Raw genomic sequence first — 55,239 nt, forward strand, 5'->3', positions numbered from 1 at the left:
ATCTCGGGCTCGGCGTAGTAGGCGCTGACGTCGAGGTCGACGGGACACCAGGCGGAGACGTAGACGATGCGGTCGATCAGGTCGGGCCTCCGATTGGCCGCGACGGTGGCCGTCAGGCCCCCTCGGCTGTGGGAGACGAGGATGACGGGCCCGTTCCGCTTGGCCCGCTCCAGTATTCCGATGAGGTGCGTGGCGTTGTCAGCGAGCGTCACGCCCTTGATGGCCCCGGGCGCGGTGGCGAGGGCTGCGAGGTCCTGCGGTGCCTGGTAGGAGCGCGGGTACGTCGCCGCGAACCCGTGCCCCGGCAGGTCGACGGCGACCGAGCGGTGCCCGAGGAGGCCGAGTTCGGCTTGGAGCGGCGCGAAGGAGAAGGAGTTGGCGAAGGCTCCGTGGACCAGTACGAACGTCGGTTGCATCTGTCTGCTCACTTTCCGGCCCGTGTCGGCGGTGCGTACATCGCCCTGTCGGCGCCGTGGACGATCCGACGCCGCACACTACTCAGTGGGAGATCATCCGCACTACTCGGACGAGACCTTCCGCTTGTGCACGTCGCCACCGGCCCGCCGGCACGGCGTCCGGCGGCGGCACCGCGCACGGGACACCGGCCCCGGCGTCCGCGTCAGTCGCTCCCGCGGCGATCGTGCACCCGCCCCAGCCTGCGGCCCACCAGCAGGTAACCGACCAGCGCGCCGGTCGTGTTGAGGATGACGTCGTCCACGTCGAAGGCCCGCCCGGTGACCAGCGCGCCCTGCGCCATCTCCACCAGCAGCATCACGGTCGCGGTCAGCAGCAAAACCCGCAAGACCCCCCGGGCCCCCGGCGCGAGCACCGGCACCAGGACCCCGAACGGCACGCCCAGCAGGATGTTGCCGCCGATCTGCTTGGCGGCGTCGCGCAGTTCGGGCTGGTCCAGATAGGCCCTGATGGAGCGGCCGGGATGCAGGTTGCTGTGCGTCAGGGATACGGACGCCGGGGACGGCGCCAGAGTGATCTTGGCCAGTACGACGGCGAAGGCCACCATGAAGACGAAGGCGCCCAGCATCGCCAGCATGCGGACGGGCAGCGGGAGCACGTGCCGACGGCGCGGGGGAGCCGGCGTCGTCTTCCCGGCGGCACGCTTCACCGCGGTGGCCCCACGGGCGTCGCCCGCCGCCCCCGCCCTCGCGCTCCGGAAGGGGCCGCCGCTCCAGCGCGCCCGCGCCTTCGCCGGACGACTGCCGCTCCCCGCCTTCGCCGTGGGGTCCTTCTCGCTGCCCTCCCGTGCCCGCGCCTCTGCCCGGCCCCGGCGGCCGAACCAGGCGAGGCGACTCGACCGGGGCGCGCGACCGGGAGCGGCTGCGCGTGAGTACGGAGCGGTGCGGGCCATTCGGTCCTCCAGTCGTCGACGACCCTGTGTGGTGGAACGGTCAACCGCGAGGCCGGCGGGACGCCGGGAGCGCGCACGGATCACGACCCGTAGGAGACGTGCACTTCCTTGAAGCCGAGCGAGTGCAGCAGACCCTCCAGCATCGCCGTGGTGTTGGTCTCGGCCCGTGCGGTCAGTCCGCTGTTCCTGGCCGCCTCGCCGATGTGGGACACGGCGAGCTTCTGCACGGCGTGCTCGCTGTTGGGGTTGTCCGAGAACAGGTCGCCCAGGCGGTCGAGCAGTCCGCGCTGCTTGGAGACGGCGTAGGAGTGGTCGGCGTCCAGGGCCGGTGCACCCAGCCGCGCGTGCGGGAGCCGCAGCGTGGCCGACGTACGGTCCTCGTTCACCGTCACGTCCTTGTCGCCGACCTCGCCGAGGTCCACATAGGCGTCCACGGTGCCCGCGCCGACATACAGGGTGCGGGTGCCGCGAACGGCGTCCGGCAGGTACTTCGCGTCCTTCTCCAGGTCGACGACGACCTGGAAGTCGCCCGAGGCCGCGTCGTAACGGCTCATGTCCCTCACGGACTTGAGGAGCGCGGGGCCCGAGCGGTCGTGCGTCTGCGTGCCGAACAGATCCTTGACGCCCGGAAGCACCGCCAGCTTGATACCGGCGAACAGCAGCGCGAGCACCAGCACGAAGGTGGTCACCACCTTCGCCCAGCCGGGCATGCGCCTGTGCGGGCGTGTGGCGGGAGTCGTCATCCGGCAGCCTCCTTCCTGCTGTCCGGATGCCCCCCGAACCCCGTGCCAGACACGGCGGGTTGACGCAAGTGCCGATCCGGCGGCGGAGACGAGGGCGGCCCGGGAGCGAGTCGGGCGGTGCCGGGCCCGGTATGCGCCGCGATGAACTGCGCGGAAGCCCGGGTGGCGGCCCGGGAAGGGAAGCCACCGCTCCCGAGGCGGCTTCGCGACAGCGCCCGGCCAGGCCGACGCGGAGCCGCCGGCCTGGCCGGGCCCACCGGCGAACGGTGAGCGGCGCGGCTCAGACGAAGAACGCGTTCATGCCGGGGACATCGGACAGGTAGGTCTCGATGTTGGCGATCTTGCCGTCGCGGAGGCGGCAGATGGTGGAGAGGTACTCGTCCAGCCGGACGTCGCCCCGGCGGGCGGTGTTGTGCAGGGATAGGGCCATGTTCTCGCGGCTCACCAGGATGTGCAGCAGCTCGAAGTCGAGACCGTAGGAGGCGATCTTCTTCGCCCGCTCCACGACGGCCTCCGCGCCCACGACCGTACCGGAGATGGTGTTGTCACCGGGAAGCGTCCAGGTGGCGTCGTCGGTGAGCAGGCTGCGGATGCCCTCCCAGTCACCCGCGGTGAGACAGGCGTGGAACTTCTTGCCGAGCTGGTGCTGGACCTCGTACTGGGCCATCGGATCTCCCTTGGGACGATGCTTAAAGCGGCGATCTCCGCTTTAAAAACCTTAGGCATCCCGTTCGCTAAAGCGCAACTCAATGCTTTAAGGTGGGGGCATGCCCGCCAAAAGCAAAGACAGCCGTCCCGGCGGCCGCAGCGCCCGCGTGCGCGCCGCCGTGCACCGGGCGACCGTGGACCTGGTCCAGGAAGTCGGTGCCGAGAAGGTCACCATCCCCGTGGTGGCACGCCGAGCGGGCGTGAACCCCAGTTCGCTCTACCGCCGTTGGGGGACGATCTCCGCCCTTCTGGCGGACGTGGCCGCCCAGCGCCAGGACGAGGGGGCGCCGGAACTGCTCGGAGATCTGCGCAAGGACCTGGAACGGGCCGCTGTGTGGACGCTCACCGACCTGTCCCAGCCGGGCGGGGTCGCCTTCTTCCGGGCCGAAGTGGCCCCGGACGTGGACGAGCGGCGAGCGGGGTTGCGCGAGTGCCTGGAGCGGGTCAGCACCCGGTTCCACGCCGCTCTGGAGGCCGCGGAGCGGCGGGGCGAGAGCGCACCCCCGCTGGAGCGGGTGCTGGATCACGTGGTCGCGCCCCTCTACTTCCGGGTGGTGTTCTCGATCCCGGAAACGAACGAGGAGTACGCACGCGGCCTCGTCGCCGAGTTGTGCGACTCCGGGTACGGCGCCCCTTCCCGACCGGGACGGGACTGAGCGGCGCCACACCGGCCCGCCCGTCCTCCAGTGGAGCCAGGCCGCCGGGGACGGTGGTGTCAGCAGCACCCCCGATCCGGGGCCTGGGCCGACTGCTTCACCGGCCGCCGGGGAGGAGGGTTGCTCCCGTCACCGAAGCCCGGCCGACAGCGCCGGCAGCGACACGGGAACGGGGAAACGTGATGGCCAGTCACACACGGCGGAGACTCCTCAAGGGCGCCGCGGTCGCGGCAGCGGGCAGCGTGGTCGGCACCGGTCTCGGACCCGGCTTCCTCACGACCGCGGCACAGGCGGGTCCCACGGCCGGGGCGAGCGGCATGACCGGGGCGACACCGTTCCTGGAAGGTGCCTTCGCGCCGGTCACCGAGGAGTTGACCGCCTTCGACCTGGAGGTGACCGGCCGCGTCCCGCACGATCTGGACGGCCGCTACCTGCGCAACGGCCCGAACCCGCTGCACCTTGAGGACGTCCGCGCTCACCACTGGATGCTCGGCGACGGCATGGTGCACGGGGTCCGGCTCCGCGGCGGGCGCGCGGAGTGGTACCGCAACCGCTGGGTGCGGTCCTCACAGGTGACGGCGAAACTGGGGGAGACCTACCCCGGCCAGGCACCCCCCGACGACTTCGCGTGCAACACGCACGTGATCCCGTACAAGGGCCGCATCCTGGCCCTTCAGGAGAGCGGGCCGCTGCCCTACGAACTGGACGGCGACCTCGACACCGTGCGCCCGTACGACTTCCACTCCACGCTCACGGGGGCGTTCACCGCGCACACCAAGTACGACGCGGTGGCCGACGAACTGCACGCGATCGCGTACTATCCCACCTGGGACCATGTCAGGCACATCATGATCGACCGGACCGGCCGGGCGGTGCGCACCACATGGATAGCCGTCGCGGACGCGCCGATGATGCACGACTTCGCGCTCACCGAGAAGTACGTGGTGATCGTGGACGTGCCGATCACCTTCGACGGCGCCGCCGCGGAGGCGGGCGCGCTCGTGCCGTACGTGTGGAACGACCGGCACCCCATGCGCGTCGGGCTGTTGCCGCGTACCGGCGGCACCACGCGCTGGTTCGAGATCGACCCGGTGTTCTACTCGCACACCCTCAACGCCTACGACGAGGGCGACACCGTCGTGGTGGAGTACACAGGGTTCCCCGCACCGTTCCACCCCGCCGGCCGCGGCAAGGACGGTCCCACCGCGACCGGCTCGCCGACGCTCGACCGCTGGACGATCGACGTGCGCGCGGGCCGGCTCCGCGGCAGCAGGCTGGACGACCGCCCGCAGGAGTTCCCCCGCATCGGCGAAGCCCTGGTCTCCCGCCGGCACCGGTACGCCTACACCGCGAGCGCGGCCGAGATGTGGCGCGCGTACGAGATGGTCGACGGGGTGCCGCCGGACGAGAAGTTCGCCGACTACCTGGTGAAGCACGACATGCTGCGCGGCAACGGGCATCTCCACCGCTTCCCCCGGGGCGCGGCGGTCGGCGAGCCGGTGTTCGTGCCGCGTCGCGGTGCGCGGGACGAGGACGACGGCTACGTGCTGTCGTACGTGAACGACCCCGACCGCGGTGCCACCGACCTGGTGATCCTCTCGGCCCAGGACTTCACCGGCCACCCGCTGGCCCGGATCCACCTGCCCGGCCGGGTACCGCTGGGCTTCCACGGCAGCTGGATCGCGGACGCCTGACGCCGGTCGCCGCCGGTCGCCCGGAGCCCGGTCGCCGCCGGTCGCCGGTGCGGGGCTCCGGCCCGTCTGGCCGCGGCAGTCCCCGCACGGGGCCCCGCCATCCGCACGCGAACGCCCTTCGTACGCGATTCGTACGGTGAATGTGCGTGCTTCGTGCTCCCGTCGGCATAGGATGCCGACGGGAGGTATTCCATGTCCGAGTTGTTCGACGCGGTCGACGCGCTGGTCGCGTCCCGGTCCCCACTGCCGCCGGCGGAGGAGCGCAAGCGGTTGCGTATCGCGCACGGCCTGACGCTGGACGAAGTCGCCGCCGCGCTGAAGGTGCGCCGGGCCACGGTGTCGGGCTGGGAGTCGGTCAAGAAGACGACCGAGCCGCGCGGGCCGGAACGGGAGGCGTACGCGCGGCTGCTGAACAAGCTCGCGGAGCTCTACCCCGCCCCCGCCGCGCCCCCGGAACCGGCACCCGCCGCGCAGACCGGCCGGTCCACCCCCTCTCAGCAGGCCCCGGCCACGGCTCCGACCACCGCCCCGGCCTCGGACACTCCCGCCGGGCCGGTAGCCGAGACCCCTCAGACCGACCCCGCCGTCGTCGGACACGCCGAGCCGCGCCCGACGCGCACCGCCAGGCCGTCGCCGCCGTCCACCCCGCGTCGTCCAGACGTACGAAAGGCGACCCCGGCCGACACCCCGGCGAGTGCCGCCGGCTCCCGGTTCGAGAACGGCCCACTCGCGGTCGTCGACGTCGACGCGGACGGCCAGGTCCTCGCCTACTGCACGGGCGGCCTGGTCCTGGACGTGCCCGCCAAGAGCATCCCGGCCCTGGTGGAGTGGACGCTGCGCGAGGCCAGGCTCGGGCAGCCGAAACTGTCCGGACCGGGCAAGGACGCCGACCCGCTGCTTGTCCTCACCGAGGCCGCGCTGGAACGCTACGGCCTGCCCGCCGCCCTCACGGACGCGGAGCGGCGGGCCGGGCGCCTGCCGGAGGGTCACAAGGTCGTCAAGCAGCTGGCCCGCGCGGAGTGGAAGCTGACCAAGCGCGGTTTCGGCCCGTGGGCCCGGATCTACCGCCCCGCCAAGGGCTCCGAACGGGCCTGCGTCCAGCTGTGCATCCCGTCCTGGCACGCGCTCGACCCTCGCCACTGGGGCGACGTCGCGCAGCTCCCGCCGGCCGAACTCGCCCGTGTCCTGGGGGTGTACGCGTCCCGCGTCATGACCCCGCGCGGCTCCACCGCCGTCACCGGCCTGGAACTCATGACCGCGCTGCACCCGCCGACCCGCGCCTCCGAGCCCGACGCCGACGGCAGGCGGCACGCCGAGCACAACCCCGGCTCGCTGGGCAAGGACCCGGTGGACTGCGCGCCGTGCGAGGCCCCCGACGGCCACCCGCTCCTCAAGGACCTGCCGCGCTTCCACGTCCGCGGCCCGCAGGAGAAACTGTTCGAGGAGGCGTACGACTGGGCACGCCCGATGACGGACGCGGAATGCACCCTGCGGCACCTGGTCGGCATCGACGTGAACATGGCCTTCGCCGCGGGCGGCAACGGCCTGATCGTCGGCCTCGGCGCCCCCCACCATGTCAGGAAGCCGGTGTTCGACCCGAAGCTGCCCGGCTCCTGGCTCGTCGACCTCTCCCACGTGGACCTGTCCCGGGTGAGGACGGGCAAGGACACCTGGGCCGACCTGGACGCCGACCTGCTGCCCAGCCCCTTCACCCCGAAGGGCGACCGCCCGCAGGGCCCTGCGTGGTACGCGACGCCCACCGTCGCCTACGCGGTGGAACTCGGCTACGAGGTCCGGCCGATCGAGGCGTACGTCCGCCCGGAGAACGGGCGCTACCTGGACGGCTGGTACCAGCGGCTGCGCGACGCCTATCTCGCCACGATGGCCGACCTCGGCGTGCACGCGGACATGACGCCCGAAGACTTCCTGACGGCGATGGACGGCTACCGGGACCGCGACCCGGAACTGGCGATCGTCGTCTCGGCGATCAAGGCCACGGTCAAGGGCGGCCTGGGCAAGCTGCGCGAGCGCCCGCGCGGTGAGGGCTGGCGGCCCGGCGAGCCGTGGCGCGCCCTGTCCCGGCCCACCTGGCGGCCGGACATCCGCGCGGCCGTCATCTCCCGCACCCGCATCAACCTGCACCGCAAAATCGTCAAACACGCGGCGTACACCGGGCAGTACCCCGTCGCGATCCTCTCCGACTGCGTGGTCTACGCCTCGAACGGGCCGAGCCCGCTGGACTTCCTGCCCTACCGGGAGGGCAAGCCGCTGCCCGGCGGCTTCAAGCTCGGCATCAACCCGGGCCTGGTCAAACACGAGGGCACCCAGTCCGTCCTGTGGGGCGAGGAGGTCCGCGAGCGGTTCGACGCCCCGGAGCTCAACCTCGCCCGCTACATCAAGGACGGCACGGTCACCGACGCCGACAGCGGAGAGTAGGGGGAGACGACGATGACCCTGTTCGGCGACGGCCTGGAAGCGGCCGTGCAGAAGGCGTTCACCCGGCCCGCCCCCAAGAGCGCACCCGCACAGATGCGCTACCTGGTCAGGCAGCTCAAGGGCACCAAGCAGGTCGCCCAGCTGCTGCGCGTCTCCCAGCGCACCGTCGAACGGTACGTCAAGGACCAGATCAAGAAGCCCCGCCCGGACCTCGCCGCGCGCCTGGAACGCGAGGTGAAGAAGCGTTGGCAGCCCCAGATCCGCGCGAGGGCACGGCGGACGGCGGCGACGACCGGCGGCATCGTCATCGACACCCGTGCCCGGATCGGCTACACCGCGTCCGTCGGATCCACCGACGACGCCCGCATCCGGCACCTGACCGTCGCCCTCCCGCCGCAGTACGCCGCCCGCCTCTTCGACGCCCAGCAGTCCGGCGCCGGCGACCAGCAACTCCAGCAGATCGCCGCCGAAGGGCTCAAGGAGGTCTACTTCCAGGACGGCGGCCGCCGCGCCGGCAGCCTGGAAGAGGTCCGCTTCACGGATGTCGAGCACGTCGAGTTCGACCTGTAGGAAAGGGCATGGTGTGCGGTATCCGTCCCGGGCACGTTTTCCAGGAAGCTCGCAGCGGGGGCGGCGCGTTGTGCCGGTCCAGGTCTTCCTGGGAGCGCCGGACCTCGTACCCCAGCTCCTCTCCGCCACCCACGCCGCAAGCCGGCCATGAGCGGAGACCACATGGCGCTCCAGCTCCCTGAGGGGTCCTGGTGGGACTGGGACGTGGTGGAGTGGAACGCGGGCCGGCTGCGGCTGGGCTCCGGGCACGACCTTGCGTACGCCCATCACCTGGAGTTGGTCTTTGCCGACCCGGTCCTGGTGAGGTGCCCGTCAAGCTTCCACGATCCGGTCTTCCGCGCGCCGACGCGGCAGGAGGTGCGACTGGTCGCCGACCAGGTCGGAGAGACGCCGTCCGTCGTCGTTGCCTTCGAGGCGGACGCGGGCGGCCCGGAGCCGGCTTCCTGCCTGATTGCCGCCGGAGAACTCGACATCGTCGAAGGCACTGTCTTCCGTTACTGGCGAGAGCCGGCCACCGGCGAACGCCTCGCGCCTTGGGTGCGGCCTCCCGGGAATCGCTGAGCCGTGCCCCGGCTCCGCCGCGATGATGACACGGCCGCTGGGCGGTGGGCAGGCGGTGTGGACCGACGCGCTGACGCAGTCCTCCTTGTAAGGGCGCCGTCGACGGCCGTGAACCAGAGGGTTGGCCGGCCGCCGGTGACCTGCGACGATGCCTCTGTTTCCCAGTGGAGGTCATTTGTTCGTTTTCACGTGTGCGGGCTGTGGTGCCGAGTTGACCATCCCGCTGTCCCAAGTCTCGTTGCCCGTGCACGCCCGTCAGAAGTACGGGAACGGGGCCCAGCTTCCGGTGCTCATGGAGTCCGGGACGTTCGCCGTGGATCCGGACCCGTGGGGGGAGCCTCGGTGGATGTGGGGCGAGGTCGGTCCGGGCGAGGCGGAGGCACGCCGCGGACACGCCCCCGTCCGCGCCGTGTCCGAGAGCACGTCCGGGACGAGCGTCATCGCGCCCGGTGACATCCGTGGAACCCGGCTGATACCCGAGAAGCGCGGCGGTGCCTGCTGCGGCCTCGACGGGGCCGACGGGCCCAACATGGCCTGCGGGACGTGCGACCTGCCGGTGGCGACCAGGGTCGACGACTGCTCGCTCTGGCAGGCGGTGTGGCTCGGCGCGGACGCCGTGCACCGTGTCCCCGTCGACGGTATCCCCCCTGCACCGCTCCTCTCCTGGGCGCAATTGGCGGCAACGGGGGAGAAGACGTCGCCGTTCGAGCCCATTGCCACATGGGGAGGACGGCTGGGGTCGAACCACTACTGGTCGTGGAGCCCGCGGTGGGAGGCGGCAGCCGGGCATGCGCTCGCCCACCTGCTGGTCGCTTCCCAAGGGCAGCCGGTGGCGGTCCCGGGTGGCCTGGCCACGGACGTGTTCCGACGCGCGCTCGACGCCCTGTTGCCCACAGGCACCCCGAAGCGGCGTGCCGTCCTGGCCGGGCCCGGACAGCCCTCCTCGGACGCGGGCGCCGACATCCTGCTCGTACCGGTCCATCCCCAGACAGGACGGATCTGGACCCCCGAGACCCCGACTACGTCCGCATACCTGGTGCCCCTGCCGCTGGGAGTGTGGCTGTGGCTGGCCTCTCCGCAGCCGGACTTGCCGGTTCCCGCGTCAGGCCGCCTGCCCCGGGACGTGCTCCGCGACGACCCGCCCCCGCTGCTCCCCAACCATCTGTTCCGGGCCGACTGGGGAACCTTCCAGCGCACCTTGGCCCGACTGCCGGCCGCGCGCAGCCCATGGCTGCGCGCCATCCTCGAAAACCGCACGCAGAACACCTCGGCCGGCTTCTTCTAGCGGTCCGAGCGCATTCTGTCGTCGGTGACCACCCGGGACAGAACATGCCCCAGGGACCAGGTGGTGGTCGACGCCCCGTCGTGTCCGCCGAACCCGAACGAGTTGGCCAGCGCCGCGGACCACCGACCGGTGCGCGGCTCGCCGCGCACCACGTCCAGTTCCACACGAGGGTCGAGTTCGTCGAGGTTGCGGGTGGCCGGCGCCATGGCCGCCGTGCTTGAGGGCGAGCACGGCGGCCATGGCGCCGACTGTTCCGGACGCGCCCATCATGTGCCCGGTCATCGACTTCGTCGCCGCCACAGCGGCGTGGCCGCCGACCACCCGACCGATCGCCTCGGCCTCCGCCAGGTCACCGGACTCCGTCGAGGTGGCGTGGGCGTGCACGACCCCGATGTCCGCCGGGGGCAAGTCGGCGTCGCGCAGGGCCAGTCCGATGGCGAAAGCCTGGGCCTTCCGCGTCGGAGGCCGTGATGTGGTTCGCGCTCGACGTCACGGCACCGCCGGCCAGCGTGCCGTACGCGCGTGCTCCGCGGGCCCGGGCGAACTCCGCGCGTTGCCCGTGCACGTCGCGGTTGGCCTCGCGGTGGACTCCGCCTCGCTGCTGCCGAGGGCCGAGGCCAGGAAGCTGGACCGCGGCGAGCAGATCGCCGTCCTCAGTGCGCGCGAAGCCTGGCAGAACGCCGGGGCGCCACAGGTCGAACCGAAACGATGTGCCGTCGTCATCGGTACGGGAACCAGACCGTTCCTACAAGTCGTATGGCGATGCCTCGCGCGCCGCCCAAGGTGCGCTCGCGCCCCGGTGGCGGGCCGTCCGGGCCGACGCCTCAGCTCTGCGGCAGGGTTCGGGCGAGAAGGGGTAGCAGACGGTCCCAGTGCAGCCGCAGTGCGATCGGGTCGAACGCGTCGGTGTCGGCCATGGTGAAGCCGTGGACGGTGCCCGGATAGATCTCGGAGGTGTAGCCGACACCCGCCGCCTCCAGGGACTCGTTGAGCTCGCCGAGGGATTCGGGCGTCACGTCGCCTTCGGCGTGGCCGAAGTGGACCTCGGCGGTGAGCTTGGCGAGGCTGTCCGGTCCGGCGGCCCCCACCGGGGCGTGGAACGCGGCGAGGGCCGCCACCCGGCCGGGGTGGGCCGCGGCGGTGCGCGTCGCCAGGAGGCCTCCGATGCAGTAGCCGGTCACCGCGACCGGTCCGGCGCCGACCTCGGGCTGAGCGGAGAGGAACGTGAGATAGGCGTCGGCGTCGCTCAGTACGCGTTCCGTGGTGTGCGCCTGGATCATGGGCATCACCTGCGCGATGAGCGAGGGTCGGGCTTCTTCGCCGATGTACTCGGGGAGCTCGGTCAGCGGGGCCGGACCGTGCCGGTAGAAGAGGTTGGGGACGACCACGTAGTAGCCCTGTCCGGCCAGTTCGCGGGCCATCTCCCGAAGCACGGGCCGGATGCCGAAGCCGTCGGCGTACATCAGCACCCCCGGGTGCCGCCCGCCGCCGTCGGGGAAGGCGACGAACGCGTCGGCCTGGCCGTCCGCGGTGGGTATCTGCAAGGTCTTGCCGGGCATGAATTCTCCTGTCGTGGTTGATGTGCCGAGCTTGTGATCAACACGACGGAGGCGGAGCCCGCGCGGCGGCGCGAGATGCTCGGTCCAGGAGAGGGCCGACGACGGCCCGTACGGCGCTCAGGAGAGCACCGGGTCACCGATCCGTGTGTGGCGCGATGCCGTCCCGGTCGTCATGGTCGCACAACGTAGCCCATCGGACGGGACCGCTGCCAGCCCTCGGGTGCTGGACGGCCGGCCCGGGGCTTCCGGCGAGCCGGGCCGGGCCGCCTCGCCGACCGCGACCGGGCCACTCCCGCCTGCCGGCCCTTTCGCGGGGGCGGTAGCGTCCCAGGCATGCTGGAGCGTCCTGTGTAGGTGGCACTGGGAGGCGGGGTGACCGACCGCTCGCAGGCCTGGAGTTCGCTGCTTCGCCGGCCGGAGGCAGCCGGTTGCCGGGCGCCGGGCCAGACGGAGGCACCGCGACGGCACGGCTGCCGGCGGCGGGGAGGCCGTCGAGCCGCCCACCGTTTTGCCGGCGAGCCGTCGGCGGTCGGTCGGCGATCCCGCGGGTCCCGCGGCCGGCTCCGCCGCGCCGGGCGCGGCTCGCATCAGAGGGTGACGACGAGTTTCTGCGCCGAGACGCCGGCACGCAGCCGGCGCAGCGCGTCGGGGATGTGCGCGAGCCCGTGGCCGACGACGGTGGCGTCCGGCGCGGCCCGGTAGGTGCCGGTGGCGAGGGCGGCCGGGAGGAAGTCGCCGTAGATCGCCGGTCCGACCTCGTTGTCCTTCAGGGTGCCGCCCCAGATGCTGCTCACCCGCACGCCCTGGCGCGGCGCCCGTCGCCCGGCGACGTGGGTGAACAGCGCGGGCTGCGCCGAGGCGATCCGTCTGCCGCCCGCCGTGCGGGCCGCGATCGCGATCGTCTTGGCGAGCGACTTGGACCCGATGGCGAGTGTGCCCGCGAGCGGCCTGTCGCCGATGCGTTCCACGATCTCCTCGACGGCGGTGAGGCTGCCGCGGTCGACGGCCTCGGCCGCTCCCAGCGACCGGAGGTAGTCGAAGTTGTGCGGTGACGCGGTGGCCACGACCTGGTAACCCGCGTTGCGGGCGAGCTGGATCGCGTTGCTTCCGACACTCGTCGAGCCGCCCCAGACGAGCACCGTCTCCGCCCGCTCGGCGGGGGCGGCACAGGGCAGCGCCAGCCCGAGGTGGTCGTGCTGGAACAGGCCGGTCGCGGCGGTCGAGACGGCCAGCGGGACGACGGCCGCCTGAGCGAAGGACAGGGAGTCGGGGATGGGGCAGACCATGTGCCGCATGAGTACGACGTAGTGCTGGAAGGCGCCCTCGGCCGCGCGGTTCTGCGACTTCTCGACGCCGAACGCGTGCCCGAGGACGCGGTCGCCCGGCCGCAGCCCCGTCACGCCCGGACCGGTCTCGACGACCTCGCCCGCGACGTCCGAGCCCACGACGGCCGGGAAGGTCAGCCAGGGCAGGGCGAACCGGTACAGGAAGCCCGGTATGCCGTCGACGGGATTCACTGCGACCGCCCGCACACGGACGACGACCTCGTTCGTCGCCGGGGGCGTGTAGGGGGCGGGCCCCACCTCGAAGCGCGCGCCTCGCTTCGGCAACCACAGCGCGGTGTTCTGACGGGTCATCTCCGGGCCCCTCTCCCTTGTCCGATCGCCGGGTCGGGGCCTCAGCCACGCGCCCCCTCCTGCGCGGCACGAGAGTAGGCAGTGTCTAGAAAGTAGTCAATGCCTATTTCCGGATAGGATGACGGCATGTCTCATCGGCCCTTCCATCACGGCAACCTCCGCACCGTGCTGCTCGAACAGGCGGAAGTGGTGCTTCGGGAGCGTGGGATCGATGCGCTGTCGCTCCGCGAGCTGGCACGCGAGGCGGGCGTCAGCCATGGAGCCCCCCGGAGTCACTTCATCGATCGGGGCGCCCTCCTCGACGCATTGGCCGAACGAGGCTTCATCCGACTCGCGGACCGGATCCGCGAGGCCGCTTCGCGTGAGCCCGAAGACCATGCACGGGCCCTTCACGCGGCGGCCTCCGAGTATCTGGCGTTCGCCGAGCGGGACCCGGCACTGCTCGACCTCATGTTCGCGACGAAGGTCGGCGAGCCCTCGGAGGCCGTCCGCGGTGCGGCGGAGCGCCTGTTCGGCACCATGACCGACATCATGAACGCGGGTGTGGAAGCGGGCGCGTACGACGCGGACGACGTCGGCCGGCTGACCCTGCTGCTGTCCGCGACCGTTCAGGGCATCGCGGCGCTCGTCACGTCACGGCGCATCACGACGCCCCAGGGCGAGGCGCTCGTCGACGACGCGATCAGGCTCTTCCTCAAAGGCGCGTCGGCCGGGTAGCGCCACCACGGATGCCGGCCCGCTCAGCGGGAACGGCGCCCGGCCCGGAGGGCCCGGCCGCGTTGCGGCGGCCTCCGGGGCGCACGCGCTCGTCGTCGGCCATCCCGGCCGCGCAGGTCCTCCGTCCGACGGCCCGTCACGCCGACAGCGGACACGCTCACGGTGAACACCTCTGCCCGGTGCGGTCGCCGGATACCACTGTGGGCGGATGATCGAAGAGACGATCGACGAGGTGTTCGCGGCCGGCGGCTGCCGGGGAAGCCTGTGCGCGCTGGAGGTCGACGGTCCGGGGCGGCTGTCGGTGGCCGGGGGAGAGCCCGCGGTGGCGGCCTCCACGTTCAAAGTCGCCGTCGGCCTGGAGTTCTTCTGCCAGGCGGCGGAGGGGGAACTGGACCCCGCCGAACGAGTGGTGGTCTCGCCGGCCGAGGCGACGCTGGGCGGCCAGGGGCTCTGCATCACCGAGGACCCGGTGGAGATCTCCCTGCGGGACGTGGCCCGGCTGATGCTGACCATCAGTGACAACACCGCGGCCGACGTGCTGATCCGCCGGGTCGGCATCGAACGGATCAGGGCGCGCCTCACCCGGCTCGGCCTCACCGGCTTCCATCTGCCGGGCACCATCCAGCACGAGTTCGACACCGCAGCCCGCGACGCCGGGTTCGCCGACTGGGGCGCGATGACCGGCATGATCCGGGACGCCGCGACACCCGAGGAGGGCGAGGCGATATGGCGGCGGGTGCTCGCGTCGCCGGGGATGCGGCCGGGACGGATCAGCAGTGCGACCGCCGACGACCTGGCCGCCCTGCTCCGCGCCGTCTGGCGGGACGAGGCCGGACCCGCCGAGGCGTGCGCCCAACTCCGCCGGACGATGGGGCAGCAGCGGCTCACCCGGAAGATCGCCGCCGGTTTCGGGCCGGAAGTGCTGGTCGCGTCCAAGTCGGGGACCGTACCGGGTGGGGCCAGCAACGACGTCGGCGTGGTCGCCTTTCCCGACGGGCGGCGGTACGCGATCGCCGTCCTCACCCGGTCGCTGACGCCCGGGGAACCCACCCGCGAAGACGTCCTCGGCACAGCGGCCCGGGTGGCCCTGGACCACCTGCGTACGGGCCGGGCCCCTCGATCCGCGTGAGGGGCGCGGTACCGTATCCGGAGCGGTGTGTGTTCGGCGGGAGCGTCATCGTGGCTCCGGGCGCCGACGGCGCCCACCTTGCCGGGGGCAACTGCCGTCCGGTCTCGGCGGTTTGGCCGCCCTCGCGCTTCATGCCGGGGCGGCCGCTTGTTACTGTCTCCGATCATGCGAGCCCTCTTCCCAGGATCCTTCGACCCGGTCACCCAGGGGCACGAGGACATACTCCGGCGCGCGGCCCTCCTGTTCGACGAGGTCGTCGTGTGCGTGATGTCCAACCCGAACAAGACCGGCCGCCACCCGGTCACGGAACGCCTGGACCGACTCCGCGCGGCAGCGCGGGACTTGAGCAACGTCACGGTCGACTCCCACACCGGCGGCCTGCTGATCGACTACTGCCGCCGAGCCGGCATCGACGTCGTCATCCGCGGAGTCCGGGGCGCCGCCGACCTGGACTACGAGATGCCGATGGCCCGGATGAACCGCGAACTGGCCGGAGTGGAAACGTTCTTCATCGCCGCGGATCCCGCCCTGGCCCACGTCTCCTCCACCCTTGTCACCGCGATGGGCCAACGGTAAAGCGGCTTACCGCCGGGGTTCGGTCGCGCCGTCGACGCCCGCGAGCGGCGGCGACACCGTGGTCCCGCAAAGCGGCGACGGGCCGGCGCCACGAAACCTTCACATCATGATCCACATCGCTCGGGCAACCCCCGTCGCCGAACCCGCGTCTTGATCGACAACAGACCGACACGCCCCGGTCCTCTCGGCCGGGGCACCTTTACGGCGCGCTATACACGACGTGTATACATGGCGTTTATAGAAAGGCATGCATGTACGGCAAGGCTTTCGCTCCCGAGTACCAGGGCGCCCTGACCACCCTCTCCGTGAACTCCTCGCTGACGGACGTGCTGGCGGAAGGCATCGAGAAGCTGCGCGAGGCCGAACGGTCGGGGCAGCCGGCCGAGGCCGCCCGCTGCGGGCTCGCCGTCGCCGAGGCGTACCGGCGGCTCGGAAACGTGGAGGAGGCCGACCGGGCCTGGAAGGCGAGCTACCGCACCGCTCGGGAGGCCGGCGACGGCGCGGCGATGGCCTGGGCGCTGTGGAGCGGCGGCACCCTCGCCCGGCAGCGCGGCGCGTTCCCGCTGGCCTGGCGGCTCCTCGGACTCGCGGCCGAACTCGGCGAGCGGGCCGGGGACGTCGTCTGCCGGGGCTATTCGCTGGCCGGACTCGCGGAGACCGGCCGCATCCAGGGCGACTACGAGGCGGTCGGCCGGCTGCACGAGCAACTGCTGGCCGAGGCCCGCAGGCGCGGCGAGGCCCGGCACACGGTGTGGGCCCTGGAGGGCATCGCCCAGATGCACCGCAACACCGGGGACTTCGACCGGGCGTACACGCTGTTCGAGGAGGCGGCGGAGATAGCCGAGCGCGCCGAGGACCGGCGCGGGCACGCGTGGGCGCTGCGCGGTCTCGCGGACATCCTCTCGGTGCGCGACAAGGACACCGAACGAGCGCTGGAACTGCTGTCGCGGGCGGAGGCCGGCTGCCGCGCGATGAACCTGTCCAGCGCGCTGGCCTACAACCACAAGATGCGCGGCAACGTCCTGTACCGGGCCGAGCGTTACGAGGAGGCGCGCCGGATGTACGAACTGGCACTGTCGGAGTTCCGCGCGATGAACGAGCCGCGGGGCGAGGCGCTCGCCCGGCTGGGCCTCGCCAAGTCGCTGGCACGGCTCGGCCGGAGCCGCGACGAGACGGCGGCCGAACTGGCCAGCCTCGCGGCCTCGTTGCGGGGCAGTGGCCTCAAGCACGTGCAACGGCTGGTGAGCCGCGCCCAGGAAGAGTTCGGGCTCGACGCGGAGGTCGTACGGTGACCGCGCTCAAGGCCCCGCCCGCCGCGCCCGAACTCCTCGCCCACTGCGCCGGTTTGGCGCGACCGGCGCTGCGCCGGGCGGTGGGTCGGCTGCACCCCTGGCTGGGGGAGATGGCCGCGTACTCCTTCGGCTGGTGCGAGGTGGGCGGCGCGCCCGCCACCGCACCCGGCGGCAAGGGCGTACGGCAAACGCTGGCGGTGCTCGGCGCGCGAGCGGCGGGTGCCGACGAGCGAGCCGGGATTCCGGCGGCCGTCGCGGTCGAACTGGTCCACACCTTCTCGCTGCTGCACGACGACATCATGGACGGCGACGCGACCCGGCGCCGCCGCCCGGCCGTGTGGAAGGCATACGGCACCGGCCCGGCGGTGCTGGCCGGCGACGCCCTGTTCGCGCTGGCCGTGGAGACCCTCGCCGCCGTACCGCAGGGCGCCGGTGCCGTACGGCTGCTCTCGGCGGCCCTCGCCGATCTGATGCGCGGGCAGGCCGACGACCTGCTCTTCACCGGCCGGCCGTGCACCGGCCCGGACCGGGTGACCGTCGAGGAGTACCGGTCGATGGCGGAAGCCAAGACCGGTGCCCTGCTGGGTTGTGCCGCCGCCCTGGGCGCCGTGCTCGGCGGCGCGGACGAGGACACCACCGGCGCACTGGACCGCGCCGGACGGCACCTCGGCGTCGCCTTCCAACTGGTCGACGACGTACTCGGAATCTGGGGCGACCCCGCCGTCACGGGCAAGCCCACGGGCGGCGATCTACGGGAGCGCAAGAAGACCTACCCCGTGCTGGCCGCCCTGGACACCCCGGCGGGCCGTGCCCTGCCCGAACTGCTGGACACGCCGGGGCGCGCCGAGGAGGCCGCCGAACTGATCGAGGCGGCCGGCGGCCGTACGGCGGCACTGGCCGAGGCCCGGGCGCACACGTCCACCGCCCGTGCCCTCCTGTCGGGGGCCCCACTGGCCGCCGGGGCCGCGGGGGATCTGCTCACGGTGCTGGATTTCCTGGTCGGCCGTCGGTTGTGAAGCGCCGTTGACGTGGCAAGTGTTCGCAGACCCGGAACCGATCGCTGCCGCACGGCTGCCGCTCGCCTTGGCCGGCGTCAGTTCTGGGAGTCGTAGTCGGCACGAGCGGTGCGCACCTCGTCCATGTGCTCCTCCGCCCAGTCCTTGATCGAGCGCATGACTGGCAGGAGTGAGCGGCCGAGAGGGGTCAGTTCGTACTCGACGCGGGCTGGGACCGCAGGGATCACGGTCCGCGCCACCAGTCCGTCCCGCTCCAGGCGGCGCAGGGTCTGCGTGAGCATTTTCTGGCTCACGCTGGCCAACCTGCGTTGCAGGGCGCTGTACCTCAGCGGCCCGTCGGAGAGGGCGTTTACGGCGAGGCTCACCCACTTGTCGGCGATGCGGTCCAGCAGCTGCCGGGCGGGGCATTCGGCGAGGTAGGCGTCGTAGGCGCTGCTCGCCACTTCCCGGCGCTGCGCAGCGGTGCGGGTGGGCATGGCTCTCCTTCCGGTGCCGTAGGCACCTCGAAGTGCCTACTCCCCTTTGGAGAGTAGCGCTCCTTATCGTGTGCAGCATGACTTACGCAGACAAGATGCGCGCGGTGGTAGCCCGCGGCTACGGCGGATCCGAGGTGCTGGAAGTGGTGACGGTTCCACTGCCGGATCCCGGTCCGGGGCAGGTGCGCGTGCGCGTCGAGGCTGCCACGGTCAACCCGGTGGACCTTGCGACTCGTTCCGGAGCCCTTGTCCAAGCCGGGCTGATGGCGGCCCGCGAGTACACGGGCATGGGGTGGGACGTGGCAGGCGTGATCGAGCGGCTCGGAAGCGGTGTCACCGAGTTCGCGCTGGGACAACGGGTGATCGGGCTGCGCGATCTGCTCGACGTATCGGTGGGCGCCTACGCCGAGTACCTGATCCTTGACGCCACGGCCGCCGCCCCCGCGCCGGCCGGTGTCTCTGCCGCTGCCGCGGCCACGCTGCCGTTGAACGGCCTCACGGCCGCGCAGTCCCTCGACCTGCTCGGTCTCACAGAGGGCGACGTCGTGCTGGTGACGGGGGCCGGCGGGGCGGTGGGTGGATTCGCCGTCGAACTCGCGGCTCGACGAGGCCTGCGCATCGTCGCCCAGGCCGGTACAGCCGACGAAGAGCGTGCTCGAAGTCTGGGCGCGGAGTGGGTCGTCGGCCGTGATTCGTCCGACCTCGCTGCCGAAGTCCGCCGCTTGGTACCGGGCGGCGTCGACGGCGCGCTTGACACGGCGGGACTCGGAATCCGCGCTCTGGCCGCCGTCCGCACGAGAGGTGCCTATGTGACCGTGGTGGGAGGCTCGGCCCCGCTCCCGCTGCGGGGCATCCAGGTTCACCAGCAGTGGATCAGCGCCGACGGAGCCGCCTTGGCCGAACTCGCTGCCATGGACCTGACGCTCCGGGTTGCCGACGTACTCCCGCTCGAAAACGCGGCCGAAGCACACGATCGGCTTGCGGCGGGCGGAACACGCGGCCGACTGGTCCTGGCCCCTTTTGATACTGCCTGACCCGGAGCCGCGACAGACGCCACCACCTTCGGCGGTGGGCTGGTCACGAGCGGCCAGGCGTACGCGGGCCGCGTCGTTGTCAGTGGGGTCGTGCATGATCGGCACGTTAGTACTCCTAGGGATGGGGAAGCAGGATGCCGATCACAAACCAGCAGGTGGCAGGGCACGCGTTGCTGCGGCAGATGTATGCGGACTCGTACTTCCCCGATCACGTCGTCGACCGGGGCAGGGCGATCCTGTTGCGGCTGTGCGAGCGGATTGAGGCTGAGCAGCCGTCGGATCTGGGGGACCTGTATGCGCTGGCCCAGGCCGCAACGGAGGAATTCAACCGTCTGGAGGCGGAGTTCGAAGCAGCCGGGAGTGAGATCGAGACCGTCGCGCGCGAGGTGATCGCTGAGGACTTCTGGTTCGTCGCGTCGGCATACGGGTTCACGGACGCGGATGTAGAGGAACTGATCGCCACTCGGGATTGGTGAGCGACGACTGGAAGGCCCTCTGCCGATTGGAGCCATTCGTCGAGGGCTGCTGTGAGAACGGTCGCCTCGTAGCGGACGGCGATCTTGTCGTATCTCGTGGCCACCGCGCGGTGGCGCTTGAGGCGTTGATGCCGCATTCCACTGTGTGACGCTCGTGACCTTCCTTGCCGAACTTCGGCGGACGGCCGCCGCGAGAGCCGAGCTTCATGCGGCTACGGACCTGCTCTGCCTTCTCCGGGATGGTGCAGTTGATGCCGCGTCCGCGCAGGTAGGCGCGGTTCTCATGGGAGCCGCACGCCTTGTCGGCGCGGCCCTTGTCCCGGTTCCGGGTTCGCGGCCGGCCCCGACCGATGCGGGCCACACCGGGCCACCGCCGCCCGCGGCTCGGCCTTGCGGCTGCCTGCGCGTCGGTTTCAAGGGTGCGCAGAGCGCGCCGAGTCGACAACCGCCCGACGCACCTGCCGTGACGACCGGTCGGCGGACGTGCCGAGCGCGTGCCCGGCGCGCCCGTGCGCCGGGCGGGCTGCCCCGGGAGAGCCGGCAAAGGGGGTGATATGCGACCGGCCGCCGGGCGGTCCACTCCGATCGCTCGACTGTCCGCCAAACAAGCCGAGTTGGGGCCCACGTATGCGGCTTCACGTCCCTTGACGCCCTCACCTGTGAGCGCTAACAATGATGCCCATCACGGATCGGAGCCTCATGTCGCAGACCGTTGGCAGCACCGGCCCCCGCAGGGCACCCACCATGGCGGACGTCGCGCAACTCGCGGGTGTGTCGCACCAGACGGTGTCGCGGGTGCTGAGCAACCATCCCAATGTGCGCGAGTCGACCCGGGCGGACGTGCTCAGGGCGATCGGGCAGCTGGGGTACCGGCGGAACTCCTCGGCTCGGGCGCTGGTCACCCGGCGCACGCTCACCCTGGGCGTGGTGGCCTGCAATCCGACGCTCTTCGGTCCGTCCAGCACGCTGTTCGGTCTGGAGGAGGCCGCGCGCGACGAGGGGTACATGGTCTCGGCGGTCACCTTGCGCCGCTACTCGGCCGCCGCCCTCAGGGAGGCGATCGACCACCTCAGCGACTGGGGGGTGGAGGGCATCGTGGTGATAGTCCCGCACCGCGAGGCGGTCACCGCGCTGGCAGAACTGCGGCTGCCCTTCCCGGTGGTGACGGTGGAGGGCGGGCACAGCCTGCCGATCCCGGTGGTCTCCGTGGACCAGTGGCTCGGGGCGCGGATGGCCACGAGCCATCTGCTGGCCGCCGGCCACCGCACGGTCTGGCACGTCGCGGGCCCGCCGAGCTGGCTGGAGGCGGAGGAACGGGCCAAGGGCTGGCGCTCGGTGCTGGAGGAGGCCGGCGCCGTCGTACCGCCGCCGATCCAGGGCGACTGGACCCCGTTGTCGGGCTACCGGGCCGGGCAGGAGCTGGCCGGCCGGGTGACCGCGGGAGCGGCCGGCCGCGGCTCCCCGGAGGTGACCGCCGTCTTCGTCGCCAACGACCAGATGGCACTGGGGGTGCTGCGGGCCCTGCGCGAGGCCGGCCTGTCGGTCCCCGGCCAGGTCGCCATCGCCGGGTTCGACGACATCCCCGAGGCCGAGTTCTTCACCCCGCCGCTGACCACCGTCCGGCAGGACTTCGCCGCGCTCGGCAAGGCGAGCATCCGGCTGCTGGTCAGCCGGCTGGAGTCCGGCACCACCCAGGGCGACGCCGAACGCGTGGTGATCGAGCCGCGGCTGATCGTCCGCGGCAGCAGCACCCCCTCCTGACGGCGCTCCACGCCCCTTCGGCACCCTGCGACCCGCCCGGTGGACGCACCGCATCCGCGGGGCGGAAAGCGGGCGTCCGACGCGGCCGCCCGGCCGCGCCGGCCACGATTGGAGGAGACCTTGACCACCGATCCGCCCGCGGTCACCCTTGGCATCGACTTCGGCACGCTCTCCGGGCGCGCCCTGGTCGTGGCCGTCGAGGACGGCGCGGAACTGGGCAGCGCGGTGCACGAGTACGCCCATGGCGTGGTCGACCGGGAGCTGCCCCGAGGGGTCCCGCTGCCGCCCGACTGGGCGCTCCAGATGCCCCAGGACTGGCGTGACGTGCTGCGTCTCGCCGTACCGCGAGCGCTCGCCGACGCCGGGGTGACGCCCGATCAGGTCGTGGGCGTCGCCACCGACTTCACCGCCTGCACGGTGCTTCCCGCCACCTGGGACGGCACCCCGCTGTGCGAGCTGCCGGAGTACGAGCACCGACCCCACGCGTACCCCAAGCTGTGGCGGCACCACGCCGCCCAGCCGGAGGCCGACCTCATCGTCGAGCACGCGCAGCGGACCGGGCAGCCGTGGCTGGCCCGCTACGGCGGCAAGATCTCCAGCGAGTGGCAGTACGCCAAGGCGCTGCAAGTGCTGCGCGAGGACCCGGACGTCTACGCCGCCGCCGACCGCTGGATCGAGGCGGCCGACTGGATCGTGTGGCAGCTCACCGGTGCCGAGAGCCGCAACCCGTGCACCGCCGGCTACAAGGGCGTCCGCCAGGACGGCCACTACCCGGACGAGGCGTTCCTGGCCGGGCTGCACCCCGGATTCACCGGCTTCACCGCCAAGCTGGAACACCCGCTGACCCCGCTCGGCGCTCCCGCCGGCAGGCTCACCGCCCGGGCCGCCGCACTCACCGGACTGCGCGAGGGCACGGTCGTGGCCGCGGGGAACGTCGACGCACACGTCACCAGCGCCGCCGCCCAGGCCCTCGACCCGGGCCGGATGCTCGCCATCATGGGCACCTCCACCTGTCACATCCTCAACTCCGACGTCCTCGCCGAGGTCCCGGGCATGTGCGGGGTGGTGCGGGACGGGGTGGTGCCGGGGCTGTGGGGGTACGAGGCCGGGCAGAGCGGCGTCGGCGACATCCTGGCCTGGGCCGTGCGCAGCGCCGTGCCGGAGGAGTACGCGGTCGAGGCCCGCCGGCGGGGGATCGGCGTGCACGAGCTGCTGACGGAACGCGCCGCCGCCCAACCGGTGGGCGGACACGGTCTGCTGGCGCTGGACTGGCACAGCGGCAACCGCTCGGTGCTGGTCGACCACCACCTGTCCGGGCTGATCCTGGGCCTGACCCTCGACACCCGGCCCGAGGACGTCTACCGGGCCCTGATCGAGGCCACGGCCTTCGGCACCCGCACCATCGTCGACGCGTTCGAGGCGGCGGGCGTCCCGGTGACCGACTTCACGGCGGCCGGCGGGCTGCTGAAGAACCACTTCCTCATGCAGGTCTACAGCGATGTGCTCAACCGCCCCGTCCATGTGCTCGCCTCGGTGCAGGGACCGGCGCTGGGCGCCGCGATCCACGCCGCCGTAGCCGCCGGCGCCCACCCCGACATCCGCACCGCCTCCGCCGCGATGGGCCGCCGCCAGGAGAACGCCTACACCCCGGACCCCGCCCGGGCCGCCGCCTACGACCGCCTGTACGCCGAGTACCGGGCGCTGCACGACCACTTCGGGCGCGGCGGCAACGACGTGATGCACCGGCTGCGAGCGCTGCGCTCGGCCGCCCTGTCCTCTTCCCCGAAATTGTGAGCGCTCACAGAGCTGGTTGTGAACGCTCACCCGCATCCTCCGCCCCTCCTTCCCCGAGAACGCCGAGGTCGCCATGGTCATGAACGCAGAGCCCCTGTCCCCGGACGCCGCCACGGCGGTCGCCGCGCTGCGCGAGGAGCTCAGCGAGCTCCATCAGGAACTGGTCCGCTACAACCTCGTGGTGTGGACCGGCGGGAACGTGTCCGGGCGGGTGCCCGGACAGGACCTGTTCGTCATCAAGCCCAGCGGCGTCCCGTACGAGCGGCTGACCCCGCAGTCCATGGTCGTCTGCGACCTGGACGGGCGAGCGGTCGACGGCGGAGGACTCCAGCCGTCCTCCGACACTGCCGCGCACGCCTACGTCTACCGGCACATGCCCGAGGTCAACGGTGTCGTCCACACCCACTCCACGTACGCCTGCGCGTGGGCGGCCCGCGGTGAACCGGTGCCGTGCGTACTGACGGCCATGGCCGACGAGTTCGGCGCGGAGATCCCCGTGGGCCCCTTCGCGATGATCGGCGACGACTCGATCGGCCGTGGCATCGTGGAGACCCTGAAGGGGCACCGCTCGCCCGCCGTACTGATGCGCAACCACGGGCCGTTCACCATCGGCGCGAGCCCCCGCGCCGCCGTGAAGGCCGCCGTGATGTGCGAGGACGTCGCCCGCAGCGTGCACATCTCCCATCAGCTCGGCCGGCCGCTGCCCATCGACCCGCAAGCCGTCGACCTGCTCCACGACCGGTACCGCAACGTCTACGGCCAGCCCGGCACATCCGGGCAGTGAGGAGCCATCAGACCATGACACCGCCCGCCGCCCCCGAGGTCTGGTTCGTCACCGGCAGCCAGGGGCTCTACGGGGAGGACACCCTCCGCCAGGTCGCCGAGCAGTCCCGGTCCGTCAGCGACCGGCTCGCCGCCGTACCCGGCGCCCCCGTCCGCGTCGTCTGGAAGCCCGTGCTCACCGACTCCGCGGCCATCCTCTCCCTCGTCATGGAAGCCAACGCCGACCCGGCCTGCGTCGGCCTCATCGCCTGGATGCACACCTTCTCGCCCGCCAAGATGTGGATCTCCGGCCTCGACATGCTCCGCAAGCCGCTGCTCCACCTGCACACCCAGGCCGACGCCGAACTGCCGTGGGCCACCATCGACATGGACTTCATGAACCTGAACCAGGCCGCCCACGGCGACCGGGAGTTCGGGTACGTGCAGTCGCGGCTGGGCGTGGCCCGCAAGACCGTCGCGGGCCATGTCTGCGACCCGGCGACCGCCCCCCGCGTCCACGCCTGGATGCGCGCCGCCCTCGGGTACGACGCGCTGCGCCGGCTGCGGCTGGCCCGGTTCGGGGACAACATGCGCGACGTCGCCGTCACCGAGGGCGACAAGGTCGAGGCGCAGCTGAGGTTCGGCGTCTCGGTCAACACCTACGGCGTCGCCGATCTGGCCGACGCCGTCGACTCGGTGGCGGACGCGGCCGTCGACGCCCTGGTCGGGGAGTACGCCGACAGCTACCGGATGGCCCCCGAACTGGCCGACGGCGGCGGGCGGCACGACGCCCTGCGGTACGCCGCCCGCATCGAGCTGGGCCTGCGCGACTTCCTCACCGACGGCGGCTTCGGGGCCTTCACCACCAACTTCGAGGACCTGGGCCGCCTTCGGCAGCTGCCGGGCATCGCGGTGCAGCGGCTGATGGCCGACGGGTACGGGTTCGGTGCCGAGGGCGACTGGAAGACCTCCGCGCTGCTGGCGGCCCTCAAGACGGCCGGTGCTGGCCGCCCAGGGGGCACCTCGTTCATGGAGGACTACACCTACCACCTGGTCCCCGGGGAGCAGCTCATCCTCGGTGCCCACATGCTGGAGGTGTGCCCCAGCATCGCCGCGGGACAGCCCAGCTGCGAGATCCACCCCCTCGGCATCGGCGGACGCGAGGACCCCGTCCGGCTCGTCTTCGACGCCGAGCCCGGCCCGGCCGCGGTGGTCGGCCTGGTCGACGTCGGCGACCGGTTCCGGCTGGTGGCCAACCGGATCGACGTCGTGCCGCCGCCGGAGCCGCTGCCCCGCCTCCCGGTGGCGAGGGCCGTCTGGCGCCCGGTGCCCGACTTCGGGACCGCGACCGAGGCCTGGCTGACCGCGGGCGGCCCGCACCACACCGTGCTGACCTCGGCGGTGGGCACGGAGGAACTGGCCGACCTCGCGGACATGCTCCGCACGGAGCTGCTGCTCATAGACGAGACCACCCGCATACGGCAGTTCGCCAAGGAGATCCGCTGGAACCAGGCGTACTACCGGCTCGCCGGGGGCCTGTGAGCGGCTACCGGGGCCTCGCCCGAAGGCCGGTCGCGCGACCGCCTCACCGGGCGGCGAACGTGCCCCGGGTGACCGCCTGATCGAGTACGGGTGGCACCGGTCGGCGTGGGCCGTGCGTGGCTTTCCGGAGCCGCCCGGCGCACGGTCCACGGGCCGTCACCGCGGACCGGCCCCCGCACCGCGGTGCCGGGCGGACACACGGTGTCCGCATGTGACGGCCAGGCTATGACGTTCGCTCGTACGCCTGGTCCGCGCACCTTCCGGAGCCGCGACGGCCGCTGCTCCGGCACACCCGGCCGGGCGCCCCCAGGGTCCGGTCCCGGGGCGTGCGGCCGGTCGCCGGCGCCCGTCGACAAGGGAGTGAACGGCGCTTGTCGGGACGCCGGCGGGCATGGAGCGGAGGGCTCTTGGAGCATGGCCTGACCAACCGTCAGGCACCCTTCACGCCGTTCCCGTCTGACGTGGAGTCAACTACGCGTTGAGTGATCAACACCCTTGTGTCCAGGGCGAATCGGCGGTCTTCGCGGCGCCCTGCCGGGCGGACCGAGTCGGGGCGTTTTTCTTCTGTGCAACACCTTGACGCCGTACCGGTGAGCGCTAACAATCTCTGGCAAGCAAGGGAGCACGGACAGGACCGCAACGCCGATGGCGGCGTCCGGCGGACGGTGTGGAGAGGTCTGCCTCCCGCTCCGGCCGTGGCTGCGCGGCTTGTTGGGAGAGAACCGTCCGGTCCGGCCTGCGGCCGGGAAGGGCGTGCTCCGGTGGTGCCCGTACGTCGGCGGCAGGTTCTGGCGGCCGTGGCGGGGGCCGACACGGGCATGCTCCGGTCGGCCGAATGTGAGCGCTAACAGGCCGCGAGGCCTCTTCTGCAGAGGATGTCGAACATGCGTGGTGTGCGGTCCGCCCGGCGGTCGGGCACGAGACGAGGCGCGGGCCTGGCGACGCGGCCGGTGCGCTGGGGAGTCGCCGGGGTCGCCGCCGTGGCGTTGCTGGCCGTCGGGGGGTGCAGCAAGAACGGTGCCGGCGACGGCTCCTCTTCGGGATCGGGGGCAGGCACCGGGTCGGGCTCGTCGAATTCCTCGGCCGGGACGGCGATCAAGGGCGACATCACGTTCAACGACGCGAAACTCGCCCAGCTGGACGCCGCGCTCAAGGCCGCCCTCGCCGGCAAGGACCTCTCCGAGCAGGACCTGGCGATGGTGGTGAACGTCGCGACGGACTACTGGAACGCCGGCAAGGTGGGATTCAACAAGGGGCTGTCCTCCCTCGGTGTCAAGGGCACGTACCAGGCACCGGCCAACGGCCGGCTGGACCAGCAGCTGTCGATCATCCAGACGCTCAGGGGCCAGGGGATCACCGGACTGAGCGTGTCCGCGATCGACCCGACCGCCATCAAGGCGCCGATCAGCTCGGCGAACAAGGCCGGCATCCCGGTGCTGGCGATCGACTCGCCGCTGCCCAAGGAGGACGGTGCTGCCCTCTACCTGGGCACGCCCAACTACCAGGCCGGGCAGAAGGCCGGCGAGGCGATGAAGCAGGCGCTCGGCGGCAAGGGCCAAGTGGTCGTGCTGGTCGGCTCGTTGACCACCTCCAACGCGGTGGAGCGGATCGCCGGATTCGAGGACGCCCTCAAGGGGTCCGGCGTGAAGGTGGTGCAGAAGCTCAGCGACGGAATGGACGCCTCCAAGGCCCTGACCAACGCGCAGACCGCCATCCAGACCAACCCGAACGTCAACGGGCTGTACGGCGTGTACTCCTACGACGGCCCGTCCGCCGGACAGGCGGTGAAGGCGGCCGGGAAGACCGGCAAGGTGAAGATCATCTCGGACGACAGCGACCCGCAGACCCTCAAGTTCATCCAGTCCGGCGTCATCCAGGCGACCGTGCTGCAGCAGCCGTACCAGCAGGGGTACACCGGCGCGTACCTGCTGGCCGCCCTGAAGGTGCTGGGCAAGGACGCCACGATGAAGATCGTCCAGCCCTACCTGGAGTCGGACGGGACGACGCTCAGCTCCGGGGTGGGCCTGGTGACGCAGGCCAACCTCGCGGACTACCAGGCCAAGCTGAAGCAGTTGGGCATCGACTGATGGCCGCCGGCAGCGAGAACGCCGCCTCCCTGCGCGGGGTCACCAAGGTGTACGGGCCGGTGAAGGTGCTGGACATCCCCCGCCTGGACCTGGCGCGCGGGCAGATCGTCGCCGTCGTGGGGGAGAACGGGGCCGGCAAGTCCACGCTGATGGGCGTGCTGTCCGGCACCGTCACCCCCAGCAGCGGGACCATCGAGGTGGCCGGTCGGCCGCTGGCCCCGGGCAGGCCCGACCACGCCCGCGAACTCGGGGTGGCGCTGGTCGCCCAGGAGTTCCCGCTCGTGGGCCGGCTGAGCGTCGCGGAGAACCTGCTGCTCGGCCGCCGCCCGGCACGAGCGGCCGGCGGACCGCTCGGCCGGATCGTCGTCGACCGCTCCGCGACCCGGGCGGAGGCCCGGGCACTGCTGGCCGAAGTCGGCATCGAGCAGGTGGACGTGGACCGCCCGGTGGAGCGGTACCCGGTGCCGGTGCGGCAGATGATCGAGATCGCCAAGGCGTGGGGCCACCACCCGGTGGTGCTCATCCTCGACGAGCCCACCTCGTCGCTCGGCCCGGTCGAGGCCGAGCGCGTACTGGACCTGGCCCGGCGGCACGCCGCCGCCGGGGGAGCGGTGCTGTTCATCGGCCACCGCCTGGACGAGGTACGGGCCGTCGCCGACCGCATCGTGGTGCTGCGCGGCGGCCGGCTGGTGGCCGACCTCACCCCGGACGAGGCGACCGAGGAGAGGATGATCCGGGAGATGGTCGGCAGCGAGCTGGCCCGGGCCGACCTCGCACCGCCCTCCTCCGCCGAGCGGGCCCGTGTCCTCTCCGTGCGCGGCCTGACGGCGGACGGCCTGGGCCCGGTCGACCTCGACGTAAGGGCCGGCGAGATCGTGGGCGTGGCCGGTCTCATGGGATCCGGCCGCAGCCGGCTGCTGCACACCGTCATGGGCGCCCAGCCGCGGACCGCGGGCGAGGTCGTCCTCGACGGCGCGGACTTCAGACCGGGCCATCCGGCCGACGCCGTCGCCGCGGGCGTCGGGCTGGTGCCCGAGGACCGCAAGGTGCAGTCGCTGCTGCCGGCCCACTCGGTGCGGTGGAACGTCACCCTGGCCACGCTGCGCCGGATCAGCCGGCGCGGAGTGCTGCGGCCGCGCACGGACAAGGAGCACGCGGCGCGCATCATCGAGGACCTGGGAGTGCGGCTGCACAGCCACGAGCAGCCGATCTCCGACCTGTCCGGCGGCAACCAGCAGAAGGCGGTCTTCGGGCGCTGGCTGGCAGCCCGGCCCAAGCTGCTGCTGCTCGACGAACCCACCCGCGGCGTGGACGTGGGCGCCAAGGCGGAGATCTACGCCCTGATCGACGAGGCCGCACAGGACGGCCTCGCCGTCCTCGTCGCCTCCTCGGAACTCGAGGAACTGCTGTGGATCTGCCACCGGATCGTGGTGATGGCCCACGGCAGGATCGTCGCCGACCTACCGCGCGACCGGTTCGGCAAGGAAGTGATCATGACGGCGGCGGCCGGGACGCCCGGCGCGGCCACCCAGGGGAAGGCGAGCACATGAATACCAGTACGGCCGCGGTGCCGGCCTCGGAGGTGGCCGACGACAAGAGGCGCCGGCCACTCGTCCGGCTGCTGCTGGAGACACCCGAGGTCGGGGTGGTGGCCGCCTGTGTCGTCGTGTTCGTCGCGCTGGCGCTGGACAAGTCGTCCTTCGCTGGCGCGGTCAACCTCCAGGGCATGGGCTTCGACCTGGCGCAGTACGGGCTGATCGCGATCGGCGAGTCGCTGGTGATCCTCACCGGCGGGATCGACCTGTCCGTGGGCGCGCTGCTCGGCACCAGCGTCATCCTGATGTCCTGGTTCAACGTCCGGGCCGGGCTCCCCCCGGTGGTGGCGATCCTGCTGACGCTGCTGATCGCCGGCGCCGTCGGCCTGATCCACGGACTCGCCGTCACCCGGCTGAAGATGGCCCCGTTCGTGGTGACCCTGGTGACCTACACCGTCGCGCAGGGCGTCACCCTGGCCATCACCTCGGGCACGTCGATCACCGGCATCGGCGGCACGTTCAGCGACCTGGGCCAGATGTACGTGGCGCAGGTGCCGCTGCCGCTCATCCTGTTCGTGGTCGTCGCGGTGCTCGCCTGGTTCTTCCTGGAACGCACCTATGCCGGCCGGCAGGTCTACGCCGTCGGCGGCAACCCGGAGGCGGCCCGGCTGGCCGGCATCCGCGGCGACCGGCGCATCGTGTCCATGTACGTGACCAGCTCCCTGCTGTCGGCGTTCGCCGGAATCCTCGTGCTCGGCCGGATGGGGGTCGGTTCCGCCAGCGGAGTCGGCGTCGGCTGGGAGCTGTCGGCGATCGCCGCGGCGGTGATCGGCGGCGTCAGCCTGGTCGGCGGCCAGGGCCGGATCATCGGCATCGTCGCGGGCACCATCCTGCTGGAACTCATCAACAACGGTCTGACGACCCTTCAGATCAACCCCAACTACACCAATATCGTGCTGGGTTGCGTGCTCGGTCTGGCCATCACCGCCGACCGCCTGCGCGCCCGCAGTATCGCCCGCCGCGGCTGAGCCGCCGCCCCGGATCCTGCCCCGGGGCGGCACCGCCGCCGGCACCCCTCTGCCCGCACCGCGCCCGGTCCGCCCCGGCCGAGACGTATCCGGCCGCGCCCCGGGCGGCGTCCGGCAGATGCGCGACCGCTCCTCCCTCACCCCCAGAACGTGCCGTCCGGCGGCCCCTGACGCCCGCCGGGACGGCACCCCATGCCCGAGCACCGGCCCGGGCCCCCACATCCCCCCTCTGAAGGAGGACACTCGTGTCCGCACCCGCACCGCGCCTGCTGCGCAGGATCAGAAAGTGGGCGCTGTCCGCTGCCGCCGCCGGAGCGCTCGTCGCCGGCGTGCTCGTCGGCGGCGCCCAGACCTCCCAAGCCGCCGGATCGCTGCCCTGCGACCTCTACGCCTCCGGCGGCACCCCCTGCGTGGCCGCCCACAGCACCACCCGCGCGCTGTACTCCTCGTACAACGGGGCGCTCTACCAGGTCCGGCGCGCTTCCGACAACACCACCAAGGACATCGGAGTGCTGAGCGCCGGCGGATACGCCAACGCCGCCGCGCAGGACTCCTTCTGCTCCGGCACCACCTGCGTCATCACCGTCATCTACGACCAGTCCGGCAGGGGCAACAACCTCACCCAGGCCCCCGGCGGCGGCGCGGCCGGCGGTCCGGACAACCTCGCCAACGCCACCGCGGCCCCGACCACGGTCGCCGGCCACGAGGCGTACGGCGTCTTCGTGGCCCCCGGCACCGGCTACCGCAACGACCACACCTCCGGGATCGCCACCGGTGACCAGGCCGAGGGGATGTACGCCGTCCTGGACGGCACCCACTACAACGGCGGCTGCTGCTTCGACTACGGCAACGCCGAGACCAGCAACAACGACACCGGCAACGGTCACATGGAGGCCATCTACTTCGGCAACATCAAGGTCTGGGGCTACGGCTCGGGCAACGGGCCGTGGGTGATGGCCGACCTGGAGAACGGCCTGTTCTCCGGCGTCAACGCCGGTTACAACGCCAACGATCCCAGCGTCAGCAACCGGTACCAGACCGCCATCGTCAAGGGCGGACCGAACCAGTGGGCCATCCGGGGCGGCAACGCGGCGTCCGGAGGCCTGTCGACCTACTACAGCGGGGCGCGCCCCAACGTCTCGGGCTACAACCCCATGCACAAGGAGGGGGCGATCATCCTGGGCATCGGCGGCGACAACAGCAAGGGCGCGGCCGGAACGTTCTACGAGGGCGTGATGACCTCGGGCTACCCCTCCGACGCCACGGAGAACGCCGTACAGGCCAACATCACCTCGGTCGGCTACGGCAACGGCTCGTCCACCGGACCGGGTTCACTCACCCCCGGCTCGAAGATCTCGCTGCGGGCCACCACCTCGTGCTGCACCAGCGACTACGTCCAGCACGACGCGGCGGACAGCAACGTGGTGATCGCCCCGGTCACCTCCTCCAGTTCCGCCACCGACAGGGGCGACGCGACCTGGGTGGTCCGGGCGGGCCTGTCCAACTCCGCCTGCGTCTCCTTCGAGTCCGCCAACGCCTCGGGCCAGTACCTGCGCCACTCCAACTTCAAACTCCAGCTCAACGCCAACGACGGCACCTCGCAGTTCGCGCAGGACGCCACCTTCTGCCCGCAGACCGGGCACAACGGGCAGGGATACTCGTTCCAGTCCGTCAACTACACCGACAAGTACCTGCGCCACTACAACTACACCGTCTACCTCGCGAGCAACGGCGGCTCCAACGCCTGGGACAGCGCCACCTCCTGGAACGACGACACCAGCTGGGTGGTGGGCTCGCCGTGGGCCTGACCGGCGCCGTCTGACATCCGACGTCCGCAGCACGGGCGCCGCCCGCTCAGGGCGGCGCCCGTGCCGTCCGCCGGACGGCGCCCGCGCCCGGGAACGGATCGTGCTCTGCCCTACCAGCCCCGTGACTCCTCGGTCACCGCCGGTGCCGCACGCCCGGCACCCGCCCCGGGGCGCGCGCCGGAGCGGACGAGCCGGACCAGCCGGTCAGGCGCTGCTCCTCCTTCCCCGAGGACGCGCTTGCGGAGCACGCGCTTCATCGTGCCGGGACGGGTACCCGGGCTTGGCCGGACCCACTACCGCTCGCCGGACTCGGTACACACAGGAGGCTCGCATGACCGCTCCATCCCCCTCGGCCACGGCCGCACGCCGCCCGGGCACCCGTGCCGCGGACTCCAAACTGCTCGGCATCTATCTCAACGACCATCTGGCCGGTGCCACCGCGGGCGCGCTGCGGGCCGGTCACCTGGCACGGACCAGTCGCGGTTCCGCGCTCGGCCGGGCCGTCGGTCCCGTGGCCATGGAGGTCGCCGAGGACCGGGCGGCGTTGCTGGACATCATGCGGGACCTGGGCGTCCCCGTCCGCCGCTACAAGGTCTGCGCGGGCTGGGCGGGCGAGAGACTGGGACGGCTGAAGGGAAACGGGCGTCTGGTCCGGCGCTCGCCGCTCAGCACGGTGCTGGAGCTGGAGGCGCTGCGCCTCGCCGTGGAGGGCAAAGCGGCCGGATGGCAGACCCTGCGCCGGCTCTCCGCCGTCGACCGGCGACTTGATCCGGCCCGGCTCGACACGCTGCTGGAGCGGGCCCGGCGTCAGCAGAACACGCTGGAGGAGTGGCGTATTCGCGAGGCCGAGACGGTCTTCGGCGCTGCGCAGAACGAGGCAGACGGGGTGTAGGCGGGGCGGCCGCCCCGGTGACGCCGCCGCCTTCGCGGTCCGCGGGGCGGAAGATCAGACGGTGGTCTCAGGCGCCTCGGAGCCGAGGTAGTGCACCTGGGTCTGATCGCTGTGCGGGGCGAGGAGGTCCCGCAGCCGACCGGCGGCGGCCTTGACGAGGTGTCCGTCGCGGGAGGCGCGGAGGGTTTCGAGGACGAAGGCGACACGGGTGGAGTCTTCGGTGACGCGGGTGCGGTGGGCGTCGCGGTGGTTCCAGTGGCGGGTCAGTACGTTGATGGCGTCGGTGTAGACGATCTCGCCGGCGGTGGGGTGCTCGGTGGTACCGGGTTCGCCGAGCGGGGTGAAGGTCTCGGTGCCGTCGGCGTGGCGGATCCGGACGTCACCGGCGACGCGGTCGAGGTCGAAGGCGCCGGCGGGCAGTCCGTGGCGGACGGAGACGGCGTTGTAGGAGTCGACGGCCGGGTTGATCCGGGGCAGCGTGCCCTTCTTGGCGAGGCGGCGCCCGAGGGCGTCGACGCTGGGGCGGACACGGCGGGGATTGGTGCCGAAGGAGCGGTAGGCGGTGTGCCACGCCTCGATGCGGGGGTCGCTCTCGTCGGCGGGCTGCCAGGCGCCGTCGGCGAGCTGCCGCTCCAGGTGGTCGAGGGCGGCGGTGGTGGCGGGCCAGGGCTCGTGGCCGCGCAGCCCGGTGGCGGTGACGACGGCGATCAGGGTGTCCGGGAAGGCGTCGGCGACGGCGGGGCTGATGCGGAAGGTGGTCATCGGGAGGGGTCCGTTCGAACAGGGCAAGAGGGGTGGGTTGGGGGCCTGTCTTCTTCTTTGCAGGGGGTTATGCGTTGAGGCCGATGCCTCACCGGGGCGGGGCCGCGGCGGGCGTACCGCGACTCTCAGGTGAGGGCCAGGAGGCTGACGGCGACGGCGGCAGTGCCCAGGCCGACGAGCCGGCCGCCGTGGATGTGTCGGTTCACCCTTACTATCAGTGGAACGACTACACCGTACAGCGCACCGACCGGAGATAGTCAACCGAACGACCGCGCGGTGCAATGGAGCGACCACCTGCCTGGAGGGGCTGACAGCGATGGCCGAGACCGAAGCGGCGCTGCGGACGCTCGCACACAACGTCAGGGCCGCCCGCACCCGGGCCGGGCTGTCCCTGGACGAACTCGGCCGTCGCGCCAAGGTCAGCAAGGGCGCCCTGGTGGGCCTGGAGAAGGCCCAGGGCAACCCGAACTTCGCCACCCTGGTCCGGCTCGCCGACACCCTGGGCATCTCGGTGTCCGCGCTGCTGGAAGGGCCGGCCGAGGGCCGTGTACGGGTGGTGTCCGCCGACGCCGTCATGCCCCTGTGGGCCGGGGAGAAGGGCGGCGAGGCCCGCCTGATGCTGACCACCTCGGGCCCGTCCCCGGTCGAGGTCTGGCGCTGGAAACTGGAACCGGGCGAGGAGTACCCCAGCCACCCGCACCAGAGCGGCGTCGTGGAGACCGTCAGCGTCACCGCCGGCGAGATGGTGCTCGCCGTCGACGGCATCGAGCATGCCGTCCGGGCCGGGCAGACGGCCACCTTCGACGGCGACGCCCCCCACACCTACCGCGGTTCCGGCACGGAGACCTGCCACCTGATCATGACTGTCCACATCCCGCCCGGCCCCGGCTCCGCCAACTGAACCGCGCGGTCGCTCGCCGCGAACCCTGTTGTCAGTGGCACGTGTGAGCATGGACAGCGGCCGGGTGGATTGGACCGGGCGGGCACCGCGGAAGCGAAGGGGCGTGGGATGGCGGGAGCGGGCGAGGTGGTCGAGGGGCGCGTCGAAGGCGCGGGCAGCGGCTGAGAGACTGGATGAATGGACATCGCCCGCAGGAACAACGTGACCGTCACCGGCAATCCCCACGGGCCTGCGGTGGTGCTGGCGCATGGCTTCGGATGCGACCAGAACATGTGGCGCCTGACCGTTCCCGCGCTGGCCCGGGACTACCGTGTGGTGCTCTTCGACTACGTTGGTTCGGGCCGCTCGGAGCTGTCCGCCTTCTCCGAGGAGCGGTACTCCTGCCTCGACGGCTACGCCCGGGACGCGGTCGAGGTGTGCGAGGCGCTCGACCTGCGCGACGCGGTCTTCGTGGGGCACTCGGTCAGCGCGATGATCGGCGTCCAGGCCGCCGCCGTGGCACCGGAGCGGATCGGCGCGCTGGTGATGGTTGCCCCCTCTCCCCGCTACATCGACGAGGACGGTTACCGGGGCGGGTTCAGCGCCGAGGACATCGACGAGCTGCTCGCCTCCCTGGACTCGAACTACCTGGGCTGGTCGGCGGCGATGGCACCGGTGATCATGGGCAATGCCGACCGGCCCGAACTGGGGGAGGAACTGAAGAACAGTTTCTGCGCCACCGACCCGGACATGGCACGCGTCTTCGCCCGCACCACGTTCCTCTCGGATTCCCGTGACGACCTGAAGAGCGTGCGGGTGCCGACGCTGGTGCTGGAATGCACCCAGGACGTCATCGCACCACGCGAGGTCGGGGCCTTCGTCCACCAGTCGATACCCGGCTCCACCCTGGTCACCCTGGACGCCACCGGGCACTGCCCGCACCTGTCCGCGCCCGAAGCGACCAACGAGGCGATCACGGCCTTCCTGGCGGGCCTGCGATGATGTGCCGCTTTGACCAGCAGCCCGACCCGCAGGACTCGGACGACGAACTCGACACAGCGGCGTTCGCGGCACTGCTGGAGGACAGCGCCGAGGAACTGTACGACAGCGCCCCCTGCGGATACCTGTCCACGCTGATGGACGGCACCATCGCCAAGATCAACACCACGCTGCTGAACTGGCTCGGTCTCGAACGCGCGGCGGTGGTGGGCCGGATGCGGTTCACCGACCTGCTGACCGTGGGCGGCAAGCTCTACCACGAGACGCACTTCGCTCCGCTGCTGCGGATGCAGGGCGAGATCAGTGGCATCGCGCTGGAGATCAAGCAGGCCGGCGGTGGCCGGATCCCGGTGCTGGTCTCCTCGGTGGTCAAGCACGGCAGCATGGGCGAGCCCCTGCTGATCCGCACCACCGTCTTCGACGCCCGGGACCGCCGCGCCTACGAGGAGGAACTGCTGCGCGGCCGCAAGGCGGCCGAGGCGGCACGCAGACAGGCGGAGGCCGACCGGGCCAGGCTCCAGGAAGCCCTCGCCGTGCTCCAGCAGTCGCTGCTGCCCGACACCCTTCCGCGGCTGCCCGGTGTGGAGACGGCCGCCTACTACCACACCGCCTCCCCGGACCGGCTGGGCGGCGACTTCTACGACGTCTTCCCCATCGACGGCACCCGCTCCGGGTTCTTCCTCGGCGACGTGTGCGGGAAGGGCCCGCAGGCCGCCGCGCTCACCTCACTGACCCGCTACACCCTGCGCGCCGCCGCCCTCCACGACGCCGACCCCGTCTCCGCCCTCGGCACCCTGAACAAGGTGCTGCACGAGCGCTACTCCGGCCGGGACCCGCGCTACTGCACCGCGATCTTCGGCACGCTCGAACCCGATGCCACGACCGGGCAGGTCGCCGTCCGCCTCGCCTCCGGTGGTCATCCGCCCGCCCTGGTGCTGCGTGGCGACGGCACGGCCGATTTCCTGCCCACTCCCGGCGGTCTCCTCGTCGGCGTCCTGCCCACGGCACACTTCACCACCGCCACCACCGTCCTCGGCCCGGGCGACACCCTCCTGCTCTACACCGACGGCCTCACCGAAGCCCGCACCGGCGCAGACCGGACCAGCCTGTACGGCGACGACGCCCTGCTCGACTTCGCCACGAGCCACGCCGGCGACCCGCCCGACGCCGTCGTCAAAGCCCTGACCGGGTTGCTCGACAGCCTCTCCGCCGGCCTCGACGACGACACCGCCCTGCTCGCCCTGGGCGTCCCGGCCACCCACCCGCACACGAGGAACAGACCATGAGCCCGCTGAGGATCGCCACCCGAGACGGCGCGACGGGCCCCGTCGTGGAGGTCTTCGGCGAACTCGACTTCACCAACGCCGACGAGCTGCGTGAGCGGATCGCCACGATCACCCTGCGGCCGGGCTGCCGTCTCGTCCTGGACCTGGCCGGCATGGAGTTCTGCGACTCCAGTGGCATCACCGCCCTGATCGCCGCCCGTAACCACGCCCTCGCCGCCCAGGCGGACATCGCCCTGGCCGCCGTACCCGACCACACGATGCGCATCCTGCGCATCGTGGGCCTCGACCAGATCTTCACCGTCCTGCCCGGCAGCCCGGCCACCGACCGGCCGTGACCGCCAGGGGGACACCGACGGCCGTACACGGAGGGGGACTTGTGCGCCCCCTCGCAGGCATGACCCGGCGGTGACGGGCAACCAGAAGGAAACCGAAGGGTAAAGACAGAGTCACACAACGGTTTGGGAGACACCAATGGCGTCCTACAGCCGAACAGGCACGCACAAGACGAGCCGGACCAGCGGACTGGCGATCGCGGGACTGGTCTGCGGCATCGTCGGCATCTTCCTCCTGCCGATCGTCCTGGGCCCGCTGGCCATCGTCTTCGGTGCCGTGGCACTGCGTCAGACCGGTTCCTTGATGGCGAAGTGGGACATCGGCCTCGGAGTGCTCGACATCGTCCTCATGATCCTGATGTTCGCCGTCGCCGCCGGCAACGGCGGCAGCTTCTCCTGGCACATCGGCTGATCCGCGCCCGCCTTGACCGCGCATGGCGCCCACGTGATCCGCCGAGGGCACGGACGGACGGGGTCACCGCCGTGGGGCGCCGCCCTCGGTGAGGATGTCCAGCAGCCGGCCGTGCAGATGCGCGGACGCGACGAGGCTGCCGTCCGCGCCGGCGGACCAGGGATCGCCGTGCAGGTCGGTGACGACGGCGCCCGCCTCCCGGGCGATCAGCACGCCCGCCAGCAGGTTGGTGTCGTCGCGGCCGTACTGCCAGAACGCGTCGAGGCGGCCGGCGGCGGTGTCGGCGATCTGCCAGGAGGTGGGTCCCAGGTTGCGCACGGCGCCCACGTGGGGAAGTACGGCGGTGAGGGAGCGGCCCGCCTCGTGTGCCGCTTCGGGCTGCCGGGCGATGAGCGGGGGCTGGCTGGTTGCGACGATCGCGGCGGCCGCGTCGGTCTTGACCGAAGGCCGGACGGGGCGGCCGTCACGCGTGGCGCCGAGGCCGTGGGCGGCCAGGTAGGTCTCGCCGAACAGCGGTGCGTGCAGTACGGCCGCTACGGGCCTCCCGTCACGGACGAGCGCCAGGCTGACGCAGAACTGCGGCAGCCCCTGCATGAACTGCACCGCACCGTCGACCACGTCGACGCACCACATCTCGCCGTCGGCGGGCAGCGCGGCCAGGCTGTCCAGTTCCTCCGTCCAGCCCACGTGCGGGCGGAGGGTCGCCAGGCGGTCCCGCAGCACCGCCACGACCGGCGCCTCCAGTTCCCGCCAGGCCCGGGCGTAGCCGTCGAAGGTGGCCGCTGCCACGGGACGCGGCAGCTTCCCCAGCAACTCGCCGGCCTCGCGCGCGGCGGCCTCCATACCGGTCAGCAGGTTGTCGTACGTGGTCATCGTGAGCTCCGTTGGGTGAGACGAACGGGAACGCTTCGATCCTCGCCCCGGACTCTCGGCCACCCGCCCTCCGCGCCGCGAACGTGAGCGATACTGCCACCCGTGACCGAAGAAATGGCGGATGGCGTCCTCGACGAACGGGACCAGCGGCTTGTCGCGGCGCTGCAGTGTGACGGGCGGCTGTCCGCGCACCGGGCCGGCGCGGTGCTGGGCATGAGCCCGCGCACGGTGCACCGGCGGTGGCAGGCGTTGACGGCCGAGGGCGTCTGCCGGGTCGTCGCGCTGCCCGAACGTCCCGACGCCGTAGGCGCGTTGTTGCTGCGGATCCGTGCCCTCGGCGGCAGGCTCGACGCCCTCACCGCCGCGCTGGTGGCCCGACCGGACATCCCGTTCGTCGACCTGTCGGCCTCGGGCGACGAGATCCTCGCCGTCTCCTGGACCCGGCCCGGCACCCGGGATCACCTGGTCTTCCGCGAACTGCCGGCGACCCGGGCCGTCACCTCGGTCACCGCCGACACCATCCTGCACGCGTTCGCCGAGGCCTCGGACTGGCGTCACGGCGTGCTCACCGAGGCCGAACGCACCGCCCTGACCCCGGTCACGACAGCCGGTCACGGAACAACGGACGACATCGACCGGGACATCATGGCCGTGCTGGAATCCGACGCGAGAACACCGGCCGCCACCGTGGCCGCGCACACCGGGCACCCCGAGTCCACCGTGCGGCGTCGCATCGCACGCCTCGCCGCCACGGGACGGCTGCGCACGCACGTCGTGGTCGATCCCAGGCGTCTGGGACTGACCATCGACGCCAACGTGATGATGCGGGTGGCGCCCGACCGGCTCGACACGGCCGGACGGACGCTGGGCAGGCACCCGGCGGTGCACGGGGCCTTCGCCACCACAGGCGTCGCCAACCTGCACGCCGCCGTCTGGGTGCGCGACCTGGCGCACCTCTACCGGTTCATCACCCGCGACCTGGGCGGCCTCGGTGTCGATGCCGTCGAGACCGTCGTCATCGGGCAGGCGGTCAAGCGACCGGGCAAACCCGTCGCGGCCCGGACACCCGGCCGATGAGAACCCCTGCGGTCCACACCCGGACGCACGCCGGCCAGGTGCGGACGCCCTCCTGGCGACCGGGCGCCCCACGTGGCGTGGAGCGCCCGGCGCGGTCGGTTCAGAAGGTGCCCGCGTTGAGGGCCTCCTGGAGCCGGGTGGTGGTGCTCGTGTCCCAGGTGGCCCCGGAGCCGACGCCGAGGTGCGCGTTGAGGGCGGTGACGGTGGCGGGCCCGGTGATGCCGTCGGCGGCGACCTTCAGGTAGGTCTGGAGGGCCTTGACCGTCAGCGGTCCGAAGGCGCCGTCCACGTCCAGGCCCGCGCCCTCCTTGGCGTCGAGGGCACGCTGCAGTGCGGCGCAGGTGGCCGGTCCGAACTCGCCGTCCACCCGGAGCGGGCCGGTGGCCGCGGCGACGAGGGCCCTGGGCTTGACGACGCCGGGCTTCCCGGCGAGCGCCGCCTTCATCACGGCGGCGGTGTGCGGGCCGTACTCACCGTCGACGGTCAGCTTGTGCCCGGCCTGGAAGGTACGCAGTGCCTTGTCGGTCGCGGTGCCGAACTGCCCGTCGACGGTGAGACCGGCCTTCTGGACGGTGTCGAGCTCCTTCTGCAGGGTCTTCACGGCGTTGCCGGTGGAGCCCTTGCGCAGGATGCCGTCGTGGGACGGCATCGGGGCGGCGCCGTCGTAGGCGGGGCGCCCGTAGCCGACCACGCACGCACGGCCGCGGACCCGGCGGCGGAAGGCGTCGGAGGTGTTGCCCTCCAAAGTGGTGACGGTCCCGTTGGAGTGCACCGCCTCGACCAGTCCGACGTGGTCGATGCCGCCGATGGAACGGCCGCCGGAGAAGTCGAAGAAGACGACGTCGCCGGGGCGGATGCCGCCCAGGCCGTAGTGCCAGCGTCCGTGTGCCTGGAAGGCACGGGCGTGGGCGGTGGTCAGGGCGAACTTGCCCATCACCGCGGAGAGGTTGCCGGAGTGGGCGGCCTCGTAGCTGATGGACATGTCACACCAAGGGCCGGAGAAGCCGTACCAGGCGGTGACGGCGTTGTGGTTCGAGCCGGGCGGGTGCTCGGTGGTGCCGAGCAGCTTGCGGGCGGCGGCGATCATTCCCTGTGCGGTTCCCATGGCGGTTCTCAGAGCTCCATGTCGTCGGGGAGGGCGTCGAGGTCGGAGGCGACCTCGTGGTCGGGGTCCTGGCTGACGCCGGTCTGGTCGGGGTCGACGTCGAAGACGCCGGCACCACCTTCCGGGTACGGCGGGGTCTGCTCGCTCTCGCTCATGAGGGCTCCTCCTGGTGTCGGGTGAGACTGCGCCGTCCGTTCGGCGCCTGGCATCGACCGTGGCAGCGAGGGGCTGTGGAGAAGCTGAACGTTCCTGAAGCGCAGTCCTCAACTCCCGTCCGGAGAAGGCTTCTTCAGGTTGGCCACAGGCCGGCTCCCTCATGCTGGAGTCATGCGCGTACTCGTGGTTGAGGACGACCGGCGGATGGCGGAGCTGCTGCGGCGCGGCCTGGTCGGTGAGGGATGGGCGGTGGACGTCGCACACGACGGGCCGTCGGGCCTGGAGCGTGCGGGCGAGAACCCGTACGACGCGATCGTGCTGGACGTGATGCTGCCGGGGCTGCACGGATACGCCGTGTGCGGCCGGTTGCGTGAGGCGGGCATCTGGGTGCCGGTGCTGATGCTGACCGCGATGGACGGGGAGTACGACGAGGCGGAAGGCCTGGATGTCGGCGCGGACGACTACGTGACCAAGCCGTTCTCGTTCGTGACGCTCCTGGCCCGGCTGCGGGCGCTGATGCGGCGCGGACAGCCGCAGCGTCCGACCGTACTGCGGATCGGGGATCTCGAAGTGGATCCCGCCGCCCGGCACTGCCGTCGCGGCACGGTGCCGGTGGCCCTGACGGCGCGGGAGTTCTCGGTCCTGGAGTACCTGGCACGGCGCGGCGGTCAAACGGTCACGAAGACGGAGATCCTGGAGCATGTCTGGGACGACCGGTTCGACGGAGACGTGAACGTGGTGGAGGTCCACGTCAGCGCCCTGCGCCGCAAGATCGACACCCCCTTCGGACTGCGGTCCATCCGCACCGTCCGCGGAACCGGCTACCGGCTCGAAGTCCCGCGGGAGACGTCGTGCTGAGGACGCGTCGCCCACCGCGAACCGAACCCGGCCCGCGCCCGGTCGGCGTACGGCTGCGACTGACCCTCGCGGTATCCGCTCTCGCCGCCGTGCTGCTGACCCTGGCCGCCGTCGCCTCCGCCGTCGCCGCGCGCGACTCGCTGCTGACGTCGGCATTCCAGCGGGTCACCGACGGCACCGGCGCCGTGGTGACCGAATCACCCCTGTGCGAAACCAGTTTCGACGACACATGCGGCGACACCTCCCGCGACTGGCGCACCCAAGGGTTCGACTCGTCCACCGGTCAGGACGACACCATCCCCCACCTCCGGGGCGAACACCTGTCTCTGCGGCCGTGGACGGACCAGCACGACGCGACGCCCGTCGAACTGATCCGGGCCGACGGGACATCCCGGTCGTTGACAAGGGAGGACTCCGACCCTCTCGCGGACGCCTGGTCGGACCAGCGGCGGCTGAACACCACTGCGTGGTGGCTGGCGGGCGGCACGCTGGGCCTCACACTGGTGATCGCCGGCGGGACATGGCTGGTCGTCGGCCAGGTCCTCAGACCGGTGGACGGCATCCGGACGCAGTTCGCCGCACTGAGTCTGAGCCGCCTCGACCAGCGCATACCCGAACCGCGCGGCGGCGGGGAGTTCACGCGGCTGGTGGCGACGATGAACAGCGCCCTGGACCGCCTGGACGCGGCGGCCGCCCGGCAACGGCAGTTCACCTCCGACGTGGCCCATGAACTGCGCACCCCGCTCGCCTGCCTGCGTGCCGAACTCGAACTCGCGCTCACCGGCTCCGGGACCGCGGACTGGACCGACGCCGCCCGTGACGCCCTCCAAGACACCCTCCACGTCCAGGACATCACCACGAACCTGCTGCTCCTGGCCCGCCTCGACGCGCAGGCCGCACACGCGAGAACCCTCCTGACCAAGCAGGTCGAACTGTCCGAACTGATCCGCGGCACCGTCGCCCGCCGTGGCGTACCCGATCATCTGGGCCTCGCCGTCACCACGCCCGACGAACCCGCGCCCGTGACCGGCCACCCAGGCCTGCTCACCCGCGTCCTGGACAACCTCCTCGACAATGCCGAACGGCACGCGGCCACCACGATCACCGTCACGCTCACCGCGGACCACGAACACCGGCAGGCCGTGATCGACGTGGCCAACGACGGCGCGCCCATCCCGCCCGAACACCGGGAAACGATCTTCGAACGCTTCAGCCGGCTCGACGACGCGCGGACACGGGACACCGGGGGCACCGGTCTCGGCCTGGCCATCGCCCGCCGCATCACCACGCTGCACCACGGCACCCTCACGCTCGCCCCCGGCCGGGAAGAGCGCGGGGGCGCCCGGTTCACCGTACGGCTCCCCCTCACGCACGCGGACACCCAGCCGCTGGTCACCGAACTCCTGCACGCCTGGGACCAGCCCGACGACATCCCCGCACTCTTCACCCACCACGCCGCACACCAGCCGCTCGAAGACGTCGTGCCCGACCTGGCACGCGCCCTCCTCACCGCCGGGCGCGACCGCCACCTCCGCGCGCTGCTCCGCCACGTCGCACGCCAGGCGCCTGCCTGGGAGGTCACCGGCCTCGCCGACGTCCTCCGGGACGAAGGCATGCCTGCCGTGGCCGACGCACTGCTCGCCGCGCGCACGGCACGGCGCAGGCACAGGCCGGCGGGACCGCGACGGCGTTCCGGCGAGGAGACGCCGTAGAACCGCCGTTCAGTACCATGCCCGCATGAACAGCGCGGACGAGGAGCGGAACCCGCTCGGGGAACGGGATCTTCCCGACTGGCGGGTGCTCGTCGTCGGGGGCGCGTCGGGAATGGGGAAGACCGGTGTCGGCCGGGCACTGGCGCGGCGGTACGGCATTCCCGTCGTGGAGGCCGACGACATCGTGGAGGCCCTCCTCGCGGTGACCCTGCCCGAGCATCTGCCGGAGATCCACTTCTGGCGTACTCACCCCGAAGCCGCCCGCCAGGCGCCCGAGTCGGTGGTCGAGCGGCAGATCGCGATCGCGCGGGCACTGGCACCGGCGATCGACGCGGTGGTCGCCAACCACGTGGACACCGACACCCCGGTGATCCTGGAAGGCGACTACATCCTGCCCGCACCGGCGACGCCGGAAGACCGGGTCCGCGCCGTCTTCCTGCACGAAGACGACGAGGCGCAGGTGACGGCCAACTACCTGCGACGGGAACCGGAGGCCGGACCGCAGCGCCATCGCGCACGGGTCAGCGTGCTGTACGGCCGGTGGCTCGCCGCGCAGGCACGGGCAGCCGGCGTGCCGGTCGTCGCGCCGCGCCCGTGGGAGGACCTGACCGGCCGTGTCGTCGAGGCGGCGGCGCTCCCGCGCCCGTCGTCGGCGCTCGACGCCTGCGTGAACTGAACGCGCACGCGATCGGCACGCCGCTCCGCGGGAGTTACGCGGTGAGCGGCGTGCCGGACGAGGCGGAGAGGGCAGGATTCGAACCTGCGTGGACCCTTGCGGATCCGACCCCGAGGCGTGCTCGCCGGTCCCCGATCAACCACTCCGGGCACCTCTCCTCGCTCCCGGCCCCGGTGATCTCCGGGGCTGTTCACGTGAAAGAGAGTGACACGGGCCCCTGACACGGGACTGACATGTCGAAGACCGGGGCGAGGGCGCCGGTGCCCCGAACCGCCGGTGCGGTCACTTGCCGGTGCCGGTGTGGTAGCCGACGGGGTCGACGTAGACGTCGGGGGCGTTGCCGGCGGTGGCGGGGACGGTGATGTTCAGGCCGTCGAGGTCCATGACGTCGAAGACGGTCTCGTCGGGCGGGGTGACGGCGAGCTTGGTGTAGGTCTTGCCGGAGCCGCTGGTGTCGGGGATGTAGTGGAGGAGGAAGCGGGTCTCCTCGCCGGGGGCGATGGTGACGGCGGGCGCGGTGGTGTCGGTGCGGGCGGCGTCGGGGCCTTCGTCGCCCAGGCCGTCGGCACCGAGGAGTTGGACGCCGGGGAAGCCGTGCATGCTGCAGGTGGTGGAGCCGGTGTTCTTCAGGTTGACGACGATCTCGTTCGCGACTCCCGCGGAGGCGGCGCTGAAGCCGAGGTGCGCGGTCTTGCACGGAGCGCCCGACGCGGCGGTCCCGGTCCGGGCGGCGGCCTTCTTCCCGGTGCCGCCGCCGGTGCCGGCTCCCGTGCCGGCGCTGCCACCGGTGCCGGTCCCGGTGTTGCCGCCGGTGTCGCCGGAGGTGCCGGAGGAGGACGCGCCGGCCGTGCCCTGGCCGCCCGTGGAGCCGCTCGCGGAAGCCGACGTGCTGCCCTGTGCCGCCGTGCTCGAACCGTCGCTGCCGCCGCACGCGGTCAATGAGAGGCCCGCCGCGGCGACGATCACGGCGAGGGCGGAGATCTTCCTGACACGCATGTGCACTCCTGCGAAGTGGTCTGGTCCGGCCCGCTCGAACCGGCGAGCCGCTGTCGTTCGTCTTCGCAGATGCCTGCTGGGAGGCGGGCCGTTGCGATGCCGGTCGAATCAAGATGCCGCTGTGACAGGCGAGTTGATGATCGGTGACAACCGCTTGCGCGAACCGGGACGAACCCGGTGAACGGGTGTGGACGACGGGACTGGACCGAGGCACTGAGCCGACGACGGCGACCACCGGCACCACCCCACGACACCGTCGGCGCAGGGCGCCTCCGGTGGCACGGGCGCCGCGTCGGGCAGCCCTGCTTGTCCGTGGCGGCTCAGGCCGGGACCCGGTGGGCGCCGGACCCGGAGCGAGGTGGCGTCACCGGACCGTGAGCCGGATCGTTCCGGGGAGGGCTGCTCCGCCGGTGTGACGGGCGGTGATCGCCGGCCTTCCTCCACCACGCGCGGGCCTCAGGTGCGGACGCGTGCCCGTCGCGTCGGACGGCTGCCGCACGTGTGCCCCGCGGTCGCGGGCCGGCGTGCGCCCCCGTGAAAGGGCGTCCATCTGATGGCCCCAATGAGTGGGCCCGGGCGTTTGGTCTCGCGGTCTTCCGTCAACACACTGGCCATGACTGGCAACCTGCCTCCCCGGCCGAGCGGTCCCGCCTGCCGGGTCGCGCGGGCGCACACGGTGGTGGCGGAGCCACGGCTCGGCGCCGGTCCGGAAGCCGTGGCGGTGGACACCGCGGCGCGCCGCGCCTATGTGGCCTGTTCCCGCGACGACGCGGTCGTCGCCGTGGACCTCGACCGCTGCGTTCCGGTGTGGCGGGCCGACGTGGGAAGAGAACCGATCCCCGTCGTGCTGGATCTGCCGAGCCGACGGCTGTTCACGGCCGACGCCCGCTCCGACACCGTCACCGTCCTCGACGCCGACACCGCCGTACGTGTCGCACGGATCCCCGTCGGGAAGGACGCCTACCCGGCGGGGCTGGGACACGACCCGCAACGCCGGCGGATCTTCTGCGGCAACACCGCGGCCGGCACGATCACGGCCATCGACGCCGACCGCCTGGAGGTGATCGGTACGGTTCCCGCCGAGCTGGGAGCCGGAAGCATCGCCGTGGACGGCCGTCGGGGGCACGGGTACTGCGCCAACTTCATGTCCGCCTCGGTGACCGTGTTCGACACGGAGACCCTGCGCCCCCTGGAGCGGATCGCCGTCGGCGAAGGGCCGTGCAAGGTCGTCGTCAACCCCGTGGTCGACCAGCTCTACGTGGCCGGTTCCCTGCACGGCACAGTGCTGAGGCTTTCCCTCGCTACGGGACGCCCCCTGGGCGAAGTGAGGGTGGAGCGGGCCCCCGTCGGCATGTGCGTGGCACCGGACGGAAGCCGGTTGTACGTCTGCAACCGGGGTGCGGGGACCGTCAGCGTCATCGATGCCGTCGGCGGAACGGAGACGCACCGCATCACCGTCGGCAACGGCCCGGGCGACTGCCAGATCGACGCCTCCTCCGGGCGGCTGCTGGTCTCGAACGCCGGAAGCGGCACGCTCACCGTGGTGGACCGGCCGTGGCTGCCCGGTGCCGAGCGGCCGCCCACCCACGCCGCGGTCGGCAGGAGGCTCCCCGAGTTCGCTCTGCCGGACGCCCGCACCGGCGAGGTGCGTACGACGAGGGAATGGGCGGAGAAGAGATACCTGATCAACTTCTTCGCCAGCTGGTGAGGCCCCTGCAACGCGGAGGCGCCGGTCATCGAGGAACTGCGCCTGCGTACCGCCCGGTCCGGGCTGGACTTCATCCATATCAACGTGTGGGAGACGCGCCACGCGCGCGCCGAGGCGCTCGCCTTCGCCGACGTGTGGAACGTCGCGGGACCGATCCTGTTGGACGAGACCGGCGACTACGCCGCCGCGCTCGGCATCACCGGAGTCCCGACCAACGTCCTGGTCGACGCGCGGGGAATCGTGCGGGCGGTCGGTGCGGTGACCCCCGCCGAGCTGGAACAGGCCGTTCGCGCGTTGCTGGCGGAGTGACACCACGCCTCAGGTGCCATCAGGGCCGGGCTGGGGAGCGGCGAGGAGGTCTGTGATGTCCCGACCGGCCAGACGTGGCGCCGCTGCGGCGGCCCGCGCCGACCGGCGAAGGAGCCCTGTGCGGCCCCGGACGGCCCGGCGGCGATCCGGGCCGCCGCGACATCCTGCCTGGGGGATGGCTGCCGGCGCCCTGTGCGTGTCCGCGTCCGCGGTGCTGCTGGGACTCGCCCGCACCGACCCGGGGACGGCCTCGTTCTACCGCTGTGTTCTGGCGCTGCCGGCGCTGGTGGGGCTGGCGCTGCCGGAGCGTCGCCGGAAGGGGCCACCGTCCCGCGGACAGTACGGCCTCGCGCTGCTCGCGGGCGCCGCGTTCGCCTGGGACATGCTGCTGTGGACCCAGGCGATCGCCGAGGTCGGCGCGGGCCTGTCCACCGTGCTGGTCAACGTGCAGGTGGTGCTGGTTCCCTTGCTGGCCTGGGCGATCGACCGGGAGCCGGTGCCGCGTTCCTTTCTGCTCTGGGTGCCGGTGATCCTCTTGGGCGTCGTGCTCACCGGAGGGGTGGTGGAGGGCGGCGCGTCCGGCAGCGACCCGCGGGCGGGCACGCTCCACGCGGTGCTGGCGGCCGTGTGCTATTCGGTGTTCCTGTTCCTGCTGCGACGCGGTGGCCACCGCGGACTCGTCCGGCAGCGCTACGTCCTGGTGATCGTCTGCGCCGCGGTGGTGTCGCTGGTGGCCGGCCGGTTCTCCTACGGGCTGGATCTCACACCCGGCTGGCAGGTCATGGGCCTGCTGCTGGCGGTGGCGGTCTCCAGCCAGGTGGTGGGGTGGCTGCTGGTCGCCTCGACCTCACCGATGCTGAGCAGCCATGTCGGGGCCGTGCTGTTGCTCCTGACGCCGGTGGGAGCGGTCGCGCTGGGCGCGGTCGTACTGGGCGAACGGCCCACCACATTGCAACTGGCCGGCTGCGTCCTGATCCTGATCAGCGCCTACTGCGCAGCCGCCCGGGAGATCCGCCCGCGCCGCCCGAGCCGCCCGCCGGATCGTCCGGCGATCCGGCGGGGGAGGCCCGGTGAACGATGAGCGGCGCGACCGGCGACGTGTCCGCCGCCGTCGACGCGTGGCGACGGTGCTGGTCGCGGCTGTGCACGGGTGGCCGTGACCAGTACCGCCGAAACAGCCCTCGGACGACGTCGAATGCGTTGCCCTCGGGTCCTGCACGGTGGCGCGTACAGCCCCGTGTCCGGGGCGTCGCGCCTGGTGTCACATCACGGCATCGGTGCGCAGTGGGCCGGCGGTGATGTGGATCGTGCGGATCGTCCCGCTGTCGTCGAGGCGGTACAGGTGCATGAACGGCGCCCGTACGGTGGTGTCCGGGGCGGTCTTCTTCGCCATGGTGGCCTCCCCGCGCAGGAACAGGACCCCGTCGGGGGCCTCCCAGCACTCCAGGACGGTGTGCTCGATGTGCAGCGGCTCGTCGATCTTGACGAAGAACGCTTTCATGGCCTCGGCACCCACCACGTGGGCGGTGCCGAAGAACATCTCGGTGTCGTCGGTGATCCGGGTGAAACCCTCGCCGAAATCGAGGGTGTCGATCTCGCGCATGAGCTGGCGGACCCATGTCGGCACGGGAGCCGGGGCGGCATGTCGCGTCATTGTTGTTCTCCTCGCTGTCTTCCTGTGATCCGCTGCCGCCCTCGCCGTCGGGTCAGGCGGCAAGACGGGCGCCGAGGAAGGCGTCGATCGTCGCGTTGACCTCTTCGGGGTTCTCCCGCGCGGCCAGGTGGCCGGTGTGCGGCAGCACGCGGAAGGTGCTGCCCTCGATGGCGTCGGCCATGCTCCGCACCGCGTGCACGGGGAACTGGCTGTCTTCCTCCCCGGCGACTCGTGGATACGGGAGATCGACGGTTTGTCCTGTCCGGCCCGAAGTCAACCACCAAGGGGGGAACGGGGGCTGACGGGCCATCTGCTCACCACACAGCCGCTCGCGACCAACTGAGCACCCGACGGCGAACATCCTCGGGAAGTTCCGTGCGGGGCCTCGCGAGCGCGGTTCGTTCGTGCCATGGTGACGACTGAGACGCGGGCGCGGCGTTGCGGCTCTCATGGCTCGACGTGCTTTCCGGGGGGGGGCGAGGTGGCGGGGTTACCGACGCCGGAGGCGGCGGCGTTCGCACAGTGGCTGCGGAGACTGGTGGACGGACGACCGCATCGCGAGTTGCGGGACGCCTGCCGTGTCGGTGACGCGGTGTGGGACCAGTACCTCAGCGGTCGGCTGCTGCCCGGGCCGAGCGAGGGAGACGAGTTCGTCCGAACACTGGTGGACCGTTGTGTCACCGACCCACGACAACGGGAGCAGGCGTACGGCGAGGGTGCCGCCTGGCTGCGCCGAGCATGGGAGGCCGAACACGGCCGACCGCCGGTGACGATGCCGAAACCACCGCCCTTCCCGCCCCTCCCGGCAGCGCCGCCCCGGCCGTCCGGCCTCCCGCCGCGGCCGGGACCGCGACGCCGGCAGCGCCGCCTGCTGTACGTCGGCTACCTCGCCGCTCCCCTCGGCTACTGCGTCTACGTGATCGAAACGCATGCCGGACAGTGGGTTCACCTCCCCGCCGTGGGCATACTCTGGTGGGCCTTGACCCTCGGTGGTCTGGCGGCCGGCATCCGGCTGGTCTCCTCCACGCCGCCCGCGACCGGTGCTCGCCGGCGGGCCGTCGCCTGCACCGTCTGGTGCGGCGCCTGGTTGCTCTATTGCTGGCTGTTCTACCGAGGCCAGGTGTCCTGGCTGCCGGGGATCGAACCCTGAGCGCAGAGCGGACCGACACGTGCGGCGGCCGCGCCGGCGGCGGCGGTCCGCGTCTTGCCCGATTACCTGGTGGCTCTCTTCCTGGGCGTCGCGGCGTACGGCTACCGCGACCTCGCGACACGGAGGATGCGGCAGGCGGGCGATTGAGGCGGCCAAGCCGTCACCGCGCACGCCTGCGGGCCCGTGCCGTTACGTCCGCATACCACCGGCGACCAGCGCGCACGAGCACTCGGCTACCCGCTTCCTCGCTCGATTCGAGCGTCTCGCCGCTTGAATCACGCGCGCTGATCCGGCATTGTGCTTGAAATCAGTGCGAGGCCTGCGGTTCACGTGGGCGGGAGAGGTGCTTCATGGACGAGATCGACCGGGCCATCCTGCGGGAGCTGCAGGTCGACGGCCGGATCCCGTACGCCGACCTGGGGCCGAAGGTCGGGTTGTCGCCCTCGGCCGCGAGGCTCCGGCTGCAGCGGCTGATCGACACCAAGGCGGTCCAGGTCGTCGGAGTGACCGACCCGATGACCATGGGGCAGCAGGCGATGGCGCTCCTCGGCTTGCGCGTCGACGGCGATCCCCGGGCGGTCGCCGACGAGCTGTCCCGGCACGACGAAGTCGTGTACACGGTCCTGACGGCCGGCGGCTTCGATCTGTTCGTGGAGGTGGTGTGCGGTCAGCCCCGGGAGCTGCTGGACTTCATCAACGACGTCGTGCGGCCCGTCGAGGGGGTCACGACGGTGGAGAACTTCCCCTACTTCGGAATCCACACGCACCGTTTCCTGTGGCACGTCGACTGAGACGTCCGAGCACCCCAGCCCTGTCTGCCCGCACCAGCCGAGGAACCCCGCATGCTGTCCGACGAGTACCGCACGATCGACTTCTTCACCGAGGACGCCCTTCCCGTGCCCCGCGTGACACCGGCCGAGGCGGAGCGCATCGCATCCGAGCACCTCGGCAGCAGGGCGCGCGCACAAGCGCTGGGCAGCCAGCAGGACGCCAACTTCCTGCTCCACGACGACGGCACGCCCGCGGCGGTGCTGAAGATCGCCAACCCCGCCTTCGGTCCGACGGAGATCGACGCCCAGGACGCGGCGGCCGACCTGGTCGCCGCCGCCTGCCCGGAACTGCGCGTCGCCACCGTGCTGCGCCGCCCCGACGGCTCCCCGCGGCGCACGACGGTGGACACCGGGAACGGTCCGGCCGTCGCGCGCCTGCTGCGCCACCTGCCCGGCGGCACGCTCTCCGGACCTCGGCACCTGTCACCGGCCACGGTGGCGGCCATGGGCACGATCGCCGCAGAGGTCAGCACCGCCCTGCGCGGCTTTCGGCACCCGGGCCTCGACCGCGTGCTCCAGTGGGACCCGCGGCACGCGGACCGCGTCGTCGCCAAGCTCGCCGGGCACATCGACGAGCCCGACCGGCGTGCCGCCGTCCAGGACGCGACCGCCGAGGCCTGGGCGCGCGTCCAGGAGGTCGCCGCCGCGCTGCCGTCGCAGGCCGTGCATCTGGACCTCACCGACGACAACCTGATCCGCCGTCCCGGCACCCGCCCGCCCATGCCGGACGGGGTCATCGACTTCGGTGACGTGACCGAGAGCTGGGCGGTCGGCGAACTCGCCGTGACACTGTCCTCACTGCTGCACCATGACGGCATCGAGCCTCACCACGTGCTGCCGGCCGTCCGCGCCTTCCACACCGTTCGGCCACTCACCCCTCAGGAGGCGGAGGCGTTGTGGCCGCTGGTGATCCTGCGCGCCGCCGTCCTGGTGGTCAGCGGGCGCCAGCAGGCCGCCGTCGACGAGGACAACGCCTACGCCGAGGCCGCGCTCGACCGCGAGTGGCGCATATTCGAACAGGCCACCCGGCTGCCCCTGCCGGTGATGACCGGCCTCGTCAGGGACGCGACCGGCACGGCCGACGCGCCCGCCGCGACCGCGCGGGCCGACACCCCGGTGCGCCCTCTCCTGCGCGGCATCGCCGCCGCCGACATCTCTCTCCTCGACCTGTCCACCGAGGCCGATTGCATGGACCACGGCTCCTGGACGGACCCCGGCACCGAGGACCGGCTGGCGGCCTCCGCACTCGCGGGCGGCGCGGCCGCGGTCGCCACCCGGTACGCCCGTGCGCGGCTCACCCGGGCGCAGGTGCTGTCGGTGGCGTCGACCGCCACGGTGCCCACCGGGATCGACCTCTGGCTCGGCCGGGACGCCGTGCTCCAGGCGCCCGCCGCGGGCAGGGTCCTCACCACGGCACCGGACCGGCTGGAACTCACCCACGGCACAAGGGTGTTGTCGCTGTCCTTCGCCCGGGAGGGCCGGCCCCTGGTCGGCGCCGGGGCGACGGTGCGGCCGGGCGAGGACATCGCCCGTCTCGGCTCCGGCGCCATGGTCCATGTCGCGCTGCGCGACGCCGACGGCCCCGCCGTCCCGCACCTGGTCCGGCCCGAGTACGCCGCCGGCTGGCTCGCGCTCACCGCCGACCCCGCGCCCCTCCTCGGCCTCCCGGCCGACTTTGACCGTGCGCGCGACGGGGACCTGCTCGACCGGCGCGCCGCCGCGTTCGCCACCGTGCAGGGGCACTACTACGCCGACCCGCCCCGCATCGAGCGGGGTTGGCGCCACCATCTGCTGTCCACCGAGGGCCGCGCGTACCTTGACATCGTCAACAACGTCACCCCGCTGGGCCACGCCCACCCCCGCGTCGAGCAGGCGGTCTCCCGGCAGTTGCGGAGGCTCAACACCAACTCGCGCTTCCACTACGCCTCCGTGGTGGAGTTCACCGAACGCCTCGCCCAACTGCTTCCCGACCCACTGGACACGGTGTTCCTCGTCAACTCCGGCTCCGAGGCGGTGGACCTGGGCCTCCGGCTGGCCATCGGCGCCTCCGGCCTGCACGACGTCGTCGCACTGCGCGAGGCGTACCACGGCTGGACGTACGCCTCCGACGCCGTCTCCACGTCGCTCCAGGACAACCCCAACGCCCTGGCCACCCGCCCGAGTTGGGTGCACACCGTGGACTCGCCCAACTCCTACCGGGGCCGGCACCGCGGGACGGACGCCGTGCGCTACGCGCCGGAGGCCGTCGCGGTGATCGACGAACTGGCCGCTTCCGGCCGCCCGGCGGGGGCGTTCATCGGCGAGACCTTCTACGGCAACGCCGGCGGCGTCGCCCTCCCCGACGGCTACCTCGCCGAGGTGTACGCGGCGGTGCGCCGCCACGGCGGCCTCGCCGTCGCCGACGAGGTGCAGGTCGGCTACGGCCGCCTGGGGCACTGGTTCTGGGGCTTCGAGCAGCAGGGTGTCGTGCCCGACATCGTCTGCGTGGCCAAGGCCATGGGCAACGGCCACCCCCTCGGAGCCGTCATCACCTCCAAGGAGGTCGCCGACCGCTACCGCGAGCAGGGCTACTTCTTCTCCTCCACCGGCGGCAGCCCCGTCTCCAGCATCGTCGGCCTCACCGTCCTGGACACCCTGCGCGACGAGGACCTCCAGGGCAACGCGGTGCGCGTCGGCAGTCATCTGAAACGGCGGCTGGAAGCGCTGGCCGAGCGCTACGGCATCGTCGGCGCCGTCCACGGATCCGGCCTCTACCTGGGCCTCGAACTCGTCCGGGACCGCACCACCCTGGAGCCCGCCACCGAGGAGACCGCCGAACTCTGCGACCGCATGCTCGACCTCGGCGTCATCGTCCAGCCCACCGGTGACCATCTCAACATCCTGAAGATCAAGCCGCCGCTGTGCATCGACTCCGCCGCCGCGGACTTCTTCGCCGACATGCTCGACCTGGCCCTCGCCCAACTCGGCCACGGCCACACCGGGTGACACCCGGCGCGGGCGGAGGCCTGCCGCCGCCCGCGCGTCAACACCGTCGGCCTCCGGTGCGAGGCAGTCGGCTGGGCCGCGCAGCGCCGGAGTGAGGGCGTGTGCGGGTCTCGGACGGGGCGGGGGCAGCGGGCGCGGGCGAGGGGCTGCCGCCAGGACCGGGACGCCGTGTCAGCTCTGCTGCGCCTCCCACTGTTCCCTGGTGATCTCGTACCGTACGCCGCCGTGCTCGGAGCCCTCGACCATCTCCATGTCGGAGGGAGTGGGGATGGTGTCCGCGAGGGACATGCCGAGCTTCTGCATGACGTTGCGCGAACCGCGGTTCACGGACATCGTCTCGGCCCAGACCATGCGCACGCCCAGCTCCGTGAACGCCTTGGCCAGCAAGGCCCGTGAGCCCTCGGTGGCATAGCCCCTGCCCCAAGCCGCCCGCCGCAGCCGGTAGCCGAGTTCGACCTCGTCCAGCGGGCCCTGCGGCTCGGGACGCAGGATGAACCAGCCTATGAACGCGCCGCCGTCCTTCTCGTGCGCGGCGAACAGTCCGAGGTCGCCGCCCCACTTGTCGTAGCCGGCGAGGATGTTCGGCAGATGGAGCCCGCGAACGGTTTCCGGCGGGGTGGGACTGCCGCCGGTCAGATAGCGCATCACCGCCGGGTCGCTGTCCAGCTCGATCAGCAGGTCCGCGTCATCGGCAGTGAAGCGGCGCAGGGTGAGGCGCTCGGTCTCCAGGTAGGTGTCCACGAGCAGATCATGCCGGGAGCAGGCCGAGCGGCCCAACGGTTTTCCCGCGGCTCAGGCGCTCCGACGCGCCCTACGACGTCGACCGGATCGCGGAGATGTCGAACTGCAGCCGGACCTTCTCGCTCACCATGGTGCCGCCTGCCTTGAGCCGCTGGTTGTAGACCAGACCCCACTCGGTGCGGTCGATGGTGGTGGTGCCGTCGAAGCCGGCTCGCTCGAAGCCGAACGGGTCCAGGACGGAGCCGAGGTAGTCGAGTTGCAGGTCGACGGGCCGGGTGACGTCCCGGATGGTGAGGTCGCCGGTCATGCGGAAGGTCTCTCCGCCCTCGTGGACGGTGGAGGTGCTGCGGAAGGTCATCTCCGGGTACCGGCGCGCGTCGAAGAAGTCGGCGCCGATGATGTGCGCGTCCCTCTGCTCCACGCCCGTGTCGACGCTGGCCACCCGGATGACGAGTTCGGCCCGCGACTCGGAGGGCTGGGCTCCGTCGAAGTACAACGCGCTGTCGTAGTCGGCGAAGGCGCCCCGGACCGTCGTGACCATGGCGTGCCGTACGGAGAATCCGATGCGGCTGTGCGGGCGGTCGATGGTCCATCGCCC

The 55,239-nt window shown here is 72.0% G+C and carries 54 protein-coding genes, 1 tRNA gene and 1 pseudogene (2 of these 56 cut by a window edge); 37 read left to right on the forward strand and 19 right to left on the reverse strand.

Annotated features, from left to right (window positions below; translation table 11 throughout):
• From HZZ00_RS16875 to HZZ00_RS16890, 4 genes are all read right to left on the reverse strand, one after another.
• Positions 1-416: the beginning of an alpha/beta hydrolase gene (locus tag HZZ00_RS16875; RefSeq protein WP_180332959.1), read on the reverse strand. 448 nt of this gene lie to the left of the window's left edge; only the first 416 of its 864 coding nucleotides appear in the window; its start codon is at positions 414-416; the stop codon falls past the left edge of the window.
• A 203-nt stretch (positions 417-619) separates the two neighbouring features.
• A complete protein-coding gene (locus HZZ00_RS16880) occupies positions 620-1,123 on the reverse strand; it encodes a VanZ family protein (protein ID WP_257585837.1) in 504 nt (167 codons plus the stop codon).
• Positions 1,124-1,446: 323 nt separating this feature from the next.
• Complete coding sequence (locus tag HZZ00_RS16885; RefSeq protein WP_180332960.1) at positions 1,447-2,109, reverse strand: DUF4230 domain-containing protein; 663 nt, start codon at positions 2,107-2,109, stop codon at positions 1,447-1,449.
• Between the two features lie 280 nt (positions 2,110-2,389).
• Complete coding sequence (locus HZZ00_RS16890) at positions 2,390-2,776, reverse strand: nuclear transport factor 2 family protein (protein ID WP_180332961.1); 387 nt, start codon at positions 2,774-2,776, stop codon at positions 2,390-2,392.
• Between the two features lie 100 nt (positions 2,777-2,876).
• Here HZZ00_RS16890 and HZZ00_RS16895 point away from each other — a divergent pair, with 100 nt between their 5' ends.
• The 6 genes from HZZ00_RS16895 (at position 2,877) to HZZ00_RS16920 (ending at position 10,019) form a co-directional block, all read left to right on the forward strand.
• Complete coding sequence (locus HZZ00_RS16895; RefSeq protein WP_180332962.1) at positions 2,877-3,473, forward strand: TetR/AcrR family transcriptional regulator; 597 nt, start codon at positions 2,877-2,879, stop codon at positions 3,471-3,473.
• Between the two features lie 182 nt (positions 3,474-3,655).
• Positions 3,656-5,167, forward strand: a complete 1,512-nt coding sequence (locus HZZ00_RS16900) for a carotenoid oxygenase family protein (protein ID WP_180332963.1) — start codon at positions 3,656-3,658, stop codon at positions 5,165-5,167.
• 192 nt (positions 5,168-5,359) lie between these two features.
• Complete coding sequence (locus tag HZZ00_RS16905; protein ID WP_180332964.1) at positions 5,360-7,603, forward strand: helix-turn-helix transcriptional regulator; 2,244 nt, start codon at positions 5,360-5,362, stop codon at positions 7,601-7,603.
• A 12-nt stretch (positions 7,604-7,615) separates the two neighbouring features.
• A complete protein-coding gene (locus HZZ00_RS16910; RefSeq protein WP_180332965.1) occupies positions 7,616-8,173 on the forward strand; it encodes an XRE family transcriptional regulator in 558 nt (185 codons plus the stop codon).
• Between the two features lie 162 nt (positions 8,174-8,335).
• Positions 8,336-8,734, forward strand: coding sequence for a hypothetical protein (locus HZZ00_RS16915; protein WP_180332966.1), 399 nt, complete (start codon positions 8,336-8,338; stop codon positions 8,732-8,734).
• 175 nt (positions 8,735-8,909) lie between these two features.
• Positions 8,910-10,019, forward strand: a complete 1,110-nt coding sequence (locus HZZ00_RS16920) for a hypothetical protein (protein ID WP_180332967.1) — start codon at positions 8,910-8,912, stop codon at positions 10,017-10,019.
• Here HZZ00_RS16920 and HZZ00_RS38390 read toward each other — a convergent pair.
• From HZZ00_RS38390 to HZZ00_RS16935, 4 genes and pseudogenes are all read right to left on the reverse strand, one after another.
• Positions 10,016-10,225 carry a hypothetical protein gene (locus HZZ00_RS38390; protein ID WP_257585838.1) on the reverse strand — a complete coding sequence of 70 codons (210 nt, stop codon included), beginning with the start codon at positions 10,223-10,225 and terminating at the stop codon, positions 10,016-10,018. The genes HZZ00_RS16920 and HZZ00_RS38390 overlap by 4 nt on opposite strands.
• A gap of 64 nt (positions 10,226-10,289) precedes the next feature.
• A pseudogene (locus HZZ00_RS38395) lies at positions 10,290-10,454 on the reverse strand (beta-ketoacyl-ACP synthase); the annotation flags it as partial.
• Between the two features lie 389 nt (positions 10,455-10,843).
• On the reverse strand, positions 10,844-11,578 hold the full coding sequence (locus tag HZZ00_RS16930; protein WP_180332968.1) for a dienelactone hydrolase family protein: 735 nt from the start codon (positions 11,576-11,578) through the stop codon (positions 10,844-10,846).
• 587 nt (positions 11,579-12,165) lie between these two features.
• A complete protein-coding gene (locus HZZ00_RS16935; RefSeq protein ID WP_180332969.1) occupies positions 12,166-13,215 on the reverse strand; it encodes a zinc-binding alcohol dehydrogenase family protein in 1,050 nt (349 codons plus the stop codon).
• Between the two features lie 126 nt (positions 13,216-13,341).
• On the opposite strand from HZZ00_RS16935, the gene HZZ00_RS16940 reads away from it, so the two are divergent.
• The 5 genes from HZZ00_RS16940 (at position 13,342) to HZZ00_RS16960 (ending at position 17,945) form a co-directional block, all read left to right on the forward strand.
• Positions 13,342-13,932: a TetR/AcrR family transcriptional regulator gene (locus HZZ00_RS16940; protein ID WP_180332970.1), complete on the forward strand. Its 591-nt coding sequence runs from the start codon at positions 13,342-13,344 to the stop codon at positions 13,930-13,932.
• Between the two features lie 208 nt (positions 13,933-14,140).
• Positions 14,141-15,061 (forward strand): serine hydrolase, encoded by a 921-nt coding sequence (locus HZZ00_RS16945; protein WP_180332971.1) that lies wholly within the window; start codon positions 14,141-14,143, stop codon positions 15,059-15,061.
• 165 nt (positions 15,062-15,226) lie between these two features.
• Entirely contained in the window at positions 15,227-15,637 is a 411-nt protein-coding gene (gene coaD / locus HZZ00_RS16950; protein WP_180332972.1) for a pantetheine-phosphate adenylyltransferase, read from the forward strand.
• 251 nt (positions 15,638-15,888) lie between these two features.
• Positions 15,889-16,929: a lipopolysaccharide assembly protein LapB gene (locus tag HZZ00_RS16955; RefSeq protein ID WP_180332973.1), complete on the forward strand. Its 1,041-nt coding sequence runs from the start codon at positions 15,889-15,891 to the stop codon at positions 16,927-16,929.
• Complete coding sequence (locus tag HZZ00_RS16960) at positions 16,926-17,945, forward strand: polyprenyl synthetase family protein (protein ID WP_180332974.1); 1,020 nt, start codon at positions 16,926-16,928, stop codon at positions 17,943-17,945. Before HZZ00_RS16955 ends, HZZ00_RS16960 begins: the two co-directional genes overlap by 4 nt.
• A 77-nt stretch (positions 17,946-18,022) precedes the next feature.
• Here HZZ00_RS16960 and HZZ00_RS16965 read toward each other — a convergent pair whose 3' ends face one another.
• Positions 18,023-18,421 (reverse strand): helix-turn-helix domain-containing protein, encoded by a 399-nt coding sequence (locus HZZ00_RS16965; RefSeq protein WP_180332975.1) that lies wholly within the window; start codon positions 18,419-18,421, stop codon positions 18,023-18,025.
• Positions 18,422-18,498: 77 nt separating this feature from the next.
• Here HZZ00_RS16965 and HZZ00_RS16970 point away from each other — a divergent pair, with 77 nt between their 5' ends.
• The 11 genes from HZZ00_RS16970 (at position 18,499) to HZZ00_RS17020 (ending at position 33,140) form a co-directional block, all read left to right on the forward strand.
• Positions 18,499-19,455 carry an NADP-dependent oxidoreductase gene (locus HZZ00_RS16970; protein ID WP_257585839.1) on the forward strand — a complete coding sequence of 319 codons (957 nt, stop codon included), beginning with the start codon at positions 18,499-18,501 and terminating at the stop codon, positions 19,453-19,455.
• 134 nt (positions 19,456-19,589) lie between these two features.
• Positions 19,590-19,931 carry a DUF5713 family protein gene (locus HZZ00_RS16975; protein WP_180332976.1) on the forward strand — a complete coding sequence of 114 codons (342 nt, stop codon included), beginning with the start codon at positions 19,590-19,592 and terminating at the stop codon, positions 19,929-19,931.
• A gap of 699 nt (positions 19,932-20,630) precedes the next feature.
• Positions 20,631-21,692 carry a LacI family DNA-binding transcriptional regulator gene (locus HZZ00_RS16980; RefSeq protein WP_180332977.1) on the forward strand — a complete coding sequence of 354 codons (1,062 nt, stop codon included), beginning with the start codon at positions 20,631-20,633 and terminating at the stop codon, positions 21,690-21,692.
• A gap of 120 nt (positions 21,693-21,812) precedes the next feature.
• Positions 21,813-23,486 carry a ribulokinase gene (araB, locus tag HZZ00_RS16985; protein WP_180332978.1) on the forward strand — a complete coding sequence of 558 codons (1,674 nt, stop codon included), beginning with the start codon at positions 21,813-21,815 and terminating at the stop codon, positions 23,484-23,486.
• 79 nt (positions 23,487-23,565) lie between these two features.
• Positions 23,566-24,270 carry an L-ribulose-5-phosphate 4-epimerase gene (locus tag HZZ00_RS16990; RefSeq protein WP_180332979.1) on the forward strand — a complete coding sequence of 235 codons (705 nt, stop codon included), beginning with the start codon at positions 23,566-23,568 and terminating at the stop codon, positions 24,268-24,270.
• A gap of 14 nt (positions 24,271-24,284) precedes the next feature.
• Complete coding sequence (gene araA / locus HZZ00_RS16995) at positions 24,285-25,790, forward strand: L-arabinose isomerase (RefSeq protein WP_180332980.1); 1,506 nt, start codon at positions 24,285-24,287, stop codon at positions 25,788-25,790.
• 884 nt (positions 25,791-26,674) lie between these two features.
• Positions 26,675-27,877 (forward strand): substrate-binding domain-containing protein, encoded by a 1,203-nt coding sequence (locus HZZ00_RS17000; protein ID WP_180332981.1) that lies wholly within the window; start codon positions 26,675-26,677, stop codon positions 27,875-27,877.
• Positions 27,877-29,427, forward strand: a complete 1,551-nt coding sequence (locus HZZ00_RS17005) for a sugar ABC transporter ATP-binding protein (RefSeq protein ID WP_180332982.1) — start codon at positions 27,877-27,879, stop codon at positions 29,425-29,427. Before HZZ00_RS17000 ends, HZZ00_RS17005 begins: the two co-directional genes overlap by 1 nt.
• Positions 29,424-30,440 (forward strand): ABC transporter permease, encoded by a 1,017-nt coding sequence (locus HZZ00_RS17010; protein WP_180332983.1) that lies wholly within the window; start codon positions 29,424-29,426, stop codon positions 30,438-30,440. Before HZZ00_RS17005 ends, HZZ00_RS17010 begins: the two co-directional genes overlap by 4 nt.
• A gap of 245 nt (positions 30,441-30,685) precedes the next feature.
• Complete coding sequence (locus HZZ00_RS17015; protein WP_257585842.1) at positions 30,686-32,248, forward strand: alpha-L-arabinofuranosidase B; 1,563 nt, start codon at positions 30,686-30,688, stop codon at positions 32,246-32,248.
• A gap of 331 nt (positions 32,249-32,579) precedes the next feature.
• The gene (locus HZZ00_RS17020) at positions 32,580-33,140 is read left to right on the forward strand and encodes a hypothetical protein (RefSeq protein ID WP_180332984.1); all 561 of its coding nucleotides are present in this window, start codon (positions 32,580-32,582) and stop codon (positions 33,138-33,140) included.
• Between the two features lie 54 nt (positions 33,141-33,194).
• On the opposite strand, the gene HZZ00_RS17025 is transcribed toward HZZ00_RS17020, so the two are convergent.
• Entirely contained in the window at positions 33,195-33,902 is a 708-nt protein-coding gene (locus HZZ00_RS17025; RefSeq protein ID WP_180332985.1) for a B3/4 domain-containing protein, read from the reverse strand.
• A 316-nt stretch (positions 33,903-34,218) separates the two neighbouring features.
• On the opposite strand from HZZ00_RS17025, the gene HZZ00_RS17030 reads away from it, so the two are divergent.
• The 5 genes from HZZ00_RS17030 (at position 34,219) to HZZ00_RS17050 (ending at position 37,811) form a co-directional block, all read left to right on the forward strand.
• The gene (locus HZZ00_RS17030) at positions 34,219-34,803 is read left to right on the forward strand and encodes a helix-turn-helix domain-containing protein (RefSeq protein WP_180332986.1); all 585 of its coding nucleotides are present in this window, start codon (positions 34,219-34,221) and stop codon (positions 34,801-34,803) included.
• Positions 34,804-34,980: 177 nt separating this feature from the next.
• Positions 34,981-35,784, forward strand: coding sequence for an alpha/beta fold hydrolase (locus HZZ00_RS17035; RefSeq protein WP_180332987.1), 804 nt, complete (start codon positions 34,981-34,983; stop codon positions 35,782-35,784).
• Positions 35,784-37,067 (forward strand): PP2C family protein-serine/threonine phosphatase, encoded by a 1,284-nt coding sequence (locus HZZ00_RS17040; protein ID WP_180333557.1) that lies wholly within the window; start codon positions 35,784-35,786, stop codon positions 37,065-37,067. Before HZZ00_RS17035 ends, HZZ00_RS17040 begins: the two co-directional genes overlap by 1 nt.
• Entirely contained in the window at positions 37,064-37,402 is a 339-nt protein-coding gene (locus HZZ00_RS17045; RefSeq protein WP_180332988.1) for an STAS domain-containing protein, read from the forward strand. Before HZZ00_RS17040 ends, HZZ00_RS17045 begins: the two co-directional genes overlap by 4 nt.
• Before the next feature lie 136 nt (positions 37,403-37,538).
• On the forward strand, positions 37,539-37,811 hold the full coding sequence (locus tag HZZ00_RS17050; protein ID WP_180332989.1) for a DUF4190 domain-containing protein: 273 nt from the start codon (positions 37,539-37,541) through the stop codon (positions 37,809-37,811).
• Between the two features lie 63 nt (positions 37,812-37,874).
• On the opposite strand, the gene HZZ00_RS17055 is transcribed toward HZZ00_RS17050, so the two are convergent.
• Positions 37,875-38,684 carry an inositol monophosphatase family protein gene (locus tag HZZ00_RS17055; protein ID WP_180332990.1) on the reverse strand — a complete coding sequence of 270 codons (810 nt, stop codon included), beginning with the start codon at positions 38,682-38,684 and terminating at the stop codon, positions 37,875-37,877.
• A gap of 102 nt (positions 38,685-38,786) precedes the next feature.
• Between HZZ00_RS17055 and HZZ00_RS17060 the strand changes: the two genes are divergently transcribed.
• Complete coding sequence (locus HZZ00_RS17060; protein ID WP_257585843.1) at positions 38,787-39,761, forward strand: Lrp/AsnC family transcriptional regulator; 975 nt, start codon at positions 38,787-38,789, stop codon at positions 39,759-39,761.
• Positions 39,762-39,861: 100 nt separating this feature from the next.
• Here HZZ00_RS17060 and HZZ00_RS17065 read toward each other — a convergent pair whose 3' ends face one another.
• Positions 39,862-40,866 carry a peptidoglycan-binding protein gene (locus HZZ00_RS17065; protein WP_180332991.1) on the reverse strand — a complete coding sequence of 335 codons (1,005 nt, stop codon included), beginning with the start codon at positions 40,864-40,866 and terminating at the stop codon, positions 39,862-39,864.
• A gap of 8 nt (positions 40,867-40,874) precedes the next feature.
• On the reverse strand, positions 40,875-41,021 hold the full coding sequence (locus HZZ00_RS17070) for a hypothetical protein (protein ID WP_180332992.1): 147 nt from the start codon (positions 41,019-41,021) through the stop codon (positions 40,875-40,877).
• Between the two features lie 172 nt (positions 41,022-41,193).
• Here HZZ00_RS17070 and HZZ00_RS17075 point away from each other — a divergent pair, with 172 nt between their 5' ends.
• Genes HZZ00_RS17075 through HZZ00_RS17085 form a run of 3 tightly spaced genes read left to right on the forward strand, consistent with a single transcriptional unit; the run spans position 41,194 to position 44,268 of the window.
• Positions 41,194-41,880: a response regulator transcription factor gene (locus HZZ00_RS17075; RefSeq protein ID WP_180332993.1), complete on the forward strand. Its 687-nt coding sequence runs from the start codon at positions 41,194-41,196 to the stop codon at positions 41,878-41,880.
• Entirely contained in the window at positions 41,874-43,592 is a 1,719-nt protein-coding gene (locus HZZ00_RS17080; RefSeq protein WP_180332994.1) for a HAMP domain-containing sensor histidine kinase, read from the forward strand. The genes HZZ00_RS17075 and HZZ00_RS17080 overlap by 7 nt, the downstream gene beginning before the upstream one ends.
• Before the next feature lie 25 nt (positions 43,593-43,617).
• Complete coding sequence (locus HZZ00_RS17085; protein ID WP_257585845.1) at positions 43,618-44,268, forward strand: hypothetical protein; 651 nt, start codon at positions 43,618-43,620, stop codon at positions 44,266-44,268.
• 63 nt (positions 44,269-44,331) lie between these two features.
• Here the strand turns inward: HZZ00_RS17085 and HZZ00_RS17090 are convergent.
• A tRNA-OTHER gene (locus HZZ00_RS17090) sits at positions 44,332-44,426 on the reverse strand.
• A gap of 124 nt (positions 44,427-44,550) precedes the next feature.
• Positions 44,551-45,264 carry a DUF4232 domain-containing protein gene (locus HZZ00_RS17095; protein ID WP_180332995.1) on the reverse strand — a complete coding sequence of 238 codons (714 nt, stop codon included), beginning with the start codon at positions 45,262-45,264 and terminating at the stop codon, positions 44,551-44,553.
• Positions 45,265-45,877: 613 nt separating this feature from the next.
• On the opposite strand from HZZ00_RS17095, the gene HZZ00_RS17100 reads away from it, so the two are divergent.
• The 3 genes from HZZ00_RS17100 to HZZ00_RS17110 all read left to right on the forward strand — a co-directional run bounded on the left by HZZ00_RS17100 (position 45,878) and on the right by HZZ00_RS17110 (position 48,362).
• Positions 45,878-46,972, forward strand: coding sequence for a hypothetical protein (locus HZZ00_RS17100; RefSeq protein ID WP_180332996.1), 1,095 nt, complete (start codon positions 45,878-45,880; stop codon positions 46,970-46,972).
• Positions 46,973-47,014: 42 nt separating this feature from the next.
• Positions 47,015-47,281, forward strand: coding sequence for a thioredoxin fold domain-containing protein (locus HZZ00_RS17105; RefSeq protein WP_306856190.1), 267 nt, complete (start codon positions 47,015-47,017; stop codon positions 47,279-47,281).
• Positions 47,282-47,456: 175 nt separating this feature from the next.
• A complete protein-coding gene (locus HZZ00_RS17110; protein WP_180332997.1) occupies positions 47,457-48,362 on the forward strand; it encodes a DMT family transporter in 906 nt (301 codons plus the stop codon).
• Between the two features lie 180 nt (positions 48,363-48,542).
• Here HZZ00_RS17110 and HZZ00_RS17115 read toward each other — a convergent pair whose 3' ends face one another.
• Together HZZ00_RS17115 and HZZ00_RS17120 are read right to left on the reverse strand one after the other, a co-directional pair.
• Positions 48,543-48,935, reverse strand: coding sequence for a nuclear transport factor 2 family protein (locus HZZ00_RS17115; RefSeq protein ID WP_180332998.1), 393 nt, complete (start codon positions 48,933-48,935; stop codon positions 48,543-48,545).
• Positions 48,936-48,987: 52 nt separating this feature from the next.
• Positions 48,988-49,116, reverse strand: coding sequence for an alpha/beta fold hydrolase (locus HZZ00_RS17120; RefSeq protein ID WP_257585846.1), 129 nt, complete (start codon positions 49,114-49,116; stop codon positions 48,988-48,990).
• Between the two features lie 357 nt (positions 49,117-49,473).
• Between HZZ00_RS17120 and HZZ00_RS17125 the strand changes: the two genes are divergently transcribed.
• The 3 genes from HZZ00_RS17125 (at position 49,474) to HZZ00_RS17135 (ending at position 53,900) form a co-directional block, all read left to right on the forward strand.
• Positions 49,474-50,085 (forward strand): hypothetical protein, encoded by a 612-nt coding sequence (locus tag HZZ00_RS17125; protein WP_180332999.1) that lies wholly within the window; start codon positions 49,474-49,476, stop codon positions 50,083-50,085.
• Positions 50,086-50,435: 350 nt separating this feature from the next.
• Positions 50,436-50,876: an Lrp/AsnC family transcriptional regulator gene (locus HZZ00_RS17130; RefSeq protein ID WP_180333000.1), complete on the forward strand. Its 441-nt coding sequence runs from the start codon at positions 50,436-50,438 to the stop codon at positions 50,874-50,876.
• 51 nt (positions 50,877-50,927) lie between these two features.
• Complete coding sequence (locus HZZ00_RS17135; protein ID WP_180333001.1) at positions 50,928-53,900, forward strand: aminotransferase; 2,973 nt, start codon at positions 50,928-50,930, stop codon at positions 53,898-53,900.
• A 171-nt stretch (positions 53,901-54,071) separates the two neighbouring features.
• Here the strand turns inward: HZZ00_RS17135 and HZZ00_RS17140 are convergent, their stop codons facing one another.
• Both HZZ00_RS17140 and HZZ00_RS17145 read right to left on the reverse strand, forming a co-directional pair.
• Positions 54,072-54,641, reverse strand: a complete 570-nt coding sequence (locus HZZ00_RS17140; RefSeq protein WP_180333002.1) for a GNAT family N-acetyltransferase — start codon at positions 54,639-54,641, stop codon at positions 54,072-54,074.
• 70 nt (positions 54,642-54,711) lie between these two features.
• On the reverse strand, positions 54,712-55,239 hold the 3' portion of the coding sequence (locus tag HZZ00_RS17145; protein WP_180333003.1) for a YceI family protein. Its footprint extends 126 nt past the window's final position; 528 of the gene's 654 nt are visible here — the last part of the coding sequence; its start codon lies beyond the right edge, outside the window; its stop codon occupies positions 54,712-54,714.

Origin of the sequence: Streptomyces sp. NEAU-sy36 (assembly GCF_013423905.1) — a bacterium.
GTDB lineage: Bacteria > Actinomycetota > Actinomycetes > Streptomycetales > Streptomycetaceae > Streptomyces > Streptomyces misionensis.

Coding starts and splice junctions, on each gene's coding strand:
- HZZ00_RS16885 (WP_180332960.1), bottom strand. CDS start 2,109: ATGACGACTCCCGCCACACGCCCGCACAGGCGCATGCCCGGCTGGGCG.
- HZZ00_RS16890 (WP_180332961.1), bottom strand. CDS start 2,776: ATGGCCCAGTACGAGGTCCAGCACCAGCTCGGCAAGAAGTTCCACGCC.
- HZZ00_RS16895 (WP_180332962.1), top strand. CDS start 2,877: ATGCCCGCCAAAAGCAAAGACAGCCGTCCCGGCGGCCGCAGCGCCCGC.
- HZZ00_RS16900 (WP_180332963.1), top strand. CDS start 3,656: ATGGCCAGTCACACACGGCGGAGACTCCTCAAGGGCGCCGCGGTCGCG.
- HZZ00_RS16905 (WP_180332964.1), top strand. CDS start 5,360: ATGTCCGAGTTGTTCGACGCGGTCGACGCGCTGGTCGCGTCCCGGTCC.
- HZZ00_RS16910 (WP_180332965.1), top strand. CDS start 7,616: ATGACCCTGTTCGGCGACGGCCTGGAAGCGGCCGTGCAGAAGGCGTTC.
- HZZ00_RS16915 (WP_180332966.1), top strand. CDS start 8,336: ATGGCGCTCCAGCTCCCTGAGGGGTCCTGGTGGGACTGGGACGTGGTG.
- HZZ00_RS38390 (WP_257585838.1), bottom strand. CDS start 10,225: ATGGCGCCGGCCACCCGCAACCTCGACGAACTCGACCCTCGTGTGGAA.
- HZZ00_RS16930 (WP_180332968.1), bottom strand. CDS start 11,578: ATGCCCGGCAAGACCTTGCAGATACCCACCGCGGACGGCCAGGCCGAC.
- HZZ00_RS16935 (WP_180332969.1), bottom strand. CDS start 13,215: ATGACCCGTCAGAACACCGCGCTGTGGTTGCCGAAGCGAGGCGCGCGC.
- HZZ00_RS16940 (WP_180332970.1), top strand. CDS start 13,342: ATGTCTCATCGGCCCTTCCATCACGGCAACCTCCGCACCGTGCTGCTC.
- HZZ00_RS16945 (WP_180332971.1), top strand. CDS start 14,141: ATGATCGAAGAGACGATCGACGAGGTGTTCGCGGCCGGCGGCTGCCGG.
- coaD (WP_180332972.1), top strand. CDS start 15,227: ATGCGAGCCCTCTTCCCAGGATCCTTCGACCCGGTCACCCAGGGGCAC.
- HZZ00_RS16955 (WP_180332973.1), top strand. CDS start 15,889: ATGTACGGCAAGGCTTTCGCTCCCGAGTACCAGGGCGCCCTGACCACC.
- HZZ00_RS16965 (WP_180332975.1), bottom strand. CDS start 18,421: ATGCCCACCCGCACCGCTGCGCAGCGCCGGGAAGTGGCGAGCAGCGCC.
- HZZ00_RS16970 (WP_257585839.1), top strand. CDS start 18,499: ATGACTTACGCAGACAAGATGCGCGCGGTGGTAGCCCGCGGCTACGGC.
- HZZ00_RS16975 (WP_180332976.1), top strand. CDS start 19,590: ATGCCGATCACAAACCAGCAGGTGGCAGGGCACGCGTTGCTGCGGCAG.
- HZZ00_RS16980 (WP_180332977.1), top strand. CDS start 20,631: ATGTCGCAGACCGTTGGCAGCACCGGCCCCCGCAGGGCACCCACCATG.
- HZZ00_RS16990 (WP_180332979.1), top strand. CDS start 23,566: ATGAACGCAGAGCCCCTGTCCCCGGACGCCGCCACGGCGGTCGCCGCG.
- araA (WP_180332980.1), top strand. CDS start 24,285: ATGACACCGCCCGCCGCCCCCGAGGTCTGGTTCGTCACCGGCAGCCAG.
- HZZ00_RS17000 (WP_180332981.1), top strand. CDS start 26,675: ATGCGTGGTGTGCGGTCCGCCCGGCGGTCGGGCACGAGACGAGGCGCG.
- HZZ00_RS17005 (WP_180332982.1), top strand. CDS start 27,877: ATGGCCGCCGGCAGCGAGAACGCCGCCTCCCTGCGCGGGGTCACCAAG.
- HZZ00_RS17010 (WP_180332983.1), top strand. CDS start 29,424: ATGAATACCAGTACGGCCGCGGTGCCGGCCTCGGAGGTGGCCGACGAC.
- HZZ00_RS17020 (WP_180332984.1), top strand. CDS start 32,580: ATGACCGCTCCATCCCCCTCGGCCACGGCCGCACGCCGCCCGGGCACC.
- HZZ00_RS17025 (WP_180332985.1), bottom strand. CDS start 33,902: ATGACCACCTTCCGCATCAGCCCCGCCGTCGCCGACGCCTTCCCGGAC.
- HZZ00_RS17030 (WP_180332986.1), top strand. CDS start 34,219: ATGGCCGAGACCGAAGCGGCGCTGCGGACGCTCGCACACAACGTCAGG.
- HZZ00_RS17035 (WP_180332987.1), top strand. CDS start 34,981: ATGGACATCGCCCGCAGGAACAACGTGACCGTCACCGGCAATCCCCAC.
- HZZ00_RS17040 (WP_180333557.1), top strand. CDS start 35,784: ATGTGCCGCTTTGACCAGCAGCCCGACCCGCAGGACTCGGACGACGAA.
- HZZ00_RS17045 (WP_180332988.1), top strand. CDS start 37,064: ATGAGCCCGCTGAGGATCGCCACCCGAGACGGCGCGACGGGCCCCGTC.
- HZZ00_RS17050 (WP_180332989.1), top strand. CDS start 37,539: ATGGCGTCCTACAGCCGAACAGGCACGCACAAGACGAGCCGGACCAGC.
- HZZ00_RS17055 (WP_180332990.1), bottom strand. CDS start 38,684: ATGACCACGTACGACAACCTGCTGACCGGTATGGAGGCCGCCGCGCGC.
- HZZ00_RS17065 (WP_180332991.1), bottom strand. CDS start 40,866: ATGGGAACCGCACAGGGAATGATCGCCGCCGCCCGCAAGCTGCTCGGC.
- HZZ00_RS17070 (WP_180332992.1), bottom strand. CDS start 41,021: ATGAGCGAGAGCGAGCAGACCCCGCCGTACCCGGAAGGTGGTGCCGGC.
- HZZ00_RS17075 (WP_180332993.1), top strand. CDS start 41,194: ATGCGCGTACTCGTGGTTGAGGACGACCGGCGGATGGCGGAGCTGCTG.
- HZZ00_RS17085 (WP_257585845.1), top strand. CDS start 43,618: ATGAACAGCGCGGACGAGGAGCGGAACCCGCTCGGGGAACGGGATCTT.
- HZZ00_RS17095 (WP_180332995.1), bottom strand. CDS start 45,264: ATGCGTGTCAGGAAGATCTCCGCCCTCGCCGTGATCGTCGCCGCGGCG.
- HZZ00_RS17100 (WP_180332996.1), top strand. CDS start 45,878: ATGACTGGCAACCTGCCTCCCCGGCCGAGCGGTCCCGCCTGCCGGGTC.
- HZZ00_RS17110 (WP_180332997.1), top strand. CDS start 47,457: ATGGCTGCCGGCGCCCTGTGCGTGTCCGCGTCCGCGGTGCTGCTGGGA.
- HZZ00_RS17115 (WP_180332998.1), bottom strand. CDS start 48,935: ATGACGCGACATGCCGCCCCGGCTCCCGTGCCGACATGGGTCCGCCAG.
- HZZ00_RS17120 (WP_257585846.1), bottom strand. CDS start 49,116: ATGGCCGACGCCATCGAGGGCAGCACCTTCCGCGTGCTGCCGCACACC.
- HZZ00_RS17130 (WP_180333000.1), top strand. CDS start 50,436: ATGGACGAGATCGACCGGGCCATCCTGCGGGAGCTGCAGGTCGACGGC.
- HZZ00_RS17135 (WP_180333001.1), top strand. CDS start 50,928: ATGCTGTCCGACGAGTACCGCACGATCGACTTCTTCACCGAGGACGCC.